Annotated in this window: 61 protein-coding genes and 1 pseudogene (1 of these 62 only partly in view); 41 read left to right on the top strand and 21 right to left on the bottom strand. The window is 53.8% G+C overall.

Annotated elements, in window-relative coordinates; translation table 11 throughout:
• On the top strand, positions 1-1060 hold the 3' portion of the coding sequence (obgE, locus tag H8S11_RS03435; RefSeq protein ID WP_186852200.1) for a GTPase ObgE. 221 nt of this gene lie to the left of the window's left edge; only the last 1060 of its 1281 coding nucleotides appear in the window; its start codon lies off the left edge, out of view; the stop codon is at positions 1058-1060.
• Positions 1061-1349: 289 nt separating this feature from the next.
• On the opposite strand, the gene H8S11_RS03430 is transcribed toward obgE, so the two are convergent.
• The 5 genes and pseudogenes from H8S11_RS03430 to H8S11_RS03410 all read right to left on the bottom strand — a co-directional run bounded on the left by H8S11_RS03430 (position 1350) and on the right by H8S11_RS03410 (position 3433).
• Positions 1350-1634 carry a topoisomerase C-terminal repeat-containing protein gene (locus H8S11_RS03430; protein WP_002326770.1) on the bottom strand — a complete coding sequence of 95 codons (285 nt, stop codon included), beginning with the start codon at positions 1632-1634 and terminating at the stop codon, positions 1350-1352.
• A 145-nt stretch (positions 1635-1779) separates the two neighbouring features.
• Complete coding sequence (gene erm(B) / locus H8S11_RS03425; RefSeq protein WP_001038792.1) at positions 1780-2517, bottom strand: 23S rRNA (adenine(2058)-N(6))-methyltransferase Erm(B); 738 nt, start codon at positions 2515-2517, stop codon at positions 1780-1782.
• A 124-nt stretch (positions 2518-2641) separates the two neighbouring features.
• On the bottom strand, positions 2642-2725 hold the full coding sequence (locus H8S11_RS03420) for a 23S rRNA methyltransferase attenuation leader peptide (protein WP_001814874.1): 84 nt from the start codon (positions 2723-2725) through the stop codon (positions 2642-2644).
• A gap of 48 nt (positions 2726-2773) precedes the next feature.
• Positions 2774-2943: pseudogene (locus H8S11_RS14050) on the bottom strand (MLS leader peptide).
• 205 nt (positions 2944-3148) lie between these two features.
• A complete protein-coding gene (locus tag H8S11_RS03410) occupies positions 3149-3433 on the bottom strand; it encodes a topoisomerase C-terminal repeat-containing protein (protein WP_008787627.1) in 285 nt (94 codons plus the stop codon).
• Between H8S11_RS03410 and H8S11_RS03405 the strand changes: the two genes are divergently transcribed.
• The 17 genes from H8S11_RS03405 to H8S11_RS03325 all read left to right on the top strand — a co-directional run bounded on the left by H8S11_RS03405 (position 3408) and on the right by H8S11_RS03325 (position 19814).
• Positions 3408-3833, top strand: a complete 426-nt coding sequence (locus tag H8S11_RS03405; RefSeq protein WP_008787628.1) for a hypothetical protein — start codon at positions 3408-3410, stop codon at positions 3831-3833. The genes H8S11_RS03410 and H8S11_RS03405 overlap by 26 nt on opposite strands.
• Positions 3834-3864: 31 nt before the next feature.
• Positions 3865-4089, top strand: coding sequence for a hypothetical protein (locus tag H8S11_RS03400; RefSeq protein ID WP_008787629.1), 225 nt, complete (start codon positions 3865-3867; stop codon positions 4087-4089).
• Between the two features lie 279 nt (positions 4090-4368).
• On the top strand, positions 4369-4797 hold the full coding sequence (locus H8S11_RS03395; RefSeq protein ID WP_008787630.1) for an RNA polymerase sigma factor: 429 nt from the start codon (positions 4369-4371) through the stop codon (positions 4795-4797).
• A complete protein-coding gene (locus H8S11_RS03390) occupies positions 4787-5029 on the top strand; it encodes a helix-turn-helix domain-containing protein (RefSeq protein WP_008787631.1) in 243 nt (80 codons plus the stop codon). The genes H8S11_RS03395 and H8S11_RS03390 overlap by 11 nt, the downstream gene beginning before the upstream one ends.
• Before the next feature lie 374 nt (positions 5030-5403).
• Positions 5404-5607 (top strand): excisionase, encoded by a 204-nt coding sequence (locus H8S11_RS03385; RefSeq protein WP_004613735.1) that lies wholly within the window; start codon positions 5404-5406, stop codon positions 5605-5607.
• A 77-nt stretch (positions 5608-5684) separates the two neighbouring features.
• Complete coding sequence (locus H8S11_RS03380; RefSeq protein ID WP_009271880.1) at positions 5685-6875, top strand: site-specific integrase; 1191 nt, start codon at positions 5685-5687, stop codon at positions 6873-6875.
• 1231 nt (positions 6876-8106) lie between these two features.
• Positions 8107-9378, top strand: coding sequence for a four-carbon acid sugar kinase family protein (locus H8S11_RS03375; protein ID WP_186852199.1), 1272 nt, complete (start codon positions 8107-8109; stop codon positions 9376-9378).
• A complete protein-coding gene (locus H8S11_RS03370; protein WP_186852198.1) occupies positions 9372-10532 on the top strand; it encodes an iron-containing alcohol dehydrogenase in 1161 nt (386 codons plus the stop codon). Before H8S11_RS03375 ends, H8S11_RS03370 begins: the two co-directional genes overlap by 7 nt.
• Positions 10533-10555: 23 nt before the next feature.
• Positions 10556-11464, top strand: a complete 909-nt coding sequence (gene dapA / locus H8S11_RS03365) for a 4-hydroxy-tetrahydrodipicolinate synthase (RefSeq protein WP_186852197.1) — start codon at positions 10556-10558, stop codon at positions 11462-11464.
• Between the two features lie 11 nt (positions 11465-11475).
• Positions 11476-12558 (top strand): PdxA family dehydrogenase, encoded by a 1083-nt coding sequence (locus tag H8S11_RS03360; RefSeq protein ID WP_186852196.1) that lies wholly within the window; start codon positions 11476-11478, stop codon positions 12556-12558.
• 12 nt (positions 12559-12570) lie between these two features.
• Positions 12571-13560 (top strand): hydroxyacid dehydrogenase, encoded by a 990-nt coding sequence (locus H8S11_RS03355; protein ID WP_186852195.1) that lies wholly within the window; start codon positions 12571-12573, stop codon positions 13558-13560.
• Between the two features lie 47 nt (positions 13561-13607).
• A complete protein-coding gene (locus tag H8S11_RS03350) occupies positions 13608-14306 on the top strand; it encodes a hypothetical protein (protein ID WP_186852194.1) in 699 nt (232 codons plus the stop codon).
• Between the two features lie 24 nt (positions 14307-14330).
• On the top strand, positions 14331-15623 hold the full coding sequence (locus H8S11_RS03345) for a nickel pincer cofactor-dependent isomerase, group 22 (protein WP_186852193.1): 1293 nt from the start codon (positions 14331-14333) through the stop codon (positions 15621-15623).
• 38 nt (positions 15624-15661) lie between these two features.
• Positions 15662-16186: a tripartite tricarboxylate transporter TctB family protein gene (locus H8S11_RS03340; protein ID WP_186852192.1), complete on the top strand. Its 525-nt coding sequence runs from the start codon at positions 15662-15664 to the stop codon at positions 16184-16186.
• A gap of 15 nt (positions 16187-16201) precedes the next feature.
• A complete protein-coding gene (locus H8S11_RS03335) occupies positions 16202-17722 on the top strand; it encodes a tripartite tricarboxylate transporter permease (protein WP_186852191.1) in 1521 nt (506 codons plus the stop codon).
• A 29-nt stretch (positions 17723-17751) separates the two neighbouring features.
• Complete coding sequence (locus tag H8S11_RS03330) at positions 17752-18783, top strand: Bug family tripartite tricarboxylate transporter substrate binding protein (RefSeq protein ID WP_207721900.1); 1032 nt, start codon at positions 17752-17754, stop codon at positions 18781-18783.
• A gap of 233 nt (positions 18784-19016) precedes the next feature.
• Positions 19017-19814: an HpcH/HpaI aldolase family protein gene (locus H8S11_RS03325; protein WP_243200919.1), complete on the top strand. Its 798-nt coding sequence runs from the start codon at positions 19017-19019 to the stop codon at positions 19812-19814.
• Positions 19815-19885: 71 nt separating this feature from the next.
• Here the strand turns inward: H8S11_RS03325 and H8S11_RS03320 are convergent, their stop codons facing one another.
• Together H8S11_RS03320 and H8S11_RS03315 are read right to left on the bottom strand one after the other, a co-directional pair.
• Positions 19886-21412 (bottom strand): UxaA family hydrolase, encoded by a 1527-nt coding sequence (locus H8S11_RS03320; RefSeq protein WP_186852190.1) that lies wholly within the window; start codon positions 21410-21412, stop codon positions 19886-19888.
• 17 nt (positions 21413-21429) lie between these two features.
• Positions 21430-22329 (bottom strand): dihydrodipicolinate synthase family protein, encoded by a 900-nt coding sequence (locus tag H8S11_RS03315; protein WP_186852189.1) that lies wholly within the window; start codon positions 22327-22329, stop codon positions 21430-21432.
• 267 nt (positions 22330-22596) lie between these two features.
• Between H8S11_RS03315 and H8S11_RS03310 the strand changes: the two genes are divergently transcribed.
• The 6 genes from H8S11_RS03310 to H8S11_RS03285 all read left to right on the top strand — a co-directional run bounded on the left by H8S11_RS03310 (position 22597) and on the right by H8S11_RS03285 (position 27475).
• Positions 22597-22986: a hypothetical protein gene (locus H8S11_RS03310; protein WP_186852188.1), complete on the top strand. Its 390-nt coding sequence runs from the start codon at positions 22597-22599 to the stop codon at positions 22984-22986.
• A 128-nt stretch (positions 22987-23114) separates the two neighbouring features.
• Entirely contained in the window at positions 23115-24023 is a 909-nt protein-coding gene (locus tag H8S11_RS03305) for a helix-turn-helix domain-containing protein (RefSeq protein WP_186852187.1), read from the top strand.
• Complete coding sequence (locus H8S11_RS03300) at positions 24007-25791, top strand: sigma-54-dependent transcriptional regulator (protein ID WP_186852186.1); 1785 nt, start codon at positions 24007-24009, stop codon at positions 25789-25791. The genes H8S11_RS03305 and H8S11_RS03300 overlap by 17 nt, the downstream gene beginning before the upstream one ends.
• A 408-nt stretch (positions 25792-26199) precedes the next feature.
• The gene (locus tag H8S11_RS03295) at positions 26200-26379 is read left to right on the top strand and encodes a hypothetical protein (protein WP_147571018.1); all 180 of its coding nucleotides are present in this window, start codon (positions 26200-26202) and stop codon (positions 26377-26379) included.
• Positions 26380-26581: 202 nt separating this feature from the next.
• Positions 26582-26758, top strand: a complete 177-nt coding sequence (locus tag H8S11_RS14165; RefSeq protein WP_147571017.1) for a ribbon-helix-helix domain-containing protein — start codon at positions 26582-26584, stop codon at positions 26756-26758.
• Between the two features lie 477 nt (positions 26759-27235).
• Entirely contained in the window at positions 27236-27475 is a 240-nt protein-coding gene (locus H8S11_RS03285; protein WP_147571016.1) for a hypothetical protein, read from the top strand.
• A gap of 68 nt (positions 27476-27543) precedes the next feature.
• On the opposite strand, the gene H8S11_RS03280 is transcribed toward H8S11_RS03285, so the two are convergent.
• On the bottom strand, positions 27544-28848 hold the full coding sequence (locus tag H8S11_RS03280) for an MATE family efflux transporter (protein WP_186852185.1): 1305 nt from the start codon (positions 28846-28848) through the stop codon (positions 27544-27546).
• Positions 28849-29245: 397 nt separating this feature from the next.
• Here H8S11_RS03280 and H8S11_RS03275 point away from each other — a divergent pair, with 397 nt between their 5' ends.
• Positions 29246-31258, top strand: a complete 2013-nt coding sequence (locus H8S11_RS03275; RefSeq protein WP_186852184.1) for a YgiQ family radical SAM protein — start codon at positions 29246-29248, stop codon at positions 31256-31258.
• 94 nt (positions 31259-31352) lie between these two features.
• On the opposite strand, the gene H8S11_RS03270 is transcribed toward H8S11_RS03275, so the two are convergent.
• Complete coding sequence (locus H8S11_RS03270) at positions 31353-31769, bottom strand: hypothetical protein (RefSeq protein ID WP_147571013.1); 417 nt, start codon at positions 31767-31769, stop codon at positions 31353-31355.
• Positions 31770-32073: 304 nt separating this feature from the next.
• Here H8S11_RS03270 and rimP point away from each other — a divergent pair, with 304 nt between their 5' ends.
• From rimP to infB, 5 genes are all read left to right on the top strand, one after another.
• Positions 32074-32529, top strand: coding sequence for a ribosome maturation factor RimP (rimP, locus tag H8S11_RS03265; protein ID WP_147571012.1), 456 nt, complete (start codon positions 32074-32076; stop codon positions 32527-32529).
• Positions 32530-32615: 86 nt separating this feature from the next.
• Positions 32616-33794, top strand: coding sequence for a transcription termination factor NusA (gene nusA, locus H8S11_RS03260; RefSeq protein ID WP_147571011.1), 1179 nt, complete (start codon positions 32616-32618; stop codon positions 33792-33794).
• Between the two features lie 79 nt (positions 33795-33873).
• Complete coding sequence (gene rnpM, locus H8S11_RS03255) at positions 33874-34149, top strand: RNase P modulator RnpM (protein ID WP_186852429.1); 276 nt, start codon at positions 33874-33876, stop codon at positions 34147-34149.
• Positions 34142-34756: a ribosomal L7Ae/L30e/S12e/Gadd45 family protein gene (locus H8S11_RS03250; protein ID WP_186852183.1), complete on the top strand. Its 615-nt coding sequence runs from the start codon at positions 34142-34144 to the stop codon at positions 34754-34756. The genes rnpM and H8S11_RS03250 overlap by 8 nt, the downstream gene beginning before the upstream one ends.
• Before the next feature lie 21 nt (positions 34757-34777).
• The gene (infB, locus tag H8S11_RS03245) at positions 34778-37168 is read left to right on the top strand and encodes a translation initiation factor IF-2 (protein WP_186852182.1); all 2391 of its coding nucleotides are present in this window, start codon (positions 34778-34780) and stop codon (positions 37166-37168) included.
• A 345-nt stretch (positions 37169-37513) separates the two neighbouring features.
• Here infB and H8S11_RS03240 read toward each other — a convergent pair whose 3' ends face one another.
• Positions 37514-37696: a hypothetical protein gene (locus H8S11_RS03240; RefSeq protein ID WP_186852181.1), complete on the bottom strand. Its 183-nt coding sequence runs from the start codon at positions 37694-37696 to the stop codon at positions 37514-37516.
• A gap of 89 nt (positions 37697-37785) precedes the next feature.
• Here H8S11_RS03240 and H8S11_RS03235 point away from each other — a divergent pair, with 89 nt between their 5' ends.
• The 6 genes from H8S11_RS03235 to H8S11_RS03210 all read left to right on the top strand — a co-directional run bounded on the left by H8S11_RS03235 (position 37786) and on the right by H8S11_RS03210 (position 42591).
• Positions 37786-38007: a helix-turn-helix domain-containing protein gene (locus H8S11_RS03235; RefSeq protein WP_186852180.1), complete on the top strand. Its 222-nt coding sequence runs from the start codon at positions 37786-37788 to the stop codon at positions 38005-38007.
• 39 nt (positions 38008-38046) lie between these two features.
• Positions 38047-38433: a 30S ribosome-binding factor RbfA gene (gene rbfA / locus H8S11_RS03230; RefSeq protein WP_186852179.1), complete on the top strand. Its 387-nt coding sequence runs from the start codon at positions 38047-38049 to the stop codon at positions 38431-38433.
• Positions 38430-39377: a DHH family phosphoesterase gene (locus H8S11_RS03225; RefSeq protein ID WP_186852178.1), complete on the top strand. Its 948-nt coding sequence runs from the start codon at positions 38430-38432 to the stop codon at positions 39375-39377. Before rbfA ends, H8S11_RS03225 begins: the two co-directional genes overlap by 4 nt.
• Positions 39370-40239 carry a tRNA pseudouridine(55) synthase TruB gene (truB, locus tag H8S11_RS03220; protein ID WP_186852177.1) on the top strand — a complete coding sequence of 290 codons (870 nt, stop codon included), beginning with the start codon at positions 39370-39372 and terminating at the stop codon, positions 40237-40239. The genes H8S11_RS03225 and truB overlap by 8 nt, the downstream gene beginning before the upstream one ends.
• 62 nt (positions 40240-40301) lie before the next feature.
• Positions 40302-41210, top strand: a complete 909-nt coding sequence (gene ribF, locus H8S11_RS03215; RefSeq protein ID WP_147571003.1) for a riboflavin biosynthesis protein RibF — start codon at positions 40302-40304, stop codon at positions 41208-41210.
• A 31-nt stretch (positions 41211-41241) separates the two neighbouring features.
• Positions 41242-42591, top strand: a complete 1350-nt coding sequence (locus H8S11_RS03210; RefSeq protein ID WP_240286860.1) for a DUF1576 domain-containing protein — start codon at positions 41242-41244, stop codon at positions 42589-42591.
• A gap of 38 nt (positions 42592-42629) precedes the next feature.
• On the opposite strand, the gene H8S11_RS03205 is transcribed toward H8S11_RS03210, so the two are convergent.
• Together H8S11_RS03205 and H8S11_RS03200 are read right to left on the bottom strand one after the other, a co-directional pair.
• Entirely contained in the window at positions 42630-43136 is a 507-nt protein-coding gene (locus H8S11_RS03205; RefSeq protein ID WP_147571160.1) for a spore maturation protein, read from the bottom strand.
• A gap of 100 nt (positions 43137-43236) precedes the next feature.
• A complete protein-coding gene (locus H8S11_RS03200; RefSeq protein ID WP_186852176.1) occupies positions 43237-43815 on the bottom strand; it encodes a nucleoside recognition domain-containing protein in 579 nt (192 codons plus the stop codon).
• Between the two features lie 237 nt (positions 43816-44052).
• On the opposite strand from H8S11_RS03200, the gene H8S11_RS03195 reads away from it, so the two are divergent.
• Entirely contained in the window at positions 44053-44313 is a 261-nt protein-coding gene (locus H8S11_RS03195) for an AbrB/MazE/SpoVT family DNA-binding domain-containing protein (protein WP_186852175.1), read from the top strand.
• Between the two features lie 47 nt (positions 44314-44360).
• Here H8S11_RS03195 and rsmI read toward each other — a convergent pair whose 3' ends face one another.
• Positions 44361-45191, bottom strand: a complete 831-nt coding sequence (rsmI, locus tag H8S11_RS03190; protein ID WP_186852174.1) for a 16S rRNA (cytidine(1402)-2'-O)-methyltransferase — start codon at positions 45189-45191, stop codon at positions 44361-44363.
• A gap of 110 nt (positions 45192-45301) precedes the next feature.
• On the opposite strand from rsmI, the gene H8S11_RS03185 reads away from it, so the two are divergent.
• Positions 45302-45919, top strand: coding sequence for a tRNA1(Val) (adenine(37)-N6)-methyltransferase (locus tag H8S11_RS03185; protein ID WP_186852173.1), 618 nt, complete (start codon positions 45302-45304; stop codon positions 45917-45919).
• A 60-nt stretch (positions 45920-45979) separates the two neighbouring features.
• On the opposite strand, the gene H8S11_RS03180 is transcribed toward H8S11_RS03185, so the two are convergent.
• Positions 45980-46195, bottom strand: a complete 216-nt coding sequence (locus H8S11_RS03180; protein WP_147570951.1) for a helix-turn-helix domain-containing protein — start codon at positions 46193-46195, stop codon at positions 45980-45982.
• Positions 46196-46288: 93 nt separating this feature from the next.
• On the opposite strand from H8S11_RS03180, the gene H8S11_RS03175 reads away from it, so the two are divergent.
• Entirely contained in the window at positions 46289-46552 is a 264-nt protein-coding gene (locus H8S11_RS03175) for a hypothetical protein (RefSeq protein WP_147570950.1), read from the top strand.
• 8 nt (positions 46553-46560) lie between these two features.
• Here the strand turns inward: H8S11_RS03175 and H8S11_RS03170 are convergent, their stop codons facing one another.
• From H8S11_RS03170 to H8S11_RS03140, 7 genes are all read right to left on the bottom strand, one after another.
• The gene (locus H8S11_RS03170; RefSeq protein ID WP_147570949.1) at positions 46561-47715 is read right to left on the bottom strand and encodes a bifunctional histidine phosphatase family protein/GNAT family N-acetyltransferase; all 1155 of its coding nucleotides are present in this window, start codon (positions 47713-47715) and stop codon (positions 46561-46563) included.
• A gap of 37 nt (positions 47716-47752) precedes the next feature.
• Positions 47753-48070 (bottom strand): DUF1622 domain-containing protein, encoded by a 318-nt coding sequence (locus H8S11_RS03165; RefSeq protein WP_186852172.1) that lies wholly within the window; start codon positions 48068-48070, stop codon positions 47753-47755.
• Positions 48071-48140: 70 nt separating this feature from the next.
• Positions 48141-49061: a dihydroorotate dehydrogenase gene (locus H8S11_RS03160; protein ID WP_186852171.1), complete on the bottom strand. Its 921-nt coding sequence runs from the start codon at positions 49059-49061 to the stop codon at positions 48141-48143.
• Positions 49054-49830, bottom strand: a complete 777-nt coding sequence (locus H8S11_RS03155) for a dihydroorotate dehydrogenase electron transfer subunit (RefSeq protein WP_147570946.1) — start codon at positions 49828-49830, stop codon at positions 49054-49056. The genes H8S11_RS03160 and H8S11_RS03155 overlap by 8 nt, the downstream gene beginning before the upstream one ends.
• A gap of 46 nt (positions 49831-49876) precedes the next feature.
• The gene (locus tag H8S11_RS03150) at positions 49877-50443 is read right to left on the bottom strand and encodes a hypothetical protein (protein WP_186852170.1); all 567 of its coding nucleotides are present in this window, start codon (positions 50441-50443) and stop codon (positions 49877-49879) included.
• A 50-nt stretch (positions 50444-50493) separates the two neighbouring features.
• Positions 50494-51417 carry an orotidine-5'-phosphate decarboxylase gene (gene pyrF / locus H8S11_RS03145; protein WP_186852169.1) on the bottom strand — a complete coding sequence of 308 codons (924 nt, stop codon included), beginning with the start codon at positions 51415-51417 and terminating at the stop codon, positions 50494-50496.
• Positions 51418-51448: 31 nt separating this feature from the next.
• Positions 51449-52726, bottom strand: coding sequence for a dihydroorotase (locus tag H8S11_RS03140; protein ID WP_147570943.1), 1278 nt, complete (start codon positions 52724-52726; stop codon positions 51449-51451).
• Positions 52727-53060: 334 nt separating this feature from the next.
• On the opposite strand from H8S11_RS03140, the gene H8S11_RS03135 reads away from it, so the two are divergent.
• Both H8S11_RS03135 and H8S11_RS13855 read left to right on the top strand, forming a co-directional pair.
• The gene (locus H8S11_RS03135; protein WP_186852168.1) at positions 53061-53906 is read left to right on the top strand and encodes a tyrosine-type recombinase/integrase; all 846 of its coding nucleotides are present in this window, start codon (positions 53061-53063) and stop codon (positions 53904-53906) included.
• A gap of 343 nt (positions 53907-54249) precedes the next feature.
• The coding region (locus H8S11_RS13855; protein ID WP_243200918.1) for an InlB B-repeat-containing protein at positions 54250-56808 on the top strand (2559 nt) is incomplete at its 3' end.

Below are 56808 nucleotides of genomic sequence, written 5' to 3'. Positions count from 1 at the left end.
CGGCAGCGGCAAGCGATGTACCGGCAGAGACGGGGAGGACCTGGTCCTCAAGGTCCCCAGGGGCACTATCATCCGGGACGCCGAGACCAGGGAGATCATCAGGGACATGTCCGACGACAGGCCCTTCATCCTGTGTAAAGGGGGGCGGGGCGGCTGGGGCAACAAGCACTTTGCCACCCCAACCCGGCAGGTGCCCCGGTTCGCAAAGGCGGGCCTGCCCGGAGAGAGCCGGGATGTGGTGCTGGAGCTGAAGCTGCTGGCCGACGTGGGGCTGGTGGGTTTCCCCAACGTGGGCAAGTCCACCCTGCTGTCGGTGGTCAGCCGGGCCCAGCCCAAAATCGCAAACTACCATTTTACCACCCTGTTTCCCAACCTGGGGGTGGTCTATGTGGAGGATGGGATGTCCTTCGTCATGGCCGACATCCCCGGCATCATCGAAGGGGCGGCGGAGGGCGCCGGCCTGGGCCACGATTTCCTGCGGCATATCGACCGCTGCCGGCTGCTGGTCCATGTGGTGGACGTGTCGGGCAGCGAGGGCCGGGACCCAGTGGCCGACTTTGAGGCCATCAATGAGGAGCTGGCCCAATACTCCCCCGAACTGGCTGGGCGGAAGATGCTGGTGGTGGCCAACAAGGTGGATATCATGGAGGACCCCGTCCTGCTGGACAAGTTGCGGGCCCATGTGGAGGGAAAGGGACTGGAGCTCTTTGAGATGTCCGCCGCCGCCCACCAGGGCACCCAGGAGCTGATAAAGCGATGCGCCCAGGAGCTGGCCCAGCTGCCTCCCGTGGTGGTGTACGAGCCCACCTATGTGGAGCGGCCCCCGGAGGTGGATACCGAGGGAGAGGTCAATATCCAGGAGTTTGACGGCACCTGGGTGGTGGATGCCCCCTGGCTCCAGCGGCTTATCGCCAACGTCAATTTCTCCGACTATGAGAGCCGCAACTGGTTCGACCAGAAGCTGCGCCAGTCCGGTCTGTTCGACAAGCTGGAGGAGATGGGCATTAAGGACGGGGATATCGTGTCCATGTACGACCTGGAGTTTGAATACCAAAGGTAATTTTATCTATAAAAACACCGTTCCATAATTGCGGAACGGTGTTTTTCGTATATGGAGGAAATTTTTTCGTACTGTATTTACATAAAGCTTTTTAGATAAAAATACGTCTTAATTCTTCAAGTATTTTTAGTTTTTCCTTCTCCATAACTACGCCCCATTCTTTTTTTGTATAGTAATATTGTATCATTAAGAATCACAAATCACAAGTGATTTGTGATTAATCACTTGTGATTTGTGATAAGTGATTTGTGATTAATATATAAAAGCCCTCTTTAAAGGGCTTTTATGTTTATTTTGAAAAAGAGATAAAATCAATATATCCCTTTTCCCCAATTTTTACAACGGCATTGTAGGGCTTTTTCTCTTTGTTTTTGATTCCTTTTACCAGGGTTTCTTTTCCCTCCAGTAATTCTTTTACATTCGTTTTGGTTAGTTTTTTCTTTCTAAAATGTTCAGCTAAAGTAAACTTACATTCAGGATAATTTGAACAACCATAAAACGATTTTTTTAATACAATATTGTTGCCACACTTAGGACATTTTCCTACAAGGGGTCCCGAGCGCTTAGTGGGAATTTGTACCCCTTATCGATACAAATTCCCCGTAGGCGCTAGGGACCTCTTTAGCTTCTTGGAAGCTGTCAGTAGTATATCTAATAATTTATCTCCATTCCCTTTAGTAACGTGTAACTTTCCAAATTTAAAAAAGCGACTCATAGAATTATTTCCTCCCGTTAAATAATAGATAACTATTAAAAATAGACAATACTTGCTCATAAGTAACGGTACTTAAATTGTTTACTTTGGCGTGTTTCATTGCTTGATGAAACTGATTTTTAGTAAACAGTTGACGATATTCTCGATTGACCCATTTTGAAACAAAGTACGTATATAGCTTCCAATATTTATCTGGAACATCTGTGGTATGGCGGGTAAGTTTTATTAAGACACTGTTTACTTTTGGTTTAGGATGAAAGCATTCCGCTGGCAGCTTAAGCAATTGCTGAATCGAGACTTGAGTGTGCAAGAGCAACCCTAGTGTTCGGTGAATATCCAAGGTACGCTTGTAGAATCCTTCTTCAACAATCAGATAGATGTCAGACGCATGGCTTTCAAAAACCACTTTTTTAATAATTTGTGTGCTTAAATGGTAAGGAATACTCCCAACAATTTTATACCTCTGTTTGTTAGGGAATTGAAACTGTAGAATATCTTGGTGAATTAAAGTGACACGAATGTTCAGTTTTAATTTTTCTGACGATAAGTTGAATAGATGACTGTCTAATTCAATAGACGTTACCTGTTTACTTATTTTAGCCAGTTTCGTCGTTAAATGCCCTTTACCTGTTCCAATTTCGTAAACGGTATCGGTTTCTTTTAAATTCAATTGTTTTATTATTTGGTTGAGTACTTTTTCACTCGTTAAAAAGTTTTGAGAATATTTTATATTTTTGTTCATGTAATCACTCCTGAAGTGATTACATCTGTAAATAAATACAGAAGTTAAACGATTTGTTTGTAATTTTAGTTATCTGTTTAAAAAGTCATAAGATTAGTCACTGGTAGGAATTAATCTAACGTATTTATTTATCTGCGTAATCACTGTTTTTAGTCTGTTTCAAAACAGTAGATGTTTTATCTACATTACGCATTTGGAATACCAACATGACGAATCCCTCCTTCTTAATTACAAATTTTTAGCATCTAATTTAACTTCAATTCCTATTATACACAAAATTTTAAGATACTGCAATATCAACACACTCTTAAGTTTGCTTCTAAGTCTTATTTCCATAACTTCTTTTACGTTTCCGCCATTCTTTGCTGTTTCGATTTTTATGATATGGTGCAAGTCAGCACGAACACGAACCGTCTTATCTCCCATTATATCTTTTTTTGCACTGATTGGTGTATCATTTCGTTTTTCTTTTTGTGCGCCTAAATTTCCCACAATCACTCACTTCTTTCTATTTCTTCTTATTCTTATTTTATCATCAACAATCACAAATCACTTGTGATTTGTGATAAGTGATTTGTGATAAGTGATTTGTGATTAATATATAAAAGCCCTCTTTAAAGGGCTTTTATGTTTATTTTGAGAAAGATATAAAATCAATATATCCCTTTTCCCCAATTTTTACAACGGCATTGTAGGGCTTTTTCTCTTTGTTTTTGATTCCTTTTACCAGGGTTTCTTTTCCCTCCAGTAATTCTTTTACATTCGTTTTGGTTAGTTTTTTCTTTCTAAAATGTTCAGCTAAAGTAAACTTACATTCAGGATAATTTGAACAACCATAAAACGATTTTTTTAATACAGAAAATGTAGTCTTTTGAAAGGTGGAATTAACAATGAAGAAAAAATTATCATTTATCATTGAGATTATTATAGGTATAATCTTTATATGTTTTGGATATTTCGTTATTGATACTGATTATTACGCTACACTTTTTTACGCAATGGGGTTCGGTTTAGCTTTTGCTTCTGGTGTTCAATTATTGAAAATTTGTTATTATGAAATGCCAAAAAATAAAGAAAAATTACAAAATATAAATAGAGAAAATCACATCAATAATGTTGATGAAAGAAAAATATTTTTAAGAATGAAAGCTGGTTCTTTAGTATATCAGTTAATGACTTTCGTGTACTTGTTTGTTGCTTTTGTACTTGCGTTACTTCATATTGAAGCATGGATTATAGGCATTATATTTGGTTTATTCCTACTGCAAACATTTTTAGGGATTATTCTATATAAGCATTTTGAAAAACATTTCTAAAACATTCAGTAAATTGTGACGAGGTAATACTATGATAGGACTTAAAAAACGAGATATTAAAAAAGCATTGAAAGCTGGTGCAAAAGCTGGCGGTGTGTCATTAGCTGATGTTCGAGCTGATATTGAAGCGACGATTGATGAAGCTATGAACAGCACCGACCCAGAAGTGCAGGAGAATTTCAGAAAGTATTTTGGAAATAAACGCCCTACTCCAGAAGAATATATTTACAAGATTACAAAAAAGACAAAAGTTTAATAGAAATCAAGTGCTGTAAGGGGGCTTGTGTCATGGAAAGTTTTAAGCATAATCTTATACGGTCATACACTACCTAACAGCATTTTATTAACAACTGAATATCTCACAGCTTTAATAGCTCGTACAGACTATATGTTTTGTGCGGGCTTTTTTTGTACCCGAAAAAATTTTTTCATTTTTTTTCAAAATCATGCAACAAATCACACCTTGCTGTACAGATATGGTGCGGAAAGAGGGATAAACACTTTTCACGTCATAACGGAAAGGGGGTGTGATGATATGAAACCGTCGGACTTCCAAAAGACAATACAATGTCAATTTGACTGCAAGCTCAAACGTGTAGTGAAAGGCATTGTCCGTAATTATCGCAAAGAATTAAAGCGACGAAGAAATAAGGAAATTTCCTATTGTGAACTTCCAGAAATCGTCGTAGAAAAGCTGGCAGTCTGGGACGAATACGAAAGCGATTATACCGCCTTTGATGTATGTGGTATTGAGGTTCGTGTCCTTGATGATGATTTAGCAGAAGCGATTAAGTATCTGTCTGAAAAAGACAGAGAAATCTTGTTGATGTATTTCTTCTTAGGCATGAGCGATACAGAAATCGGCGACAGATTAAAGATTAACCGTTCAACGTCGTTCCGCAGTAGGAAGAACTCACTTGAAGAAATCAAGAAAAAATTAAAGGAGAACATGAATGATGAATAACACACGCCCGTCATTTTACCTTATTTCGTCGGCTGTGGACGGCAACGTAAATGCGATTGAAAAGATACTGGCGTTGTATGACCCGTACATATCAAAATGTTGTTTGCGTCCGTTCTACGACAAATATGGTAATGTCTGCATAGTCGTAGACATGGAATTAAAAGGACGTATCAGAGAAGCACTTATCAAAATGATTTTGGACTTTGATATTCCTTTAGAAACCGAAGAATAACAAGCAGTAACCGCAGAGCATGATTTGTTCAATCCCCTCTTTCCTGCTCTGCCCCTGCTTTTACATGAAAGCAACACGCTTTCGCCACAGCTCTTTGACAACTGAATAAAGCAGACAGATACGTTTGTGAGATAGCGAGCCACGGGGACTGTACGCCACGACCTTTTCAAAAGAAAGCGAGCGACCCACGCAGTGATCCGAGAGCGACTGTTGGAAAAGTCGTTTTGCCACGACCTATCCTCACAGAATAATGATACGTCCGCATGGTGCGGTTCTGCCCACAAGAATGGGAATAGTTGAGATACTAACGGAGCTTTCCAAAGCCGTCTGCCTGCTTGTAAAAAATGACACACAGTAAAGGGGGTGCATAGATTATGAACAATACTGATGTGCCTATCTGGGAAAAATATACGCTGACGATTGAAGAAGCGTCCAAATACTTCCGCATTGGCGAAAAGAAATTGCGTAAATTAGCCGAAGAAAATATTGACGCTGGCTGGGTTATCGTGAACGGTAACCGTATTCAGATTAAGCGAAAACAATTTGAAAAAATCATAGATACATTGGACGAAATCTAATGTCATTGAGCCGTAGATATGGTATAATAAATATAGCGTATCACGGCTCATTCCATGACGGAAAGGAGCTTTACACTATGTCTAATGTAAAACGAAAAGACGGTAAAAATCGCAATTTGCGTAATGGAGAGAGCCAGCGAAAAGACGGAAGATACGTTTATAAATATACCGATATATACGGAAAGCCACAATTTGTCTATTCTTGGAAACTTGTACCGACAGACAAGACACCTGCTGGAAAGCGTGATGATATATCGTTGAGGGAAAAAGAAGCACAGATAAAAAAAGACCTTAACGACGGTATCGACACAGTCGGCGGTAAAATGACAGTCTGCCAGCTCTACGACAAGAAGAACAGCCAAAGAAAGAACATCAAAAGGGCTACTGAAAAAGGACGACAGTATCTTATGAACGCTCTGAAAAACGACCCGTTGGGTATGAGGGCGATTGATACTGTGAAGCAATCGGACGCTAAAGAATGGGCTATCAGAATGAGTGAAAAAGGATATGCCTATAAAACGATTGATAACTATAAGCGTTCCTTGAAAGCGTCATTTTACATGGCGATACAAGACGACTGTATCAGAAAGAACCCGTTTGAATTTAAGCTAAGTGATGTTCTGGAAGATGATACGGAGCAGAAAGTTATCCTTACACCAGAGCAGGAAGAACGCCTGCTTGCCTTTATGGAAAAGGACAAGATTTACAGCAAGTATTATGATGAGGTTGTGCTTCTGCTGGAAACGGGACTTCGTATTTCTGAATTTTGCGGACTGACGACGCATATTGATATGCAGAACAGAATACTCAATATAGACCACCAGCTATTGAAAGATAGCGAAATAGGCTACTATATTGAAACACCAAAGACCAAAAACGGAAAACGGGAACTTCCATTGACAGAACGGGCTTATCAAGCAATCCAAAGAATACTAAAGAGCAGAGGAAAAGCACAACCGCTGATTGTAGGTGGTTACAGCAATTTCCTATTCTTAAACCGTGAGGGCTTGCCTAAAGTTGCAGGAAACTATGAGGGTATGGTGCGAGGATTGATTAAGAAATATAACAAGTATCACACGGATAAGTTACCGAACATCACACCACATTCATTCAGGCATACTTATTGTACGAATATGGCAAATAGAGGAATGAACCCAAACACCCTGCAATATCTCATGGGACACGCTAACATAACCATGACACTTGGCTATTACGCACACGGTACATTTCAATCTGCAAAAGCGGAACTGGAAAGACTGGCTTGTTAATATCGGAGCTTATATTTACTACTCATTTACTACTTTTGGTTGCATTTTCATGCTGGTAAATGCCAGCTTATGCAAGGTATCTTCCAAAAAGAAAATACCGATAAAGCCCTAAAATACGGGATATATCGGCATTTACCAACTTATGAAAAGATAATCAGAAATTTAGTAAGTTTTTGTAATAGAATCTTATATAAAATTTTGTTGCCCGTTACTATATTTCCTAAAAAATAGTAGAAGATCCGTTATTCCTGAAATTCCGACTAGTTGTTTTTTGAAGGGCTTTTGGTATATTACGGTATAACTTTATGCACACAGTAAAGTAGTGTAAACCAAGACGTAGTAAGTCTATTGGTAAAATCCAGCTTTGCCGTCAACTAACAGAATAAAAAAATATACAGGCAACAATATAGACGATTACGAGGCCGCCAGCAAGAAAACCGATATTTGTATTCGTACGGTTAAGCAAATGTTTAGCAATACATTTGGCTACCCAAAGAGGGCAAAAATAGAGTGAACAGTCCATACAGGAATAGTTGGGTAATGAATTTAGGAGGGCTATCAAAAGACTAGGACGGACCTGCATCTATTTCTATAAGTTTGTTGATAGAGGAAGTATCTGTACTTAAAAATGGGGGGTAGGTCTATTTATATAAGACATACACTATTTTACTGCTATTACTGCCGAATATGTGTCAGAAGGAAATTTGGTCCCTTGCGTATGTTAGATATGGTATGAAACGATTTATATTGCTGTCTTCCCATTATCCAAAGGTCATGACAAAGTTACGCGCCTTCTTTCTTCTACCTTTTTCCTTCTACCTTACATCCAGGAATAAAAACGGCTACACCATAGGAGAGGGAACAGTGAAATGGTAAAATGTATACCAGTGAAGCCGAGTTAGCGTAGATTGACAACAGAAAATGCCCCCAAGATCCCTCCACGGTATCCGCGGGGGGATTTTTATGCCCATAAGCAATTAGATATGGTCATACTGCCCAATGATGATAGAGGGCTTTCCTATATGAGAGGGCGGCGAGATATATTTTTGCATAAAACGCTAGAGAAATCGTTTCAAATATAAACAATTTTTACAAGTCAAATGGATTGATATGAAAAGAAACAAAAGTTAGGATTTGATTAAGTAAATGATATATAGGGATGTCTTTTCTCAAACTCATTTTCAAAGATTAAGGATGTTCCAAAATAAAGCAGTTTGAATGAGGGAATGTCATGATTAAGCTACTGGTTATTGCAGATGATTTTACTGGGGCTTTGGACACAGGAATACAATTTAAGGCTAAAGGGACCTTGGTTCGAGTATATACCCCCCAAAACCAGAATATTTTTGCTGGGCTGGAACAGGGAGTCCAAGTGCTTATTATTGTTGCTGAGACTCGGCATATGCCTCCAGCAGAGGCTGGAGAGATCGTGGCAAAGATCGTGAGTCAGGCCCAGCAGGCCTCTGTCTCCTGTATCTATAAAAAGATAGATTCCGCATTGAGGGGCAATATAGGCAGTGAACTTTCTGCTATGCGGGCTGCGGCCCATGGTAAACAGCTCCATTTTATTCCGGCCTTTCCTAAAATGAATCGAGTAACAGTAAATGGCATCCACTATATTGGGCAGGTCCCAGTGGCAGACAGCGTGTTCGGTTCTGACCCTTTTGAGCCAGTCAGGCACTCAAATATCCAGAACATAATTGGGGAGCAAAGTAATATACCAACATATTTAGTCGCTGCGGGAGAAGACATACCCGATAAAGAAGGTATTTTGATTTATGATGCAGTCACCGACGAGGACCTTCTTCAAATCGCTCAAAGATTGAATGACTGCCATCAGCTGAAACTGCTGGCGGGTTGTGCCGGATTAGCCGCGGTATTGCCAAAATTGCTAAATCTGACACAGTATGACTGTAGAAGACCCGCTATGAATCCACGCCTCATCACCGTGTGTGGTAGCATCAATCCCATCACTATAGAGCAGTTGGACACTGCGGAAAAGAATGGCATGCATCGTATCCGATTGACACCACAACAGAAATTGGATCCCACCTGGTTGGAGAGTGAGGATGGAGAGTGTGTTCTTGCTCAATGGCTGAACAAGCTCCAACATAGTACAGCCGCTATAATCGATTGTGGAGGACCGGAGGAAGCTGAGGAGACCCGCAGCTATGCGCTGACTAGGGATATGAATATAGAAGCGACAAGAAGCGCTATTGCCCAGTCTATGGGAAGACTATTAGAGCGGATGCTCGAAGGCGGTTTGGAAGCGACACTGATGCTGACTGGTGGTGACACACTGTTGGCATTTATGAGGGAAATTAATCAAGACAGTTTGATTCCAGTGTGTGAACTGGTGCCTGGGGTGGTTCTTTCCCGAACAGAGTACAATGGGAAACGAATCGATCTAATTTCAAAATCCGGAGGATTTGGTTCAGCGGAATTGCTGACTGATCTAGCCAAAATAATTGCCCACAGTGGCGAGGAGGAATTAGTATGCTGAAAGAATACAATTTGAAAATGCCCCACGCAGTATATGGTGGAGAGAATGCCATCGGGAACATCACTGCTATTATTCAAAACTGTAGAGCAAAACGGGTAGCTATGTTTACAGATAAAGGCATCGAAGGCTGCGGCTTGTTCGCCTTACCTGAGGAAGCTGTGAAGGCATCTGGTGCCGACTACTATGTGCTGGATGATCTTCCCGCAGAACCTTCCTATAAAGCAGTTCAAAAGTTAGTTGACCAATTCAAGGCATCCGGTGCAGACCTAATTGTCGCTTGCGGTGGCGGATCGGTAATGGACGCAGCAAAACTCGCTAGCGTACTAGTAACAGACCAGTATGGTGTAAAGGAGCTGCTGGACAAGCCTGGTCAGGCACAGAAGTGTGTCCCTATCATTCTTATCCCTACGACTGCTGGAACGGGGGCAGAGGTTACCCCAAATGCTATCGTGGCCGTACCAGAAAAGAACTTGAAGGTGGGCATAGTTAACGAAAATATGATCGCAGACTATGTGATCTTGGATGCCAGAATGATCAAAAATTTGCCCAGGAAAATTGCGGCGGCTACTGGGGTAGATGCCTTAGCCCATTGTATCGAGTGCTTTACTAGCAACAAAGCGAACCCTTTCAGTGATTTGTATGCCCTAGAAGGTCTGGATCTAATCTTGAATAATATCATGGATGCTTGTAACGACTCGGAGGCCATGGAGGCCAAAAACCGGATGCAGATCGCCGCTTATTATGGGGGATTAGCCATCACGGCCTCTGGTACTACAGCGGTTCATGCACTGAGCTATCCATTGGGCGGCAAGTACCATATTGCCCATGGCGTTTCTAACGCAATCCTGCTGGCCCCTGTCATGCGATTCAATGAGCCTGAGTGTCGAGAAAGATTTGCTGTCGCTTATGACCGCTGTGTCCATGGAGAGAAGACCTGTGTGACTGTGGAAGAAAAGAGCGCGTACATGCTGGCCTGGATGGAGAAGATCGTCAAGGATTTGGACATTCCAACCAGTCTAAAAGAGTTTGGCGTTCCGGCGGAAGACCTAGACGGCTTAGTAGAGGCTGGGATGCAGGTCCAGAGACTACTGGTCAACAATATGCGACAGGTTACTCCTGAGGATGCCAGGGCATTGTATCTTGAAATACTTTAATTTAGAGGAAGAAGGAAGCAAAAATGATGCAGATTGAGTTAAAAGGCATTATCCCGCCAATCCTCACTCCTATGAATTCGGATGAGTCCGTTAACTTGGATGTGCTGCGGGAGCAAATTGAACGAATGATTGAGGGCGGCGTTCACGGCCTGTTTCCCTTTGGAACAAATGGTGAGGGCTATATACTAAGTGAAAAGGAAAAGATTGAGGTGCTGGAGGTTACTATTGACCAAGTAAATGGCAGGGTACCCGTCTATGCCGGCACAGGCTGTATTTCCACTGCTGACACGATTCGAATGAGCAAAAAGGCTCAGGAATTGGGCGCGGATGTACTGTCCATTATTACCCCGAGCTTTGCCCTGGCCTCTCAGAAGGAGTTGTATAACCACTATGCTGAGGTGGCCAAGCATGTGGATATTCCCATCGTTCTGTACAATATCCCGGCACGTACTGGCAACAAGTTGCTGCCGGAAACCGTTGCCAAGCTGGCGAAGGATGTGGATGTGATTATGGGGGCCAAGGATTCCAGCGGCGACTGGGACAACTTGCAGGCATATATCAACCTGACCAGGGATTTGGACAAGGGCTTTAAAGTCCTGTCTGGAAACGACTCTTTAATCCTTCCATGCTTGAAAGCGGGAGGGACCGGTGGTATTGCGGGCTGTGCTAATGTGTATCCCCATGTATTGGCCTCCATTTATGATTTGTTTAAAGCCGGTAAACTGGAGGAAGCTGAAGTGGCCCAGGAATCCATCGCTTCATTCCGGGCGATATTTAAATATGGAAATCCCAACACCGTAGTCAAAAAGGCTGTTTCTATGCTGGGCTATCCGGTGGGCGACTGTCGACGCCCCTTCAACTACCTATGTGACGAGGGGGTAGAGGAGTTGAGAAAGGTGCTGAAAGAAAACGCGGATAAGGGCATGTGCTGAGGAGGAAGAAAATGGACAGACCGATTTTGGGTATTTCAATGGGGGATCCCTTCGGCAATGGCCCGGAGATTACGGTCCGGGCCTTGGCGAACAAGGGCATTTATGACCGCTGCAGGCCCCTGGTTGTAGGGGATATGAGCAGCATGGACTATGCCCTTCGGGTGGCCAAGAAAGTAAGAGGCGCCACGCTGACCCTTAACCCAGTCAAGTGTGTGGAAGAAGCCAAGTTTACATATGGAACTATCGACGTGCTAGACCTGGGATTAGTAGCTGTAGATCAAATTCCAGATACTGCTGACCAGGATGTGCCGCAACCTTTCGGCATAGGCGCTTGCCGGTTAGGTGGTGAGGCATCCTTTCGGTATGTGGAGAAAGTGATTCAAATGGCCATGGCGGGCGAGATAGATGCTACTGTTACTAATGCTTTAGCCAAAGAAGCGATCAATATGGCCGGTCATCACTACTCCGGTCATACTGAGATTTATGCTGACTATACCAAAACTGACAAGTATACTATGATGCTGGCCCATAACGACCTGCGGGTGGTTCATGTATCGACCCATGTTTCCCTGAGAGAGGCCTGCGATCTTGTGAAAAAGGAGCGGGTACTGGAATGTATCCGCATTGCTAATGAGGGATGTAAAGCTTTAGGGATTGAGAAGCCTAAGATCGGCGTGGCAGGCTTAAATCCTCACTGCGGGGAGAACGGGATGTTCGGTCGAGAAGAGATTGAGGAGATACAGCCCGCTGTTGACGCGGCCATGGCTGAAGGAATCTGGATTCCTGAGAAAAAACCTACACCGCCTGATACCGTGTTTTCGAAGGCGCTGGGCGGCTGGTATGATATTGTTGTAGTCATGTATCATGACCAAGGCCATATCCCCCTGAAAGTGAAGGGATTTGTCTATAACAAAGCTGAGAGGCACTGGGATGCTGTAGCGGGAATCAATGTTACTCTGGGACTTCCTATTATCCGGGCCAGTGTGGACCATGGTACTGGCTTTGGCCATGCAGGTAACGGACACGCAAATGAGTTGAGCTTGGTCAACGCCATGGATTATGCAATCACTCTGGCGAACCATAAGAAAAGGTAAGGAGGGGACCCTATGAAATTCGTTATGACCCAGGCTGTTTGTCCAGAGGGGATGGAGCTGCTGAAGGATACAGCTGACATCTATGTGGCAGATGACCAGGACCCTAATAACTATTTGGACCAAATGCGGGATGCGGATGCACTTATTGTCAGAATCGCCAAATGTGATGGACATGCTATTGAGCATAGCCCCAACCTGAAGGTTATCGGCAGGACCGGAGTGGGCTATGACACAGTAGATATAGCAGCTGCGACCGCAAAGGGCATCCCGGTTGTAATTACTCCGGGGGCAAACAACCGAAGTGTAGCCGAACATACTGTAGCCATGATATTTGCCCTGTCTAAAAATTTAATAGAGGGGCAAAACGAAATGTGCACGGGTAACTGGGAGATTCGTGGGGCCAAGAAGGCTTTTGAGTTGGAAGGAAAAACAGTTGGCGTAATTGGGTTAGGCGCCATTGGCCGGGAAACTGCCAAGATATGCCGGGGCTGCGGCATGAAACTGGCCGGTTATGACCCCTTCCTGGAACAAGAAAAGATTGAGGCTTTGGGAGCTGACTACTATGAAAATTACAAAGATCTGCTGAAAATCAGCGACGTAGTTACTATCCATGTCCCTCTTACAGAGGAGACCCGAGGCATGATTTCTAAGAGACAACTGTCTATGATGAAGCCGACAGCTCTACTTATTAATTGTAGCCGGGGAGGGATCGTCAATGAGTCTGATTTAGTGGAAGCTTTAAAAGAAGGTGTTATCGCTGGGGCAGGTACCGATGTGTTCTGTAGTGAACCACCCAGGGCAGATGATCCACTGCTTACCTGTCCAAACTTGGTCCTCAGCCCCCACTCAGCCGCCCAGACCCGGGAGGCAGTCATTAAGATGGCGCAGATGTGCGTTAAGGGGTGTCTGGCAGTATGCCGAGGGGAGAAATGGCCGTATGTAGCAGACAAAGCAGCATATGACCATCCCAGATGGGCAGGCAAAGATTGGGCCCAGGTATGAGTCCCATAGAAACAGCTATAAAGAATTTGAGCCGAAAACGGCTGATCATGATGGCGGCAAATCTGCTGTACTTTCTGGCTCTTCTCATTGCGGGAGTTGCGCTTTTCTTGGTAGGGATCGGGCCGATGGGCTATATGGTGGCAGGTATTCTGCTGGCTGTCTACCTGCTGCTGGTCAGGCCGCTGAACCGCCGATATATTGGGTGTGTCCGTGGGGCCATCTTGACCTATGCTGTCTGCGCCTGCTTGGACCAATTTGAGTACAGCCCTAAAGACGGCGTGGACCAGGCCGCGGTTCTGTCGGGCGGTTTGGGCTGCTCTGGTAGCGGACGAGCTTTTTTGAGCCGAGAGCTAGTCCGGGGCCAAATGGGAGACATCCAGGTGGAGTTGGCAGATGTGACGTTTCCTGTTGTGGAAAATGGCTTGAACGCTATGCTCAGTGGGTGCTATATCAGGATAACCTATCCGGGGATTCAATTTGTCCCCCTTTGGATAGAGGGAGAGGAAATGCCGGAACTGCCCAAACAGGAAAAGAAGCTGATTAAACAGATTGGATCTATGGCGGCCAATGGCCTATTTCTTTGCATAAAAGGGGACAGACTGGAACTGATTCTGCGGGGGCGATTCCTCGGATATCGGATCAATCCTTTGATGCCTATCACGGAGCGCAGCATAACGTATAACCCTCTTCCAGAGCTGGGGTGGGCGCTTCAGTTGGTTCGCTTGCACAAGAGGGAAGAGATGTGACTTGCCGTTGGAAAGGAAAATACGATGGAAATTAAAGAACAATCTGGTCTTCGTGCGGTGCTAGCAGATGTAGAATTGCCGCGAATGGCCATGATTAGACAAAAATTCCCCAGAGATGGAATAGAGGATGTTGCTGCCTATCTGATGGAAAAGCTGGATCGAGAGGACTTGCGGTCCCGTATTAAGCCTGGAATGCGGGTGGTTCTCACCGGCAGCAGTAGAAAGATTGCCAATATGCCGCTGATCCTGAGGGAATTGGCTGACTATGTGAGGGCGCAAGGCGCTCATCCCTATATCATACCAGCGATGGGTAGTCACGGAGGTGCTACGGCGGAAGGACAACGGGAGATTCTAGAGAGTTATGGAATTACAGAGGAGGCCTGTCGATGCCCCATCTTCTCCAGTATGGAAACTGTGCAGGTGGGTTCTCTCTCCAACGGCGATGAAGTGCGAGTGGATCGCTTTGCGTATGAGGCGGACGCAGTCATCGTTGTGGGGCGGATCAAAGCCCATACAGCATTCCGGGGAGCTTATGAGTCAGGCCTGGTCAAGATGATGGCCATTGGTATGGGAAAACGTGAGGGAGCAGACTCCCTGCACCGGGCGGGATTTCAATGGATGGGGGAACGGCTTCCACAATATGCCAAGGTGATTTTTGATCACACCAATATAATTTTTGGCGTAGGTACTATCGAAAATGAATTTGATCAGACCTGCCGGATCGAGGTCCTTCCCGCGGAGGAAATCTTTGACAAAGAGCCCGAACTGCTGCTTTTTGCTAAAAGCCGCCTTCCCCGGCTTCTAATGCCGGAAACGGACGTGCTGCTGGTGAGAGAGATTGGGAAAAATTTTTCAGGCAGCGGCATGGATCCTAATGTGACAGGGACTTTTGGGACGCCTTATGCTACTGGCGGTATTAAAAAAGAGAGGGTAGTAGTATTGGACATCTCCCCCGAAAGTCACGGCAGCTATATTGGACTTGGAAATGCGGACACGACGACAAAGCGCGTGTTTGAAAAGCTAGATACCAATGCCACCTATTTCAACATGATCACCTCGACTGTGCTGGGTGTGGGAAAGATTCCGATGGTGTTGGAGGACGACAAAATGGCACTTCAAGTCGCGGTACGTACGCTGACAAAAGCGGACAAGAATCATGTTCGGATGGTTTATATCAAAAACACGCTGTCCCTGGAAACGATCATGATTTCTGAAACGCTTCTGGAGCAGATGAGAGGCAGAGAAGATATTGAGATATTAGAAGAAGCGAGACCCCTGCGTTTTGACCAGAAGGGCAACTTGCTGGATTTGATATAAACAGGATAGATTGATCAGAAAGGAAGAGAAAAGGGTATATGAAAAACAGCAAGTATAGGCTGGATATTATCCCCGGTACGGTAATTTTTATTTTCTCGATATGGTATTTGCTCAATATCCCTGGGATCCCCACTTTCACCGGCCTGGGAGCCACTCCCTTGACTAACCACTTTGTGCCTTATCTATGGGGTGGGGCCATGCTGGTGTTGAGTCTGTGGCTGATTGTAAGAGGGATGAAGAAGCGCAAAGCCTATAAGGCCGAAGGCGGTGTGACGCAAAAAAATTCTATGATAGCAGCATTGGTCGAGAAGCGAGAGGTTGTGGTCAGTTTCGTGGCCCTGGGCCTGTATGTGGGATTAATGGGGCCCATTGGTTTTGTACCTACTACAATCCTGTATGTATTTGTACAGATCCTGGTGCTTACTCCGGGCGAACATCGGAAAAAGAATGTGCTGCCCGCAGCGATTACAGCTATTATTACAGGCTGTCTCCTGTTCTATATCTTCAGATACATGCTGAATGTCCTACTTCCCATTGGACTCCTGAGTATATTCGGACTGTAAAGGAGGGCTAAAAGAATGATTGTTCAAGGCTTAATGGAAGTCCTTCAGCCCATGACTATTGCTCTAATAGCCATAGGTACAGTGGTGGGTATCATCTTTGGTTCCATCCCAGGCTTGACCGCCACCATGGCTATTGTTATGTTCCTGCCGGTCACTTACTCAATGACAGCCTCGGAAGGTATTTCGATGCTGATGGCACTTTACATTGGCGGTATTTCCGGCGGCTTGATTTCCGCTATTCTGTTGAATATTCCCGGTACACCTTCCTCTGTAGCCACCTGTTTTGATGGAAAACCAATGGCAGACAAGGGCGAGGCAGGCAAAGCGCTAGGCACCGGTGTGGTGTTCTCATTTATTGGAACCGTCATTGGCATTGGCCTGCTTGTGGTACTGGCTCCTGTGCTGTGTGACTTTGCGCTTAAGTTCCAGGCATATGAGTATTGTGCCCTGGCTGTTTTCTCCCTGTCCATGGTTGTCGCCCTTACAGGACATGATATGCCGAAGGGCCTGATTTCCGCTGTGCTGGGGGCTTTGCTGGCTACAGTTGGCCTTTCGCCCATTGACTCCAAGCCTAGGTTTACCTTCGGTATGTATCAGTTGAACAACGGTTTTGCCCTTGTAGTTCTGTTAATCGGTCTGTTTGCCATTTCCGAGGTCATGGCCTATGCCGAAACAGTGCGCCAAAAACAGGATTACACCATTCGACAGGATGTAAAGATCAGGGGCGTTGGCTTCTCTATGAAGGAGTTTGTGAGTAATATTCCAAACGCCATTGTATCCGCGCTGATTGGTGTCGGCATTGGAATTCTGCCAGGCATCGGTGGCGGTGTGTCTTGTATGATCTCCTATACTGTATCCAAGAACACCTCCAAACGCCGCGAACTGTACGGGACAGGTATCATGGATGGCGTGGTAGCCTCTGAGACCGCCAATAATGGAACGATAGGCGGCGCTATGATCCCTCTCCTTTCCCTGGGTATTCCCGGCGATGCTGTTACCGCAATGTTACTAGGTGGACTCCAGGTGCATAATGTGGCGCCAGGGCCCCTGATCTATGAGAAGAACGGCGTGGTGGTCTATGCGATCTTCTTTGCTATGGTATTAGCCGCGATTTTTATGCTGGTGTTCATGATGCTGGGTATGCGATTTTTCATATCTGTATTAAAAGTACCCAAGAATTATTTGCTTCCGGTGGTTGTAGTGCTATGCGCCATTGGCGCTATCGGAAACGCCAATATGCTCTTTGATACCTATGCCATGGTTTTATTTGGCCTGATGTCCTATTTGCTCGTAAAGGCCAAGATCCCAACGGTCCCTATGATCCTTGGATTTATTTTAGGCCCGACCTTTGAGCAGAACCTGCGCCGCGTATCTCAGCTGGCCTCTAGCGATCCCTTCTGGAATCATCCGATTTTCTGTGTATTGATCATTGCGACGGTCTTGGTGGTCATCTTCTCTGCCCGTGCGAACCTGAAAGACGCGAAACGTGCAGAAGAAGCTGAGGCTATCAAGATGGCTGCCAGCGGTGATGAATAAATAAAAGCCAAAAAGAAAGGAAGAACAAGATGAAAAGAATGATCTCTCTGATGCTGAGTGCAGCTATGGTGCTGGTTATGGCTACCGGCTGCGCCAATCCTGGAACACCCTCTTCGGGGGATGACAAGAGCACTACCAGCGCCTCTACTTCAAATGCTCCCAGCGATCCCAATGCTGCGGAGGGTTGGCCCGACAAGACGATCAACATCTATATGACCCACGGAGCCGGTGGTGATACTGACTATATGGGGCGTCAGTTGGCCACTGCGCTGGAAAGTGAGTTGGGCGTGTCTGTGGTCGTCACCAACGTGACCGGCGCCAACGGCGCTACCTGTATGCAGCAATATAAGGATGGAGAGACCGACGGTTACACCTTTATTGCCACTAATACTGCGGCGCTAAACGGCAACGAAGCGACCGGCATGGTGGACTTCGGCTATGATGCTTTTGAGCCAGTAGCGGTGTATGGAATGCAGTCCGGTGAGAATATCGTTGTTCCCGCGGATTCCCCCTATAATACCTTGGAGGAACTGATCGAAGCCACCAAGGCCAATCCTGGTCAGATCAAGTTGGGCATCTCTACCGGCGGTGGCGTATACATTCTGTCCTGTGTTCTGGCCAACCTGGGTGGCGCTCAATTCAATATTATTGACGCAGGCGATGGCGCCACTCGTCTGACTGCTCTGTTGGGCGGCGAGATCGACGCTACCTCCCTGCCCTATTCCACTGCGGCTGACTATATTGAGAACGGTCAGCTGAAGAGCCTATGCACCGTACTTTCCAAGGCCCCTGACCTGATCCCAGATCAGCCTGCGGCCAGCGAGTTGATTCCTGAGCTGAAGCTAGATACGGAGTATGTTCTTCTGGCGCCTAAGGGGACTCCTGCTGAAATTGTTGAGGCTATGAATGCCGCCATCCTAGACGTTACCGCTACGGACGATTGGAAACAAATGGTGAATGATTACTGCTTCCAGAATCCCTTTGTACTTAACGTGGAGGAAACCCTTGCGAATTTGAAGGAGCAGCGTGACCTGTTCCAAAGCTTTGTGCCCTTCCTGTGATTCGAGGCCGTCGAATAAACAACAGGGGCCCCCGCCAAAGCGGGGGCCCCTCCTGTATAAAAGTGATTGAACACCTGGTCGGTTAGATATCATCCCAGTGCTGTCAGCTATGGTAAAAATGCCATTGGGGATATGAATGAGCGAGACACAGCTGCATGGTTTTACCGCTGGCAGGCCCGCTGTAATAGTAGTATGCTTACATGTCTTGCGTTCTATGGGAAAGAGGAAAAGAAATGATGAGAGAAAACAAACTGCGCAGGATCTTACAGGAAGGAAAGACATCGGTGAGTACTCGTATGTGGTCCACTTGGCCGATCTTCACCGAAACTTTAGGTGCCTGCGGAAACTTTGACTACATGGAATTTGTAGCGGAATACGCTCCATTCACACAGATGGATCTGGAGAACATGGCCCGGGCAGCTGAACTGTATGAAATGGGCACTATGATAAAGGTGGATTTTCAAAATCGATTTTATGTGTCACAAAAGGCGGTAGCCTCTGGATTCCAAGGGGTCAATTTTGCTGATTGCCGGACTCCGGAGGATGTGTATGCTTCTGTCAGAGCCATCCGTCCGTTGGTAGAAGGCACAGATGGCGTATATGGATGTCCAAACCGGCGATTCATCAGCAGCCCGAATGGAGTATCCCAGTTGGAGCATATTCAACGGCTTAACGATATTGTACTATGCTTCATGATCGAAAAGCGGGAGTCTGTGGAACGGATTGAGGAGATCTGCGATATCCCAGGCGTAGATATGGTGCAATTTGGCCCGGCGGACTACTGCATGAGCCGTGGCTGGAATCGAGCGGATCATACACAGGAGTTTAAGCAGGCTGAACGACAGGTCATCTCAGCGGCCTTGCGGCATGGTGTTCAGCCGAGATGTGAGATCAATTCGCCCGCAGAGGCCCAGTATTACATCGACTTGGGCGTCCGGCATTTCAGCCTTGGAGATCAGATGGCAAAGCTGCGGGAGTTCTGGAATGGCCAGGGGAAAGAGATGAGGGACATTTCCAGAAGTCTGGATTGATAAAATGGGGGAAACCGACTTGGCCGATTTCCCCTTCCAGCAGGTTTGGCATTCTATATGCTGGGACTGAGTTAAGCGGTGATGCCAAGCCACCAAACGATAAACTCATCGCCACCCATTCCGAACAGCTCGCTTTTAGTTCGCCTCCCAGAGGCCACTTCGATGAGAGCATCGAAAATTTCCTGCCCCATCTGCTCCAAAGTTTTTTCCCCATCGATAACAGCGCCGGCATTGAGGTCAATATCATCCTTTTGGCGGAGATAGAGGGGGGTATTGGAAGAAATCTTTAGAGTGGGGAAGTGCTGGCTGCCATAGCAGGAGCCCCGGCCAGTGGTAAAAGCGCAAAGATTGCAGCCGCCGGAAAACATGGCTGCAGCGGATACCGGATCATAAGAAGGAGAGTTCATGATGTTAAGGCCGGGAGTGGTAACAGGTTCCGCATAGCCAACTACATCGTTGAGTGGGGTGCTCCCGCCTTTTTTTGCGCTTCCAAGAGCTTTTTCCAGGACATTGGTGATGCCGCCAGCATTATTGCCGGGGGTAACTTTGCCATAGATTTGAGAGTCCTTTCCACGGCAGTAGTCCAGCCACCACCGCATGATGTCGATGAGCTTTTGCGCTACCTGGGGAGATCTGGCGCGTCGGACCAGTGCTCCTTCCACACCGAGTAGCTCGGTGGGTTCTGTGAGGACTGCGGTACCGCCGTTCTGGATCAGAAGATCGATTGCCTTGCCCAGCGCTGGATTGGCTGAGGAACCAGAGAAAGAGTCGGAGCCGCCACATTCCAGTCCGACCTTCAGATGAGAAACAGGTACCTCCTGGCGAACAGAATGATTGGCGAGGGAAAGCATGGCCTCTACCATAGAGATGCCCTTTTCCACTGATTTTCGGGAGCCGCCCTCCTCTTGGATTACCAAGCGACCCAGTGTGGGACTGGGGACTAGACCTGCTTCCTGAAAAAAGTTGTCGATATTGTTAGACTCACAGCCCAGGGCACATACAAGGGCGCCTGCTATATTGGGATTCTTGATAAGGCCGCCCAGTACCCGGCGCAAATAGATCATGGGGTCACCGGACTTCTCCAGACCGCAACCGGAAGATGTGATGAGGGGAACCACGGCGTCTACATTGGGATAAGCGGACAATATCTCTGGGGTAAAGTGGTTGGCAATTTTTCTGGCCACGGTTGCGGCACAATTGCTACATACGGTGACAGCAATACAGTTCCGTGTGCCGACTAGCCCGTTAGGCCGCACATAGCCCAGAAAAGTACGCTGTTCCTGGGCCGGTAGAATGGGGACTGGGGTGTAATCAGCACAGTAATGGTAGACTTCTTTGATGGTATCAAAACGGATGTTGTGGTTATGGACATGATCTCCAGGAGAGATATTCTGGGAAGCATAGCCGATGACTGTATTGTATTTTAAGATTGGCTCACCTTGGGCGATGGGGCGTATGGCCACCTTATGCCCGATAGGGATGTCCTGCCGGATGGTCAGACCATCTGGGGTAAGTACAGTGCCAGCCTCCGCTGCGGCACGGAGCACTGCTATATTGTCGGCTGGATCCAGATGAATCAGGATGAAGTTGTCGGCCATGTCACTCACCCCCGTTTCTACATATATTGCCTCAGCGTGGCAATGTGGGCATCGATGCGCTTTCGCTCCTCAACAGTGATAGGTTCAGTGGGGCGGCATACCCGTTCGCTGGCAAAGCCGAGGGTGCTGATGGCGTACTTGGTGGAAGCAGTCTGACTCTTCGCCATAGGGTAAAGCTTACAGATCTCATCTACAATGGCACCCCATTTCATGGCTTCCGAAATATTACCGGCCTTGCCATATTCATACAGTTTGATGTGAGCCTTTGGAAACAGGGGGGCCAGAGAAGGGATATACCCGTCGGCTCCCATAAGCATACTGGGGACTGCCAGATTTGTAGAGCCCTGGTGTACTAGAAAATCTGTACCTTTAAAGTGATTAAGCAGCCTGATAAAAAGAGGATAATTACCAGATGTGTCTTTTACACCGATGACCTTGTCTATTTTAGATAACTGGATGATGGTATCTGCTGTAAGCAACTGACCGGTAAAAGGCGGGATGTTGTATATCATCAGATTTGCGCTGGTGTTGCGGCTGATTTGCTCAAAATGCTGGACGGTTTCATCTTGTGTTGCGTGACGGGCATAGAACACAGGAGTAATCACAGCAGTCTGGCCACCCATATCTTCAAAACGCTTTACATTTTCTATGGCGCGCTGGGTACTGGAGTCCATACAACCGGCAATAACAGGTACTCGGCCAGCACAATGGTCCAAGGTGATTTGAATGGCTCGATCCCGCTGTTCCTGTGTCAAAGCCATACATTCGCCGTTTGATCCACATACAAAAATACCATGGATACCGTTGTTGATACAGTGGTCAATTAGGGCCCGCAGAGCCTTTTCATCTACCTTTTCCTGATCGTCAATAGGAGTAATGATCGGCGGAATGACGCCGATAATCTCTTTCTTGCTCATAAGGAATACCTCCTGATATTTGATGTATCCAGTATAAGGATAGACAAGAGAAAAGTATTGATATAAAGCACTCTTTCATTTATACTTTTCGCTCTATCTATTATCAGAACGGTAGGATTAGTACCAGTGAAAATGGAAAAGTTGAAAAGGATACGGGTACAGGCGAAAAAGATAAATACAATAAAAGCGTGCATTGACTATAATGATTTCCTGTAATGTCACCGCCACAAGAAAAAAGCCTATGAAAAAGATCAGGAGGTAATACAGATGGATTTTAAGCATAGAGATGAGATTTTCCAAACTAGTCTGCCAGGACGGGTAGTACAAAATGCCGTAGGCAAAGACAGCGCCATAGCCAGCGCGAAAATGACTGTAAGTTACTGCCGTTACTGCGCAGACAGCGGCCCTATGGCCCCTCATAACCACGCGGAGGAGTCTGTAGTAGTGCTGGACTGCGCGAGGGCATATGTGAAATGGGGGAGTGGGCCAGACAGCTTAGAACATCAACAGTGGCTCTGCCCGGGAGATATAATGCATTTTCCAGAGCTGGAGTGGCATGTGTTTGGATATGATGAAGGAGGATTCCTGGATGCTCTGTGTATCTATGGCCAGGTAACCAATATCCGGCCTGAGGAGATCTCTGGGATCCAAGAGTGAATAAGAAGAAATATTACAGCGGTCAGGAATGGCTTGAATATTTCTGTTGCAGACTTGCGGATCCTTGGGGAGACAAGCAAATGTTTTAAGAGTGTATGATCAGTAGAAAGACCTATGGGAGTAATTTTATGCGCAACGATGTGTCAGTTCACCGAGTAGTAAAAAACAAAAAGATGGCAGGGCAGTATATCGAGCCCCATAGGCACAACTTTTTTCATTATATATATTGTCTGAGCGGACACACTTGTGTGCGGGTTGGGCAGGAACGATTTGAAACCGGACCACGAAGCCTGGTTCTGGTTCCACCAGAGATATGCCACTCTATCACGAGCCTGGACACTTCCTGCTGCCTGGATTTGAAATTTACCTGCTCTAGGGAGTTGGAAGAGCGGGTGAAAAAGTTACCACTATTCTTCGCGTCCACAGTGGAGCCTGTAGGGAGCATGGTGCGAGATATTTTTGAGGAAGCGATCAACCAGAATCAGGATTATGACGAAGTAATTAGTCTGCGCTTGTATGAACTGCTTATTTCCTTGATGAGATGGGAACACAAGGAGATGGAGAACTGGCAGCTGTATGATCTAGCTGCCCAGCGAGAAGATTCGGAAATGCGGAAGATCCTCCAGATGATTGAAGAGAATATTGACAGTCCGCTATGGGTGAAGGATTTGGCAGCCAGATGTGGATATAGTGCAAACTATTTCCGGCTAATTTTCCGGGAACGAGTGGGAGTGCCGCCAAACCGATATATCAACCACCGGAAGATCGAGAGGGCCAAGGAACTGATGCTTTACTCAGAATTAAATGTGAGCCAGATCGCTGAAAAACTGAGTTATCAGAGTATCCATTATTTTAGTCGCCTGTTTAAACAAATGACTGGGATTCCTCCTTCGGAGTATATTGATCGGGTGAAGTCGGACCGCCCTGTAAATGTGATTTATAACCAAAATACGCCGGAGGGAGAATTTGAGATCCCCTTACGTAATGGTATTGGATCGGAACCATCAGAAAGGATCGTCGATGGAACAGAAAATTAGACTGCTGGGCATAGCCCCTTATTCGGAGATGCGCCCCTTAATGTTGGAGGTTTCCAAGGAGTATCAGGACATCGACTTGACAGTTTATGTAGGAGATCTGCAGAAGGGGGTAGAGATGGCCCGCCGGAATTTCTATAACGATTATGATGTCATTATCTCCCGGGGCGGGACCGCTACCATGCTTCGAGAACGGCTGGACCTTCCGGTTATTGAGATTCCGATCCTGCCCTTCGACCTGCTCCGGGCAATGCAGTTGGCGGAGCAGGTATCAGACCACTATGCGATTGTAGGTTTTCCCAATGTGACCACAAGCGCAAGGCTGCTGTGTGAGGTGATGCAATACCAAATCGACATCTATACTATTCGCAACGCTGCGGAGGTTGAGCCTGTCTTACAGTCTATCCGAGAAAAGGGGACCCAGGCCATCCTATGTGATATGGTAGCGCACACCACGGCAATGCAGCTGGGACTGGATGTAGTGCTTATCACCTCTGGAGCAGAGGGAGTGCGTATGGCGTTTACCCAGACGATTCAACTGTACGGGAATTACCGAAATCTCAGGGCAGAGAACCGTTTTTTGCGGAGCTTGATTTGGAATCAGATCAATCAAACCGTAGTGTTTAATGACCAGGGGGAACTGTTTTTCTCCACCATCGAGGACAGCGGCACTGCTATTATAGACTACCTGCGTCAAGAAAGCCTTCGAGGCGAAACAAACAGTCAGAAGCACATCCTGAAGCAGATAGACAATATTCAATATTCTATCCGCTCACACCGAGAAACTGTGGGCAATGAGCATTATACCGCCTACTATTTCTCCGAAAGTCAGGTGCCGCTGTCGGATATCCGCCGTGGCATCCGCTATTCGGGCCAATCTGAGGTGGAAGAGCAGTATTCGGGCAGCCTGTACTCAGTGGTAGGACTGCTGAGAGATCTGTATCATACGATCCAAAACATCAACCGTACCAGCCAGCCTGTTATGGTATTTGGCGAGGAGGGGACATGCAAAGAGCAGGCCGTCAATTATCTGTACCTGCAGAGCGACTGGTGGGATTCGCCGCTGGTGGTGGTAGACTGCTTCCTGCTAAATACAAAGGGGTGGAGCTATCTGATGAACCACCATAATTCGCCATTGACCAGGAGCGAATGTACCATTTTTATCAAAAATATAGACGTGCTCACCTCGGACCAGCGGGGGCAGCTATTGGCTAACATTATTGCCATGAACGTGCATAAGATGAACCGGCTCATATTCTCCTGTGTGTGCAAAAAGGACGAGGCAATGCCTGACGCCGGGGTAGAGTTTGTTGAGGTGCTGAGTTGTCTTACCCTCTATCTGCCCCCGCTGCGTCAGCGAGTCGAGAAGTTTCCGGCCATTGTCAATATGTATCTCAGCCATCTGAATACCACTATGACCAAGCAGGTATCGGGTATAGAGGCAGAGGCGATGCGAAAGCTGCAAAAATTCGACTGGCCGCGAAATTATTCTCAGTTCCAGCGTATTGTAAAAGAACTGGCCATGATGACTGAACAGCCTTATATCACCGCCGAAGCTGTTGAGGAGGTGCTGAAACGGGAAGGCTCTGTAGTGCCGGTAGGGGACAGGGGGGAGGATACTGAGGCGCCCTTGGATTTAAACCGGACATTGCAGGAGATCAATCGGGACATTGTGTTGCGGACTTTAGAGCGGGAGAACGGAAACCAGAGCCGAACAGCGGAAAGGCTGGGAATCAGCCGAACCACGCTGTGGAGAATGCTTAAGAACTAAGGAGAACTGGTGATCAAGCTGTTAGGGATATCGTGTCCATGTACGACCTGGAGTTTGAATACAAAAGGTAATTTTATCTATAAAAGCACCGTTCCGTAATTGCGGAACGGTGCTTTTTGTGTGGGAAAGGGAAAACGGATCAAAACGGCCTCATGATGATAAGCTCCTTTTAGGGGAAATGTCACGATTTGCGGGTAGAGCGCGGCGACCTCGGCGCGCCGCTCTCTCTGGACCGTGCTTTGGGCGTGCCCGGCGGTCATGCCCTACCTGCCGTGGGCCTCCTGCTGACAGCACCTATTATGAAAAGGGGCAAAAAGAAGATAGAAGAAAAGATCACAGCAAAAAAAACTCTTGATAAGTAGCTAACTACAAGTATATAATGTAGTTAGCTACAAAGGGGGTGAATATGTGGCTGATAAAAGCAGGGCAGAGTACTTCAGAGAGCGGCGGAAGAACATGAAGCAGCTTGTATTCATGGTCGACCGGGAAAAGGCGGAACAGCTGGACCAGAAGCTGGCAAAAAAGGGGATCGGAAGAACAGAATGGTTCCGTGAAAAGCTGGATGAGGAACTTTACCAAGAAAAATAGAAACAGCCCGCCACCCTCAAAAAGTCACGGACTGTTCCTAAAACACCATTCCCGAAGGTCTGGTAAATCTATGATACCACACCTCCAGGGAAAATACAAGGAGGACACGATGGCAGGCAGATAGGAGAACAAAAAAATAATACTTGACTTTCTGCTCATACAATAATATAATTATTGCAGGAGCGAAAAGTGAGGTGAGAAGATGTCTCCACGGACTGGCCGTCCGCCCAAAGAGATTACCAAAAGTGTGAACCTCGGTGTGAGATTGACACCGGAAACCGCTGATAAATTGAAAATGTGTGCGGAAAAGCTTCAAATATCTCGGACCGAGGTCATCGAAAAGGGAATTGATTTGGTGGAAAAGAGCCTTAAAAAATGAGAGTAGCCGCTCACCCGACAAGTGTCAACGACTACTCCCTCACCATCCCCGAAGGTCTGATAAATCTATGATATCATACCTCCAGGGAAAATACAAGGAGGACACGATGGCAGGCAGATAGGAGAACAGAAAAATAATACTTGACTTTTGTGTCACCATATATTAAAATTATTTTGGTGATACAAAAAGGAGGCGAAAAATTTGTCACCAAGGGGAAGGCCGACATCGGAGCCAAAGAATCACGAAACAAGAATCCGCATGTCAGACGAGGATATCCGGTTGCTGGAGATCTGTTGCCAGAAAACCGGCATGACAAAGGCGGATGTGATTCGTCAAGGGATTCGTGAGGTCTATGAGAAAATAAAATAGGGTGTTGGCCCACCTGACAAGCACACCAACACCCCACAAACACCATCCCCGAAGGTCTGGCAAATCTATGATACCACACCTCCGGGGGAAACACAAGGAGGTTTTCAGATGGAACTGCATAAGGTCCTCTTTGAGATGGAGGACCCGATGAACCGCCTGCGGGACGGCATTTGCGCCCTCTGGGTCATGTCGTTGGCGGTGGACCGGGAGGACAGCGATCTGTCCAGCGGATTTCATGCCCTCTGGGACTACCTGGACCAGATGTACGACAGGCTCCACACCCAATTTTATGCCTGCATAGAGCTGTGTCAGGCGGAGCACAAGGGGAGCGCCCCCGCCCAGGACTAAGGGGAACGGGCAAAGGGCATCAGGCGGCTGTCCATCGGGCGGCCGCCTCCCTTGTGCCGGGGAGAGGGTCAGCCCACCTCCGCCCTCCCCAGGCCGCCGGTGTACCGGCGGATCAGAAGGACGACCGCCAGGGCCACTACCCCCTCGGTCACCGGCATAGCCAGCCATACCGCCTCCGGCCCCAGAAGGGCGGGGAGGGCGAGGATCAGCCCGCCGCTGATGACCAGCCCCCGGGCCACCGACACAAAGAAGGCGGCGGCGGGGCGCAGGAGGGACTGGAAGTAGTAGGTGGAAAAGATGTTCAGCGGGAGGAGCAGGAAGGACAGGCCGTAGGTCCGGAGGATGGCCGGGGCAATGGCGTAGATATCCGGCCCGGCGTCCATGAAGATACGGACAAACCCATTGGGGGCCGCCCAGATCAGGGCGGCCCACAGGGCATATCGGAGCGTCTGGCGGAGGCGGTCCCATTGGTGGGCGCCGAAGTTGATGGACAGGATCGGCTGGGCGGACTGGCCCACGCTGTAAGCGCAGCACTGAACAATGGTGCTTACGTTGACGATGATGCCGTATACCGCCAGGGCGTCTGTCCCCAGGCAGGACATGATCTGCCGGTTGAACAGGGTGGTGAGGATGCCCATGGCGATGTCGATGAAAAAGGTGGAGAAGCCGGTGACCAGGATGGCGCGGAGCTTTTGGGGCAGGCGGCTGGGCCACAGGAAGCGCAGCGTGTTTTTTGGGGACAGGAAGTGAGTCAGGGCTACCAGCAGGGAAATCACCGAGCCAATAGCGGTGGCCAGCCCGGCCCCAAAGATACCCATATCCAGCACAAAGACAAAAAAGTAGTCCCCAAAGATGTTGAAGATACCCCCGGACAGGACGGCCGCCGCCGCCCGGCCGGGGTCTCCGTCATTGCGGAGAAAGGCGGCCAGCATCTGGTTAAACAGAAAGACAGGCACTACCCACTTGACCGGAAGGAGATAGGCCTGGGCCAGGGGAAGCAGCGTCTGGTCCGCACCGAACAGGGTGAGGAGGGGGGCGTCCAGCAGGAAGATGACCAGCCAGCTTATAATAGCCAGCCCGGACACGCCCAGCAGGGCGGCGGAAAAATATTCCCGCTCCCGCCGGCTCTGGCCCTGGCCGCGGGCTGTGCTGAACAGCACGGAGCCGCCGATGCCAGCCAGCAGGCCCAGGCTGTATATGATATTCCACACCGGGGCCACCACCGCCATTGCCGCCGCCCCCTGAGGGCCGTGGTACTGGCCTACCATGGCGGTGTCCACCAACCCATAGATGGAGGAGATGATGGCGCTGCCAAAGGCGGCGCCGAGATACCGGAAATAGAGCTTTTTTACATTTCCTGTCAGCAGGTCCACAGAAGATCACTCCCAGTTGTGAGATCGGTCCGAAGGACAACAAAAAAGCCGGATAAGCCAACGGGCATTTCAGCCCGTCACCTTATCCAGCGTACCATTTCTTCTGTCGAATGGCGTACCCTCCGAGTGACCGAAAGGATTATACCGAGAGAAAAGCGGTTTGTCAAGGGGGGGGTCAAGGGGCCAGTCTGGACGGGAGAAAACAGTGGTAATTCCGCCCCTGGTGTGATATGCTCTTTCTTGAGAGAGTGATCTCTATGCTGTTGGCCCGCCGGCTGAAGATCATGATGGGGCCGGGAGCTCGATCCTGCTGCCTCCCCATGGGCGGTGGCGGAGGGCCTGGGGCGAGGACTGCGCGCTGTTTTACCCTGATTTTCATGAAATCGAGGAAATGACCATGAGTTTTGACCGAGAGCGGTTCCTGCCGGTGAGCATCCAGGATATGGAGCGCCGGGGCTGGGACTTTTATGACTTTCTGCTGATCACCGGGGACGCCTATGTGGACCACCCCTCCTTCGGTCCGGCTATCATCGGCCGGGTGCTGGAGGCCGAGGGCTATCGGGTGGCCATGCTGGCCCAGCCCGACTGGAGGGACCCGGAAGCCTTTGCCGCCCTGGGGCGGCCCCGGCTGGGGGTGCTCCTCTCCGCGGGCAATATCGACTCCATGGTGGCCCACTACACTGCCGCCAAAAAGCGCCGCCATGACGACGCCTACTCCCCCGGACGGCGGGCGGGCCTGCGCCCCGACCACGCCACCATTGTCTACTCCAACCGGGTGCGGGAGGTCTTTGGGGACATCCCCCTGGTCATCGGCGGACTGGAGGCCAGCCTGCGCCGCTTCGCCCACTACGACTACTGGGAGGACAAGGTCCGCCGCTCCATTCTCTTCGACGCCCAAGCGGACCTGCTGACCTACGGCATGGGGGAGAGGGCCACCATCGAGATCGCCGCCCGGCTGGCCAGCGGCACTCCGGTGGGGGAGATCACCGATGTGCGGGGTACCTGTGCGGCGGTGAAGTACCCGGATGTGTGCACATACCCCAGGGTGGAGGTGCCCTCCTTCGAGGAGGTGTCCGCCTCTAAGGAGGCCTACGCCCGGGCCAATATGGTGGAGTATCAGGAGCATGACGCTGTGGTGGGCAGGGCCATCCTGCAAAAACACGGCCGACAGTTCCTGCTAGTCAATCCTCCGGCCTTCCCCCTGACCACAGAGGAAATGGACCGGGTGGCCGAGCTGCCCTATGTCCGGGAGCCCCACCCCATGTACGACGAGATGGGAGGTGTGCCCGCCATTGAGGAGGTGCGCTTCTCCGTCACCCACAACAGGGGATGCTTTGGGGCGTGCAACTTCTGCTCCCTGGCCTTTCACCAGGGACGTACCATCTCCTGCCGAAGCCACCAGTCGGTCATCCGTGAGGTGAAGGCCCTGACGGAGCACCCCGGCTTCAAGGGCTATATCCACGATGTGGGCGGCCCCTCGGCCACCTTCCGCCGGCCCTCCTGCCAGAAGCAGCTCAAGCACGGGATGTGCAAAAACCGGGCCTGCCTGGCCCCGGAGCCCTGTCCTAACCTGGATGCGGACCACACCGACTATATGCTGCTGCTGCGCAAGCTGCGGGAGATCCCAAAGGTGAAAAAGGTGTTCATCCGATCCGGCATCCGGTTTGACTATCTGATGAAGGACCCCAGCGGGGAGTTTTTTACCGACCTGGTCCAGCACCACATCTCTGGCCAGCTCAAGGTGGCGCCGGAGCACTGTGTGGCCCATACTCTGGACTACATGGGAAAGCCCCACATTGAGGTATATGAAAAATTCCGAGAAAAGTATTTTAAGCTCAACCGGCGGTATGGCAAGGACCAGTATCTGGTGCCCTACCTCATCTCCTCCCATCCGGGCTGCACTCTGGAGGACGCGGTAAAGCTGGCCGAGTGGCTGAACAGGCAGGGCCATATGCCTGAACAGGTGCAGGACTTCTATCCCACACCGGGCACCCTGGCCACCTGCATGTGGTACACCGGACTGGACCCCCGGACTATGGAGCCGGTGTTCGTCCCCAAGACGCCCCACGACAAGGCCCTCCAGCGGGCGCTGATGCAGTGGCGCAAGCCCCAAAACCGTAAGCTGGTGCTGGAGGCCCTCCACCGGACGGGCCGGGAGGACCTGATCGGCTACGGCAAGCACTGTCTGGTCCGGCCGGACAGAGGAGCGCGGTCCTCGGACGGACCGGGGGAGCGGGCTCCGGCCGCCAAGGGAAAGGGCGGCGGCCAATCAGCCGGCAAGAAAGGCGTCGGCCCCACCCGGCGGGAGAGCGTGCACAGCCGGCAGAGGGTGGAGAAGAAGGAGGCCCGTCCGGCCCGCAAGGCGGGCTGGGCAAAGGCCAAGCCCAAAAAGGGAGGCCGCAAGAAATGAGGCCCCGGACCGGCCTGAAAAAAGACGTGAATAGAATGAAAAGGGGCCCGGCAAACTGGTTTTGCCGGACCCCTTTTTGGAGATTGCCTATTTTTTAATAATTCATCGTGCTCCGGTTACCGGGATTAGGCTCCCAGCTGGGGGTGCCGGCGGTCCCGCCGGTGATGTCTCGGGCGGCATCGCCGATGCCCCGGCCCACGTCGCCGATGGCGTCACCGGCTCCGCGGATCAGGTCCCGTGCTCCCTGGGTCAGGTCTCGGCCCATGTTGTCGTTCCGGCTGCCGTATACTCGCCCATTGGCGTCAGCAGAATAGCGGCCGTCCTCCAGATAGTCATAGGCGTTGCTGCGGTCATAGGTGGTACGCCGGTTTCTGGTCTGGGCGGAACCGGACACAGAGCCGTTGGCGGGGCCATTGGTACCGCTGTTGGTATTCCCGTCCGTGTTGCCGCAGGAGGCCAGGGTGGCCACCATGGTCACAGCCAGGCCAAGAGCCATTAGATATCGTTTCATTCTCAACTTCCTCCCGTCCTGTTTGTCCAACGGAAGTTCCATCCGGGTGGTAGTATGTGTCTTTTGTCTGCCGAAAAATCCGGTAATGACTGTTCTCATTGACAATTTTTTCTATGTTTTGCGCTGGAAAAAGCCCTTGATCTGGAAAAAACTTTTCTCCAGCTCTTGCAATCCGCCTTGGTTTGTGGTATAGTCATGATGTTATTAAGGTAGTATTGGTGAGAGTGGGGTCAAGGCTCCGCTCTTTTTGATTGACCAAATGGGCCGAACCTCCGGGAGTGAGGGGCAAAATAGGAGGAACTTTATGGCAAAAGTTACCGATACCGTGGCCGCTTTGGCCCTCCCCGTGGTGGAGGGGGCTGGATGCACCCTCTGGGATGTGGAATATGTGAAGGAGGCGGGGGAGTGGTTCCTCCGCGTCTACATCGATAAGGAGGGCGGCGTGTCCATCGATGACTGTGAGGCGGTTTCCCGGCCCCTGTCCGACCTGCTGGACGAGGCCGATCCCATTGAGGGCAGCTACACTTTTGAGGTGTCCTCTGCCGGGGCGGACCGAGTGTTGAAAAAGCCGAATCATTTCGCCCAATTCTTGGGGGCCGAGGTGGAGGTAAAGCTCTACCGCCCCAGAGATGGCCGTAAAGACCATGTGGGTCTGCTCCGTGCCTTTGAGGACGGAAATGTGACCCTGGAGGTGGGCGGCAGCCCGGTGAACTTTGAGAAGAAGGAGATCGCCCTGGTCCGGCTGTATCCCCGGTTTTGACGGACACGACCGCCATTGGGGCGGCCCGCTGCGCAAAAGCTATACAATGAACGGCGGCGCTTCCGCTGTTTTAGGAGGAAACTATCGTGGCTAAGAGAGCAACCAAAAAAGTCAACAGCAATGAGCTGGACGGCAAGGAGTTCTTTGCCGCCATCGCCCAGATTGAGCAGGAGAAGGGCATCAAGCCCGGCTATATGATGGAGAAGATTACCCAGGCCCTTCTGTCCGCCTATAAGAAGGACCACGAGGGGATGGGGGAAAATCTGGTCATCGAGGCCAATGAGGAGACCGCCACTGTCCGCCTGTTTTTGAAGAAGGAAGTGGTGGAGGTGGTGGACGACCCCGCCACGGAGATCAGCCTGGACGAGGCACGAAACGCCCTGCCCCAGGCCCAACTGGGCGATGTGGTCCGCATGGAGATCAAGCCCCGGAACTTCGGCCGGGTAGCCGCACAGACCGCCCGCCAAGTCATTATCCAGGGCATCCGTGAGGCGGAGCAGGGGATGATCTATGACGAGTTCTGCTCCAAGGAGCAGGAGCTGGTTACCGGTGTGGTTACCCGTATCGATCCCCGGAACGGTGCCGTGTCCCTGCGCATCCACTCCGGCTCTGAGTTCACCGACGCCTATCTGGGCGCCAATGAGCAGGTGAAGGGCGAGCGGTATGTAGAGGGCCAGCGGCTGAAGGTCTATGTCGTGGAGGTCCGTCCCAACAGCAAGGGTCCCCAGGTCCTCATCTCACGGACCCACCCTGGACTGGTCAAGCGGCTGTTCGAGCTGGAGGTGCCTGAGATCTATGACGGCACCGTGGAGGTCAAGTCTGTGGCACGGGAGGCCGGCTCCCGCACCAAGCTGGCCGTCTGGTCTGCCGACCCCAACGTGGACCCCATCGGCGCCTGCGTCGGCCCCCGGGGCCAGCGGGTCAACACCATTGTGGATGAGCTGAAGGGCGAGAAGATGGACATTATCAAGTGGTCTGAGGACCCGGCGGAGTATATCGCCGCCGCCCTGTCCCCCGCCGACGTTCTCTCGGTGGAGGAGCTGCCCGACGGCAAGAGCTGCCGGGTGGTGGTGCCCGACGACCAGCTCTCCCTGGCCATCGGCAAGGAGGGGCAGAACGCCCGCCTGGCCGCCAAGCTGACTGGATATAAGATCGACATCAAGCCCGCCTCCGCCCCCCTGGAGCCCATTGAGGCTCTTGAGGAGGACCTGCCTGCGGGGGAGATCACTGAGAACGATAACGCTGAGGCTCCGGAAGAAGCCTGATTTGAATCGAGTGGAGAGTGAAGATATCTCCTATCTTAGCTCGCTGCTCTCAACTCTGACCAAAAGGGTGGTGCGGACCGTGCCCAAGAAGATTCCCATGCGCCAATGTCTTGGCTGCCGGGAAATGAAACCAAAAATGGAGCTGATCCGGGTGGTCCGTTCCCCTGAGGGAAAGGTGTCCCTGGACTTTAAGGGCAAGCTGCCCGGTAGGGGAGCCTATCTGTGCCCCAATCCAGACTGTCTGAAAAAGGCCAGAAAGGCCAGAGCACTGGAGCGGGCTTTCTCCGCCCAGATGCCCGATGAGGTCTGGTCTGGGCTGGAGGAGCAGATGAAGGAGGTGCCGGCGGATGGCTAATGATCCCATCCTCCACCTGCTGGGCTTGGCCAAAAAGGCCGGCAGGCTGGAGGTCGGTGAGGAGCCGGTTGGGGCCCTGTGCCGGGCCCGGCAGGCCAAGCTGGTGCTGCTGGCCGCTGACGCCGCCCCTAACACCTGCCGAAGGGCCGCCCATTTCGGCCAGGCGGGCAACGTGCTCTGGCTGGCCCTCCCCTTTTCCAAAGCGGAACTGGGGCTGGCGCTGGGCCGCTCGTCCTGTGCCATGGTCGCCCTGGCAGATTCGGGCTTTGCCGCCTCCATCCTGGAGAAGCTGGCCGCCCGCGATCCGGAAAAATACGGCCCAGCCTCCCAGCAGATCCGGGAGAAGGCCGACCGGGCCCTCCAGCGTCAGCGGGAGAAGCGGCAGCACGAGAAAAACCTGCGGGAGGGCAAACGAAAGCCCTGGGCCCCGCCTCCCAAGAGGGAGGAGGCCCCCCCTGCCCCCGCCAGGAAAAAAGCTGGACCCAAGGCTCCCCAAGAGGGGAGCGGGCCCCGTTTGGCCAAGACCGGCGGCCGCCGGACTGACCGTACCCGCAAGACAGGCCCCGGCGGCCGGCGCCTGTCTGGTAAGCTCCGGCATGATAGCTAAGAAACGAGGTGGCTTCTATCTATGATGATAAAATATCCGCTCCATAAAGTAGCAAAGGATTTTAAAAAGGGAGGCAAGGACCTGCCCTCCAAGGCGGTCATGGACATCTTGACCCAGTATGGACACCCGCCTAAGAACCATATGCAGCCCTTGACCGACGAGGAGCTGTCCATCGTCTTTGAGTATCTGACTCAAAATAACCAGATTGACTCCATTGAATCGGTCTATGCTGATATCTACCATGACCCCGATGCCAAAAAGCCCGCTCCCTCCGCCCCTAAGGCAGAGGTCAGGGAGCAGCCCAAAGCCGAGCAGAAGGGCCAGCAGGCCGCCCAGCCTCAGCAGGGCCGTCAGCCCCAGCCCCAGTCCCAGACTCAGCAGCATCAGGCCAAGCAGCAGCAGTCGGCGCCCCGCCCCACCACCAGGGAGAAGAAGGTGGTGGATACCAGGGGCAGTGGCACCGTCAACCTGGATAAGTACGACGAGCGCCTGGAGTCCTTTACGGATCAGAAGCAGCAGGACCGGGGTGGAAAGCAGAAGTTCCAGGGCCGCAACGCCCAGCGCCAGCGGGGCGGTAAGCAGGCGGGCTCCTTCGGCAACAAGCGCAAGCAGGAGGAGCAGGACCGGATGCGCCGCCTCCAGCTTGAGATCGCCAAGAAGGCTCCGGTCAAGGTCCTGATCCCCGACGAGATCGCCGTGGGCGAGCTGGCTTCCCGGATGAAGAAAACGGGCGCCGAGGTGGTCAAGTGCCTGATGAAAAACGGTGTGATGGCCTCTCTCAGCGAGATCATCGACTTCGACACCGCCGCCATCATCGCCGAGGAGATGGGCTGCAAGGTGGAGAAGGAGGTCATCGTCACCATCGAGGAGAAGCTCATCGACACCGCCGAGGACAAGGCCGAGGATCTGGAGCCCCGTGCCCCCGTGGTGGTGGTCATGGGCCACGTGGACCACGGCAAGACCTCCCTGCTGGACTACATCCGCAACGCCAACGTGGTGTCCGGCGAGGCGGGCGGCATCACCCAGCACATCGGCGCCTACCAGGTGGAGGTAAAGGGCAGCCCGGTCACCTTCCTGGATACCCCCGGCCACGAGGCATTTACGGCCATGCGGGCCCGTGGCGCCATGATTACTGACGTGGCCATCCTGGTGGTAGCCGCTGATGACGGCATTATGCCCCAGACCGTGGAGTCCATCAACCACGCCAAGGCCGCCGAGATCCCTATTATTGTGGCCATTAACAAGATGGATAAGCCAACCGCCAACCCCGACCGCATCATGCAGCAGCTCACCGAGTATGAGTTGGTGCCCGAAGAGTGGGGCGGCGAAACGATTGTCTGTCCCATCTCCGCCAAGACAGGCATGGGCATTGACAACCTGCTGGACATGGTGGTCCTCACCGCCGAGATGCGGGAGCTGAAGGCCAACCCCAACCGTTCCGCTCACGGCGCGGTCATTGAGGCCCGGCTGGACAAGGGCCGCGGCCCCATCGCCACCCTGCTAGTCCAGAACGGGACCCTGAAGCAGGGCGACGTGATCATCGCCGGAACCGCCGTAGGCCGTGTCCGCGCCATGACCGACGCTAAGGGTCGGAAGCTGACCGAGGCCGGTCCCTCCGTCCCTGTGGAGATCATCGGCATGGGCGAGGTGCCCGGCGCTGGCGACGACTTCCACGCCGTGGCCGACGAGCGCATGGCCCGTGAACTGGTGGAGCAGCGCAAGCACGAACAGAAGAACGCGGCCTCCTCCCCTGTAGGCAAGGTATCTCTGGAAGATCTGTTCAGCCAGATTCAGGCCGGAGAGATGAAGAATCTAAACGTCATTGTCAAGGCCGACGTCCAGGGCTCTGCCGAGGCGGTGAAGGCCAGCTTGGAGAAGCTGTCCAACGAGGAGGTCCGGGTCCGGGTCATCCACTGCGCCGTAGGCGCTATCAGCGAGAGCGACGTGATGCTGGCCACCACCTCCGGGGCCATCATCGTAGGCTTTAATGTCCGCCCGGACGCCAACGCCAAGGAGAACGCCGCCCGCAATCATGTGGATATGCGGATGTACCGGGTCATCTACGACGCCATCAACGAGATCGAGGCGGCCATGAAGGGGATGCTGGCGCCCAAGTTCAAGGAAGTGGAGCTGGGCCGGGCCGAAGTCCGCAACGTGTTCCGTATCACCGGCGTGGGCATGGTGGCCGGCTGCTATGTGTTGGACGGAAAGATGCAGCGCAACGCTCAGATGCGCCTGCTCCGGGACAACATCGTGATCTACGATGGCGCTATTGCCTCCCTCCAGCGATTCAAGGACAGCGTCAAGGAGGTGGCCGCCGGCTACGAATGCGGCATTACCTTCGAGAAGTTCCAGGACATCAAGGAAGGCGACGTCATTGAGGCCTTCCTGATGGAGGAAGTGGAGCGCTGATGGCGCATGAGTACCCCGCGTAGCGGGGCGCGCCCTTTGGCGCGTAAAATCGAAGCCAAAGGCTGAGATTTGCGGAGGGCGGATTTATTCCGCCCGAGCATTTCAAATCAAAGGGGTCCCCGCGGGATGGGACATCCCGTGGGGAAATGCGGCATCACCTTTGAGAAGTTCCAGGACATCAAGGAGGGCGACATTATCGAGGCCTTCGTTATGGAACAGATTGAGGTTTAAGGGAAAAGGCCGCCGAAGGCGCCCCCGGCCTGAAAATTTCTCTTTTAATATTCAAAAAATCATTGTATAATAAATACGGCACAGGGCGGGCACAAAGTGCCCGCCCTGTGCCGCTTATTCCAGCGTCTGCATATGCGGATCGTGAAGGGAGAGGCAGGTCAGCTGGGCCCCCAGCTTAAAGCCCTCCTCAAAGGCGTACTGCCCATAGGCGTGGACCGGATCTTTGCGTAGGTATTCCGGGAAACGCTCCGGGTCGTACGGGACACACCAGTAATGGTACAAGAGTTCAAAGAGCATAGTCATCCTATTCACCTCACGTAAATTTAGCTATAAGCTTAATCATCTTTAGTATATCAGCTTTTAGCTAAAAGTCAAGGGGGAATTTTGTGTTCAATAAAAATCAATTCGGGGAACGTCTGCGGATACTTCGAAAGCGGGCCAATGAAAACCAAGGAGATTTGGCTGCTATATTAGATGTGACTATTACACAGATTAGTGATATGGAAACCGGGAAGAGAAGTACGACCCTTGAAAAATTTGCTCTGATCTGCGAGCACTACCAGGTGTCCGCCGACTATCTGCTGGGCTTTCAGGACGAGGAGCGGTGAACCTCTGCCCGAAGACATCCCCAAAAGGAGGAAACATTTATGGCAAGCAATCGAATCGGCCGGATCAATGAGGAGATCCAGCGGGAGCTGGCTTCTCTGATCCCCAATGTAAAAGATCCACGGGTTACCGGCATGATCTCAGTAACGGCGGTGGAGACCACACCGGATCTGCGGTACGCCAAGGTCTATATCTCCGTACTGGACAAGGGGGACTGCGCCCAGGTGCTCAAGGGGCTGAGGTCCGCCTCCGGCTATCTGCGCCGGGAGCTGGGCCGGGCGCTCCAGCTGCGCTACACCCCAGAGCTGTCCTTTGTCCAGGACGACTCCATTGTCAAGGGAGCCCACATCCTGGAGCTGCTCCGGGACCCTGAGGTGGTCAAGCCGGTCAACCCGGACAACCCCTATCAGGAGGATGAGGACCGATGACAGCCAAACAGGCGGCCGAATTTTTAATGGCCCGCGATAACTTTTTGATCCTGACCCACCTGCGTCCCGACGGGGATACCATCGGCTGTGCCGCCGGCCTGTGCCGGGCTCTGCGCCGGGTTGGGAAGGAGGCCTATGTGCTGGAAAATCCAGAGGCTACCTCCCTTTTTACCCCCTATCTGGAGGGACTGCTGGCCCGGTCGGGCTATGAGCCCAAAACGGTGATTTCGGTGGATATCGCCGCCCGCTCCCTGTTTCCAGATAATGCTGTGAAATATGTAGACCGGGTGGACTTGGCCATCGACCACCACCCGTCCCAAGAGTTTTTCGCCCATGATACCTGTCTGGATGAAAAAAAAGCCGCCTGCGGCGAGTTGATGTATGAGATCGTACAACATTTCTGCCAGATTTCTCCAGAGATAGGGGAGGCCCTGTATGTGGCCGTTTCCACAGACTGCGGCTGCTTTGTTTACAGCAATACCACCGCCGCCACCCACCGTGTCGCCGCCGACCTGATGGACAGCGGCTTTGACCCCTATCCTGTCAATCGGCGGCATTTCCGGACAAAGTCCTTCAAGCGGCTGAAACTGGAGGGACTGCTGGCCGCCGGGATGGAACTGCGGGATAGAGGAGAAACGGCGCTGGTCTTTCTGACTCTGGATATGCTCTCCCAGGTAGGGGCCCAGGAGCGGGATATCGAAGATATCTCCGCCTTTGTGGGCCAAGTGGAGGGCGTCAAGACCGGGGTGACCCTGCGGGAGCTGGAGCCGGGGGTATGCAAGCTGTCTCTTCGTACCGACCCAGGGGACCTGAACGCCAGCGCCGTCTGCGCCCGGATGGGCGGCGGCGGCCACGCCGCCGCCGCCGGAGCCACCATTCAGGGTACTATGGCCCAGGCCCGTCAGGCAGTCATCGACGCGATTGAGCAGGTGCGGAATGGCTAATGGGATCGTTATCATCGATAAGCCACAGGGCTGGACGAGTATGGACGTGTGTGCCAAGCTCCGAGGTATCCTTCATGAGAAGCGGGTGGGCCATGCCGGCACACTGGACCCCATGGCGACCGGAGTGCTCCCGGTGTTCGTCGGCCGGGCCACACGGGCGGTGGAGTTTGCTGATAAGTCCGATAAAGAATATATTGCTGGATTAAAACTTGGAGTTATCACCAATACCCAGGATACCAGCGGCCAGGTGGAGGAGCGGCGCCCGGTTTCCGTTACGCCGGACCGGCTGGAGGAGGTGCTGGGGCAGTTTCGGGGAGATATCCTCCAGGTGCCTCCCATGTATTCCGCCATTAAGATTAATGGAAAAAAGCTCTACGAGTTGGCCCGGAAAGGGAGGGAAGTAGAGCGGCCGCCCCGGCCGGTGACCATCCGCTCCCTTATGGTGGAAGGGCAGAGCGCCCCCGACGAGTTTACCATCCGGGTGCGGTGCTCCAAGGGCACCTATGTCCGGACCCTGTGCCACGATATCGGGATGGCCCTGGGCTGCGGCGGATGTATGTCCTCCCTGCGGCGGACAATGGCTGCCGGCTTCGGCCTGGAGGATGCCCTGACCTTAGACCAGGCAGGGGAGGCGGCCGACCCAGCGGCCCTGCTGCGCCCTGTGGACGCCTTTTTTGCTGACCGGGAGAAGCTGGTCCTAGACCCCGCGGCAGAGCGGAAAGTCCGCAACGGCATGACAGTGGTTATGCCCAGGTTAGCGACCGGAGAATATCGGGTGTATGGCCAGAATGGTGAATTTCTGGCCCTGTGTCGGGCTGGGAGCGGCAAGCTGACGACAATCAAAAGTTTTTTCCAGGTTTGACTGGCCCCCTATGGAAACAGCGCCCGGACGCACGCCGTCGGGCGGCAGAGGAGAAAAGAGATATGGCAGATAAACCAAAACGTGTGATTGCCCTGGGTTTTTTCGACGGGGTTCATCTGGGCCACGGAGAGCTGCTCCGGGCGGTGAGGACTGCCGCCGACAAGCTGGAGGCCGCTCCCTGCGCATTTACGTTCGACCGAAGCCCTACCGCCGTCATCACTGGACAGATGGTCCCGCTGTTGAGCAGTGTGGAAGATCGGATCTGGCTCATGCGCCGGTACTACGGCATCCAGGAGGTGATAGTGGCCTCCTTTGACGCCATGCAGCGGATGGACTGGCAGGATTTTATCACCGACTATCTGGTTCGGGAGCTGAATGTGGTCCATGTGGTGGCTGGGCATGACTTCCACTTCGGCTATATGGGGAAAGGAAATCCCCAGCGGCTGCGGGAGAAATGCGCCCAGCTCGGCCTGGGGTGTGACATCATCGGCAGGGTGGAGCAGGACGGCATCACCATCTCCTCCACCTATATCCGTACCCTGGTGGCCCAGGGGGAGATGGAGCGGGCTGGGGAGTTTCTGGGCCACCCCCATACGCTCACCGACCGGGTGGCCCATGGGAAGAAGATCGGCGGCTCCGCCCTGGGGTTTCCCACGGTCAATCTGCGGGTGCCGGCAGGGGTTATCGTCCCGGCCTTTGGGGTGTACGCCACTCGCGTCTGGTTCGACGGCCAGTGCCGGAACGGCGTGACAAATGTAGGCGTCCGGCCCACGGTAGAGGACAACGACGGCCGAGTGACAGTGGAGAGCTATATCCTGGACTTTGATGGGGACCTGTACGGCCATGAGATCCGGGTGGAGTTCTTCAAGCGCCTGCGGGGAGAGCGCCGGTTTCCCTCCCTGGAGGCCCTGGCGGACGAGATTGGACGCAACGCCGATCAGACCCGAGCCTATTTCCGCTCCCTGAACTGACCCGCCCCCGGAAAGAAAGGAGGCCTGTCCATTGGAACATCACCACTGGCGCTATGAAAAGATGTACCCCTGCCTATGGATCTACACCGCTATCCTGTTTTTTACTGGTCTGGTGTGGGCCGGTCCCAGGGATGTGCTGTCCGGCCTGGCCCGTATCGTCCTCACGGAGGACGCCCTGATCACCGACTATATCCTAGTGTCCGGGCCGGGGCCGGCCCTGGTCAACTCCGCCTTGGTGACCGCCATTTCCATTCTGGTCCTCCGGGCCTCACGGGAGCCCCTGAACGGAATGAGCCTGGTGGTCATCGGCCTGATGTCCGGCTTTTCCTTGTTCGGCAAAAACCCGGTGAACATCTGGCCTATCCTGCTGGGCAGCTGGCTGTATGCCAAGAGCCGGAAGGAGCCCTTCGGCAAATACGCCGCCACTGGCTTGATGGCTACCGCCCTAGCCCCAGTGGTCAGCTACATCGCCCTGGACAACGGCTGGGGGACCCCCGCCTCCGGGGTACTGGTAGGAGTGCTCATTGGCTTCATTATGCCGCCGCTTTCGGCCTATACCTACAAGGTGCAAAATGGTATGAACCTGTACAACATCGGCTTTGCCTGTGGGCTGGTGGCCTTTATCCTGGTTCCCCTCATGAGCTCCATGGGGGCCGATCCCACCACCTACTATCGGTGGGCGACTGGCTATGACCATATTTTCGCCCCCATGCTGGCCGCCCTGTGCCTGCTGCTGATTCTGGCCGGGCTGTTTTTCTGCAAAAGGCCGGTGTGGGCGGCGTGGGCGGGATACCGTCGTCTGCTCCAGACCAGCGGCCGTGCCCCCAGCGATTATCTTCGTATGTTCGGCGCCGCCCCAGTGCTTATCAACACGGGAGTCAACGGCCTGATTGGGATGACCTTTATTCTGGCCGGAGGGGGCGAACTCAACGGTCCGACCATCGGCGGCATCCTGACCATCATGGGTTTCTCCGCCTTTGGTAAACATGCCTTCAATATCATCCCAGTGATGGGAGGCGTCTTTTTGGGCAGCCTTGTGATGCACTGGTCTCTCAATGACCCGGCGGTCCAACTGGCCTGCCTGTTCTGCACCACCTTGGCCCCGGTGTCCGGGTACTTCGGCTGGCCCTATGGAGTGCTGGCCGGCTTCATCCACTCCTCGGTGGTGCTGTATACCGGCTCCCCAGTGGCGGGGATGAACTTGTACAACAACGGCTTCTCCGGCGGATTGGTGGCCATTGTGCTCTATGCCACTATCGTCGCCATCGCCCGGCACCGCAAGCCTGTCATCCAGGATCAGGATTACTTTGACCCCCTGGAGCACGATGAGCCCCTGGTGCCTCCGGACCCACAGCAGCTGACCGAAGAGGACGATACATAGCAAAAAGAGGATGCGGGACGGCTCCCGCATCCTCTTTCTTATCCTCCAAACAGCAGGCCCACAGCCCAAGAGGCGGCCAGAAAGCCGGTGAGATCGGCGCAAAGGGCCGCCGGGACAGCGTACCGGGTACGGGTGATGCCAACGGCCCCGAAATAGACGGCGATGGTGTAGAAGGTGGTTTCTGTAGAGCCCAGCATTACCGCCGCCGTCCGGCCCAGCTGGGAGTCGGGACCGTAGGTGGAAATGAGCTCCGCGCCTACACCCAGGGCGGCGGAGCCGCTGATGGGCCGGACCAGCATCAGGGGCAGCAGCTCCGGGTCCAGTCCCACCCGCTCCAGCAGAGGGGCCAGAGCCAGGGCGGCCAGCTCCAGGGCGCCGGAGGCTCGGAGCATATAGACCGCCGTCATCAGCCCCACCAGAGAGGGGACGATGCGGACCAGAGTAGACAGGCCCTCCCCCGCCCCCTGGACCAGGGAGGAGTACACATCCACCCGATGAAAGGCCCCATAGAGGGCCACCCCACAGATGGTAAAGGGGACAATCATGTTGAAAAAGAGCTGCACAGTCCGGAAGACCTCCCTGACGGAAACAGATTTGAATGGGGTTCAAGGGGAAAAAACAGGCGGCGGCTGGAATAAGCCAAACTCACTCTGGCCAGAGCTTTGCCAAGATTTTGCACATCAGAATCCCCACACTCACAGACAGGGCGGAAGCCAGCCACACCGCTGGAAGAATGTCAAAGGGAGAGACGCACCCCTCCGCCGCCCGCACGGTGGCCACTGTGGTGGGGATGAGCTGGATGGAGGCGGTATTGCACACCACCAGCATACACAAACTGTCCGAGGCCACGCCGGGGCTCTTTTTGGCCATGCCCCGTGCGGCCTCCAGTCCCAGGGGAGTGGCGGCATTTCCCAGTCCCAGAAGGTTGGCCGAAACATTGGCGGAGATGCTGTCCATCACCGCCCGATCCCGGGCCATCTGGGGAAAGAGCCGTCGGAGCACCGGACCCAGCAGGCGGGACAGCCGATTGGCCAGACCGGACCGGCGCATGACCTCCATCACTCCGGTCCACAGGCACATCATCCCGGCGATGGAGAGGCACAGCTCCACCGCTGCCGAGGTGCCCTCCACCGCGGCGGCGGCCACCTCCGGCCCTCGGCCGGTGGCCAGACCGCACAGCACAGAGATGACCACCATCCCTGTCCAGATTACCGTCATCGTCATACTGCCCACCCCCTCTTGTCCCCATTTATACGGGCGGGCCCCGGCCGGTATGCCTGCCTTTTGAGAATTGGATAAATATGGGACAAAAATTAGGAAAATATCAGGTAAATTTTTCCTTTTCGCCCTTTTTCGACAGGAAAACATTGACAAAGTAAACTTTAACCAATACAATGATTTCAAACAATCCGCCGGCCCCCTCCCCGTGGGCCGGAGAAATATATAGAAAGGAAGAGAGCGATGAAATCCACCGGTATCGTGAGGAAAGTGGACGAACTGGGCCGGGTCGTACTGCCCATCGAGCTGCGCCGTACTTTGGGGATCGAGGAGAAAGATCCGCTGGAGATCTATATGGACGGGCCCAGCATCGTTTTGAGAAAGTATCAGGTTTCCTGCGTCTTTTGTGACAGTGAGAAGGACATTTTTTCATTCCGGGGGAAAAATGTCTGCCGCAAATGTGCCGCGGGCCTTCAGCTGTTGAGCCAGTCCGACCTGGAGTGAAGACAAAAACAGGCAGTCATCCAAACGGATGACTGCCTGTTTGTTTTTCATCGGTCCACGGCCCGGTCATAGAGCTGCTTCCGGGGCAGGCCCAGCTCTTTAGCCGCCTGGCGCACAGCGTCCCGGAGGGATAGTCCCTCTCCCCGCAGGCGGTCCACCAGCAGCAGCCCGTCCTCCAGGGTGACCTCGCCCTCCTCCGTCGGCTCTGAGCCCCGGACCACCAGCACGAACTCCCCCTTGGGGGTGTTGTCCCGATAGTAGTCGGCCGCTTCCCCCAGGGTGGCGCGGCGGATCTCCTCATGGAGCTTGGTGAGCTCCCGGCATAGGGAGATGGGGCGGTCCGCTCCAAAGGTGTCCGCCAGGTCCCGGAGGGTGGCAGCCAGCTTGTGGGGGGCCTCATAGAACACCATGGTCCGTTCCTCCCCCCGAAGGGAGTCCAGGTGGGAGCGGCGGTTTTTCTTGTTCATGGGCAAAAAGCCCTCAAAGGTGAAGCGGCCTGTGGGCTGGCCGGAGGCCGCCAGAGCGACTACCAGGGCACAGGGACCAGGGATGGGACACACTGGGATCCCCAGGGCGGCGCACTGGGCCACCAGCTCCTCGCCGGGGTCGGAGATGGCGGGCATCCCTGCGTCGGTCACCAGGGCGCAATTCTCTCCAGCCAGCAGCCGGTCCAGCACCGCCCGGCCGCCGCTGTCGGTATTGTGGCGGTGATAGGACACCATGGGCTTTTTCAGCCCCAGGTGATTGAGCAGTTTGATGGATACCCGTGTGTCTTCGGCGGCGATGAAGTCCGCTTGAGCCAGGGTGTCCGCCATCCGCTGGGAGATATCCCCTAGATTGCCAATGGGGGTGGGGACCAGATATAAGGTTCCGGCCATATGCCCTTCGCCTCCTCTGTCAGTGTCAAAAGATTCCTCCGTATTATACCATAGTTCTCTCTTTTGTGGTATTCTTTTCTTATCTGTTTGAGAGAGGAGGGAGAAGGCCCATGAAGACGGAACAGCTTGGCCCTTACACCCTTTCCTGGCCGGAAGGGGTATTTCCACTGGGGGGCGACGCCCTTGCCCTGGGGGAGTTCGCTACTGTGCGGCCCCGGTGGCGGGTGTGTGACCTGGGAACGGGGAGCGGCGTCCTGCTTTTGCTGCTGGCCCGGAGGGCGGAGGGCCTGTCCCTTACCGGGGTGGAGCTGGACCCCCTGTCCGCCCGAACCGCCCGGAGCAATCTGGAGCGCAACGGTCTGGCGGGGGAGATCCTGCCCGCTGACCTGCGGTCCGTGCCTCTGCCTGCCGGGGCCTTTGACCTGGTGGTGTCCAACCCACCCTATTTTTCCCTGGGCAGTGGAGGGAGCGGCGGTCCCACTCGGAGCGAGGAACACTGTGCCCTGGAGGAGCTGTGCGCCGCCGCCGCCCGACTGGTGCGGAATGGGGGGCGGTTTGCCCTGTGCCACCGGCCTGAACGGCTAACGGATGTGGTGTGCACCCTCCGGGCCAGCGGGCTGGAGCCTAAGCGGCTCAAGCTGGTGTCCCACGGGCCGGGCCATCCGCCCGCCCTCCTGCTGGTGGAGGGGGTGCGGCAGGGGAGGCCGGGGCTGACCATCGAAGAATAAAACAGCGCCGGGACCATCCACAGACGGTCCCGGCGTTATTTTATGGTGCGGGGGAGGGGGTCACCGGCGCTCCCGGACATCCGAGCGGCCCACCAGATAGTCCAGACTGACATCGAAGAAGTCAGCGATGGCGATCAGGCCGTGGAAGTCAGGAAAGCGCTGATTCAGTTCATAGCATTGATAGGCCCGATACCCAATATGCAGAGCAGCGGCCACCTCTTTCTGGGTCATTTTCTTTTCTTTTCTGAGCAGTCGGATTCGTTCAAAAAATTCCATAACTGTTCTCTAATCCTCTTGACATACGCTTATTGCGCATATATAATGAATATGCGCTGAAAGCGAATATATTATATGTGGGGTGAATTAGAAATGCAACAACTTTTAGCCCAGCTCTTTTGGCTCAACGGGGAAGTGCCCGAGGCGGTGGAGCGCTTTCTGGACACGGTGCCCTCCTATCAGGCCGCCAAACGGGAGTATGAGCAGGCGGCCCGGCAGATCGAGGCGGCGGTGGGGCTCCCGGCGTACGAGGACTATTTCGCCAAGCTGGCCGACTTTGGCAGCTACCTCCAGGGGGGCTACTACGCCTTCGGACTGGGCCTCCGGCAGGAGCTGATCCGCCAGATGCTGGGGTGAGGGGGGCCCTACCGCTGGTAGCCGATGTACTTCTCCATGATGTCCAGGGGGACCCGGCTCCCCGTTTCCTCCCCAATCTTGACAAAGCCGTGCTTGCGGTAAAAATGTTGAGCCCGGTCGTTGTAGGGGGCGCACCGAAGCCGGAGCCTGTCCCGTCCCAGGGGGCGGAAGTAGGAAACGGCCTGCCCCACCAACTGGACGCCTAAGTTTTGCTCCCTCCGCTGAGGGTTCATGTAGCAGAAGGGGATGTACCCGGCGTTGTCGGTACTGTACCGCTCCTGGTCCAACTGGAGCAGGCCGACCGGCTCCTCCCCGGCCATGGCCACCGTCACCCCCCAGGGGGACTGGTCCAGGTGCTTTTGGGCGTCCCGGAGGAAGCCCGCGCCATCAAAGGGGATCTCCAGACCGTGGGTGGACTCCCAGGCATCCCGCCGAGCGCCCAGATACAGCTCCCGCTCGGTATCCCACCGGATGGGGCGGAACCACAGGTTCACGTCCTCCGCCTTCTGCTTGTCCTTCCGCCACCAGGCTTGCTTACCCAGGGTGGCCAGCTCCGGCGGCAGATGGGAGGCGTCGCTGTCAAAGACTACCTGGAACCGCTCTCCGTCAAAGGTAAGGCAGTTGACGGCGGTGTTCTCGCTGTGGCTGAGGGTGTGCCAGTCCTCTGGGGAGATGCCTTTCACATTGGCGAGAAATTGGCGGATAGCCGTGCCATGGCTGAATACGGCGACGGTCTGGCCGGGGTGCTGCCGTGCCAGGGAGGTCAAGGCCCGCTCCAGCCGATCCCCCGCCTCGGCCAGACTCTCGCCGCCAGGGGCCCGCCAGGCAGGGTCGCTACGGTTGAAGGCCGCCATCCCCGCCGGATCAAAGTGCCGCACCTGCCCCCAAGTCTGGTCCTCCCAGTCCCCCAGATTGATTTCCCGGAGCTGGGGGTCAGTGTGGAGGGGCAGACCCTTGGGCACATAGATGGCCCGGGCGGTGGTACATGTGCGGTACAGGTCGCTGGACCAGACCGCGTCGATGTGGATATCCCGAAAGCGATCCTCCAGAGCCTTGATCTGGGCAAAGCCATTTTCTGTAATCAAGGCGTCATACCAGCCGTGGATGCGCCGGTGGAGGTTGCCCTCGGCCTCGGCGTGGCGGATGAGATAGATGGTGGTCATAGGCTACATTCCTTTATGTACGGCGGGGGGGGTGCATTCACCCCCCGCCTCTCATTTCAAAATGGATGAGCAGGGACAGCAGGGCCCGGAGCAGGATGACCGCCCCCAGCACCAGAAGCTCGTTCAGGTCCCGGACCAGCACGGTTTTGAGGATCTCGGCGGCCATCTTGAACTCCAAGCTGGTAGCCAACCCATTGGCCAGGTCGGCCTTGATGTTGACCGCCCGGTGGGTGATCAGTCCCCGGCAGTACTGGAAAAAGCCCCCCAGGGCGGACACGGCCACCACGAAAATGCCCATCAACTCACACAGGGAGATGACTGTGGGCAGGGTGCGCTCAATGACCAGATGGAGCACAGGCTCATCCTCCCATCTTCACAGAGATGGGATAGTATATGCAGGTTTCCAGGAGATCAACCCGGCCGACTTACCAGGGGAGGACCTTTCCCGTCAGCTCCCGGACCGCCGCAAGGCCCTGCCCGGCGGCGAGGACGGCCAGCCCGTCCCGGACCTTTAAGGGGGTATAGGGATCGGCAAACAGGGCGGTGCCCACCGCCACAGCACTGGCCCCCGCCAGCATCAGCTGGGCCGCGTCCTCCCCCCTGGACACGCCGCCCATGCCCAAGATGGGCACCTTGACAGCCTGGGCCACCTCCCACACCATCCGCACCGCCACGGGCAGCACAGCGGGGCCGGACAGGCCGCCGGTATTCATCTTTAAAATGGGGCGGCGGGTGTTCACGTCGATCCGCATCCCCCGGATGGTGTTGATGAGGGAAATGGCGTCCGCCCCGGCGCCCTCCACTGCCCTGGCGATCTCGGTGATGTCGGTGACATTGGGGGACAGCTTGACCATCACAGGGACCTGCCCCGCGTGGGCCTTGGCCACATGGGTGACCTCAGCGGCCAGCTCCGGCCGGGTGCCGTAGGCCAGCCCTCCAGCCTTCACGTTGGGGCAGGAGATGTTCACCTCTATCATGTCCACTCCGGCCCCAGCCAGCTTTTCGCACATAATGCCGTATTCCTCCGGGGTGTTGCCCGAGATGTTGGCGATCACCTTTGTGTCGTACTGCCGCAGGAAGGGCAGCTCCTCAGTGATAAAGGCGTCAACGCCGGGATTTTGCAGGCCCACGGAGTTGAGGATACCCATAGGGGTTTCCGCGATGCGAGGAGCGGGATTGCCCTCCCGTGGGAGCAGAGTCAGGCCCTTGGCACAGATGCCTCCCAGCTCCGACAGGTCAAAAAACTGGCTGTACTCCCGGCCGAATCCAAAGGTACCAGAGGCCACCACCACCGGATTTTTCATGGTCATCCCCGCCAGCGTGACGGACAAATTCACATCAGGCATCCCAGTCTACCTCCCTGGAATCAAATACCGGGCCGTCCTTGCATACATGCTTCCGGCTGCCGTCGGCCATGTCGCAGGCGCACACCAGACAGGCCCCCACGCCGCAGCCCATCCGCTCCTCCATAGACACCTGGCAGGGGATGCCAAACTCCTCCGCTACCTTCGCCACGTTCCGCAGCATGGGCTTGGGGCCGCAGGCCAGCACTCCGTCATAGCCCCTGTCCTCAGACAGCTCCCGGCGGACCAGGGCATCCACAAAGCCGTGATGTCCCAGAGAGCCGTCATCAGTGGCGCACAGAACCTTGGCGCAGTCCTCCCGGAAGAAATCCTCTAAAATAATCTTGTCCCGGGAGCGGCCTCCCAGGATGGCGGTGGCCCTTCCCCCAGTGTACTGGGCGCAGCCCAGCATGGGCGGGATGCCGATGCCGCCACCCACCAGGAGGTAGCGGCCCTCCGGCTTCAGATCAAAGCCGTTGCCCGCCAGACCCAGCACATCCAGACTGTCCCCCAGCTCCCGGCCGGCCAGCCACCGGGTCCCCTCTCCACGGACCTCAAAGACGATGGACAACAGGTCGTCGGGCTCGTCCTCCATACAGGAGCACACCGAGATGGGCCGCCGCAGCAGCAGCCCCTCCCCACACCGGATATGGACGAACTGACCGGGGGCCCGGAAGGAGGCGCGGATCATGTCTCCCACCTCCAGTGTCATATAGACGGCATCACCCACCTGCTCCTTGGACACAATCTTACATTCTCGTTCTACTTTCATAGACATCTCTGCTTTCTATACTGTGTTGAACCGGGAAAAGGGATAGTCACTTCTCCCAGGGGACCTTTTTGGACCTCTTGCTGGTAGACTGCTTCTCCTCCTGGGGGAAAGTCCGGCCCAATCCAGCCTGACGCACAGCGCAGCTGGGACAGCCGATCAGGGGGCTGTGGCGGGTCCCGCAGTCGGGACAGGTGACCTGCTCCGCTTCCGGCTGGTCGGTCAGCGCGGCCCAGGCGCCAGGGGCGGCGGTGTACAGCTCCACCTTGCCGCACTGGGGGCAGGCGTACAGGTCCACCTCATAGCTGGGCAGACCCAAAGAGGAGAGCCCGCCGTACCCGTCGGAGCCGATGGAGAAATTCCGCAGTTTCCGGTGGAGGATGGCGCCGCAGGCAGGGCAGGGCTTGCCAGTGTTGATGTCGGCGCGGATGTCCTCCCCGTTTTCCAAATAGGGGGAATCCAAAATTTGGCGGAACAGCTCCGCCCGTTCCGGCCCCACGGTATTGTCCAGCCGATTGGCACAGTCCGAGCACACAGACTGCTTGGTGTTATGAAAGTCTATCTTTACCTTGTCGAACATACCCAGCTTCTGGCCGCATAGGACACAATTTGCCATGATACCGCCTCCTTGTTCCCGCACCGGGGCGGGGTCCTCCGTTTCTCCCGTTAAACGATGGTCACAAACTGCTTGATATCATCCCGCATGGCGATGGCGGCGTTTCTGGCGGCCTCCTGAAAATCATGGCCGTCCCCACCAGTCTTTTGCCAGGCACACATAATGCCACGGGAGGAGTTGACAATGGCCCCGTGGCCATATTTGTCAAAGGCGTACCGCACATCGTCAGCGGTGCCCCCCTGAGCGCCGTAACCGGGGACCAGGAAGAAGGTATGCTCCAGCCGCTTCCGCAGGGCCCGGATGTCAGAGGGGTAGGTGGCTCCGGTGACGGCCCCAGCCATCGTATAGCCGTATTTGCCCTCGGTGCCGGCGGCGATGCGCTCGTTGAGGTCGCCCATTACCTGGTAGACCAGCCGGTCCCCGGCCACGATGTCCTGAAGCTCGCCGGAGCCGGGGTTGGAGGTCTTGACCAGGACAAAAACACACTTGTCCTCCTCCTTGGCGGCCTTCAGGAAGGGATTGATGGAGTCAGAGCCCATATATCCGTTCAGGGTGACGCAGTCGGCGTCAAAGGACTTGAACTGCTGGCCCTCGATGCTGGCCCCGGACAGCCAGCCCTCGGCGTAGGCGGCGGCGGTGGAGCCGATGTCCCCCCGCTTGATGTCGGCGATGACGAACAGCCCCTTGCTCTTGGCGTAGCGGATGGTCCGCTCCAGCATCTCCATGCCCTGCCAGCCCAGATTCTCGTAGTAGGCAGACTGGGGCTTCACCGCCGGGACGACGTCGCACAGGGCGTCGATCAGGCCCGCGTTGAACTGGTAGATGGCCTCGGCGGCCCCCTTCAGCCCCACGCCGTGCTCCTCAAAAGCGGCCCGGCGGATGTGTTCGGGAACATACTCAATCCGGGCGTCCAGCCCGGCTACGGTGGGGTTTTTCATGGCGCGTATCTTATCCTGTAATACGTCAAAAGACATAGCGTCCTTCCTCCTCTGTTTATGTGATGTCTCAGGCCTGGCGGTAGATGACCCGGCCCTTGACAATGGTATATTTCACCCGGCCCTTGACCTTCCAGCCGCCGAAGGGGGTATTCCGGGCCTTGGAAGCGAACCGCTCCGGATCAACGGTCCACTCCTCGTTGGGGTCGAAGATGGTTAGGTCCCCGTCCACCCCAAGGGACATCCGACCTTTTGGCAGGTGGAGGATGTCAGAGGGGTTGGTACTCATGCGGCGGATGATCTCAGGCAGCTCCATTTTGCCCGTGTGGTACAACTGGGTCAGCGTGATGGCCAGACTGGTCTCCAGCCCGATCATGCCGCTGGGCGCCCGGACAAGGGGGCGGGCCTTCTCCTCGGCGGAGTGGGGGGCGTGGTCAGTGGCGATGGCGTCTATGGTGCCATCCTTCAGGCCGGCGATGATGCCCTTGACATCCTGGGCGGTGCGCAGGGGCGGGTTGACCCGTGCCAGGGAACCCTGGACCAGCACCTCGTCCTCGGTGAGGGTGAAGTATTGGGGGCAGGTCTCACAGGTGATGTGGATGCCCTTCTTTTTCATCTTTCGGATGATCTCCACGCTGCGGGCGGTGGACACATGGCAGATATGGACGTGGGCCCCGGTCTCCTCGGCCAGCATGGCGTCCCGCATGACCACCAGTTCCTCGGCGATGGCGGGCCGTCCCTCCAGCCAAAGCTGTCGGGATACGCTGCCCTCATTCACCGCCCGCCCCTCCACCATGGAGGTGTCCTCGCAGTGGCACAGGACCGGAATGTCCAACTGACCGGCTTGGATCAATACATCCCGCATGAGATTTGCGTTGTCCACATTGTTCCCGTCATCCGACAGAGCTATGGCTCCCGCCTTTTTCAGCGCGTCGGCATCGGTGGGCTCCTCCCCGCGGAGCCCTTTGGACAGGGCGGCGATGGGGAAGATCTGGACCCCGGAGCCCTGGTTGGCCCGGTCCAGCACATACTGGACCTGCTCGGGGCAGTCCACTGTGGGGCTGGTGTTGGCCATGCAGGCCATGGCGGTGATGCCGCCACGGGCGGCCGCGTTGGAGCCGGTGATGATATCCTCCTTATAGGTGAGGCCGGGGTCCCGGAGGTGGACATGCATATCCACCAGGCCAGGGGAGACGGCCAGACCGGAGGCGTCGATGACCTGGTCAGCCTCTGCCTCCAGGCCGCGCTCAATCAGGACGATCTTTCCGTCCTCAATCAGGATATCCTGAAGTATGACGGCGGAGGTCACAGGGTGGACCACCCGCCCGTTTTTGATTAAAAGTTTCATGAGGTCCCTCCGGAAATGAAAAGCTATTTTTCAGCCGTGTTGTTTCGGCGCGCCGAAACGCATATCTATCTAACTGTAAATTATAGCGGAAGGCGCAAAATTTCGCAACGGATTTTACAATTAAATTTGGAGCGGGGAGGTCGCCAGGCACGCAGAGCTTTGTAGAAACGCCCCGCCTTGGCAAAAAGCCAAGGCGGGGCGTTTTTGAGAGCGGGCGAGGGTCGGCAGCCTGCTGTCTGATCACTTTTTAGCCTTCACAAAAGGGAACATAAGAGCGTATAACAGCGCCTCATCAAGTTAAAATAGGAATATTACTTTGATGGGAGGGCTTAGTATGAATGCTCACACAATCACAGCCGAACAGATTGCCAGGTATGGCGAGCATCTGAGGGAGGAGGAGCGCGCCCCCGGCACCGTCGAAAACTATCTGCGAAATGTAGACCGCTTTGTATTCTGGCTGGCCGGACGTGCCGTGACCAGAGAGAAGGCAGTCGAATGGAAGGAGCATCTGGTGTCCTGCCGCTACGCTCCGGCCACTATAAATGGAATGTTGTCCGCGCTCAACAGCTTCTTTTCCTACTTTGGTTGGCAGGAGTGCCGGGTGAAGGCGCTGCGTGTCCAGCGGCGGGCATTCCGTGACCCTTCCCGGGAGCTGACGCGGGAGGAGTATGAACACCTGATCGAAACGGCCCGCCTGCTGGGACGGGAGCGCCTTGCCCTGGTACTGGAAACCATAGGGGCCACCGGGGTCCGGGTGTCTGAGGTCCGCTATCTCACCGTGGAGGCCGCCCGGAGTGGCCGGGCCGAGATATCCCTAAAGGGGAAGATCCGCACCATTCTGCTTCCGGGCAAGCTGTGCCGCAAGCTTCTAAAATATGCCCGAAAAGAAAAAATCGCCTCCGGCGAGGTGTTTCGCACCGGCGGCGGCAAAAGCCTGTCCAGAAAACAGATATGGTCAGAGATGAAGAACCTGTGCCATCATGCCGGGGTGGAGCCGTCCAAGGTCTTTCCCCACAACCTGCGGCACCTATTTGCCACCGTCTTTTACCGGGCCTGTGGGGATATCGTCAAGCTGGCTGATGTGCTGGGCCACTCCAGCATCGAAACGACGCGCATCTATCTGCTGACCTCCGGGGCGGAACACATCCGAACCCTGGACCGGCTCCGTCTGGTCTGCTAGACAAAATGATTATTTTGCGGTGACTCTTGCTGTTGACATATGCCTATTGTGTAACAAAATGATTATTTTGTCAATAGGAAAGCCGCCGGAAAGCGATTTAGGTCAGACATTTTTCTCCCGTACTTAAAGAGGAAAAGGAAAATCAAGGAAAAAATTGGAAAAATGTGTATGAAAGTTAAGCCGTCGGAGAAAAAATTCTCATACGGTCCGGTTTTTATACTGTTAAACTTGCATTCTCTTTTGGAGTGCGTTACAATAATGCCATGGATGGTCGGCTCTGTTAGCGGATGTGTGACCAAATAATCATTTAGTCCAATTTGGACAGAAGAGGAGGAGAAAAAACATGAAGAAAAAGCTGTTGTCCACATTGATGGCGATGATTATGGTGCTGTCAATGTTCCCAGCGGCGGCACTGGAGGAAAGCGTTGACCTGCAGTCCAGCGGGACCACGGCCACAGAGGCGTCCGGCCAGGAGCTGGACACCACGGAAGATGGATGGACTGAGGTCAGCGGCGCGGAGGCACTGGGCGCCGCTCTGACCAACGGCGGCAATATCAAACTGACCGGAAGCATTGAAGTGAGTGAGAAACAGAGCTGGACTGTCGCCAGCGGTACGACCGTCGTGCTGGACCTGAACGGCTATAGTATCACCAGCACCTATAATGCCTCTAATTATTTCCTCATCACGATCAACGGCGGATCTCTGACGCTGGAAGATAGCTCTGAGGCTGGCACCGGCAAAATTGAGATCAAGGACGCTTCCAGCAGCTACCCCCTACAGCTGAAGGGGAATGGAAGCAGCTTTACCATGAATGGCGGTACGATTACTGCGATAGAGGATGCTCTGGACATTTATACTTCTGCCCAAAATACGACTGTTACCATCAACGGCGGTACGATGAAAAGTCAGAGCTATTCTACCCTTGCCATCCGCGGCAAGGGTACCGTAGTCAAGATCACCGGAGGCCTAATCGAAAACGATGGTTCTAATACTGCCTTTGTCAGCAGCAGCGGCTCCACTGACTCGGAGAGCATCGTGTTTAATATGACCGGCGGCAAGATGACTTCGACTGGGACTGGTATCCTCACCGACTATGCGCTGACTGTGAACATTGGCGGCGAGGCCGAGATCGAGACCAAAGGCACTGGTATCGCTGTAAAAGGTACCACCATACTGAATGTGGGAGGAGGCAGCATCAAATCTGGAGCCTATGGCATAAGCGCCGACTATAATAATACTGTCAACATCACTGGCGGCACCATCGAAACTACCAGCTATAGTTCGGCGGCTGTTAAGGTGGGAGCACAGAGTCAAGCTGCTATTTCCGGTGGTACCATCGTAGGTAAGAAGAACCTGGACGGCTCCGCAGACAATATTACCGTCACCGGCGGCACTTTCCAGAATGCCGACGGCGGTAAGGTAGATGTGAGCGGCTATCTTCCTGAGGGCACCACTCAGGACGAAAGCGGCAACGTGGTTGTTGATGAGAGCACGGCCGTAGCTTCCATCGGCAACGTGGGTTACACCACTTTAGCGGCCGCCGTGGAGGCCGCCAAGAACGGTGATATCATCACTCTGCTGAAACCAGTGGAGATTACTGAGTCTCTTAAGATCAATAAGGCGGTCGTCATCGACGGGAAAGGCAACACCCTGACGGCGAAGGACTGCGCGGCGCTGCAGATCACAGCGGATCTGGATTCCCTCACCATCCAAAATCTGATTGTGGCTGGCGAAACTGCCAACGAAAACTATGTGGCCAGTGAGATCATGGCTGCGCCCTATATGGGGTTGGGCACCTATAACATGGCCTACGGTGTTGGCGACTTGAAGCTGAACAACGTGACCATCCAGGGATTTGACTATGGCCTGTATTTCAGCAGCAGTACAACCAATGAAAAGCCTCTCTCCATCACCGCGAATGACCTGACCATCCAGGACTGCTACATTAAGGGCGTCTACCTTGAAAAGCTGACCGATTCTTCGTTTACTGATTGTAAGTTCTTGAACAATGGCGATAACGCGGAGCAGGTAAGTGAAAACTTCTCCACCTGGATGTGCGGCGTAGACCTGAACCTGAAGTACGGCACATATGAGGACATCGCCTTTACAGGCTGTACCTTTACCGGAAACGGTGCCAATCGCGGCACCGCGCTCCACATCAAAGCCCGTGACGACGGTAGTTATGCCACGAATGACGCCTCTCTGGACGGCGTGACAATAGAGGGCTGTGTCTTTAGCGAAAATAACGCTGTTGACAGCGGGGCTGCAGAAGAAACTCCATACGGGCCCGTTGTTTTGGGCGAGCCTGGTAAGGATAACAAGACCCCGGTCAATGTGTCCATACAGCCTGATGTAACTTACACGGATAATCTGAAAACGGATGCGGTGTTTACGGTTACCTTTGACAGCAACGGCGGCAACGCTGTGCCTACCCAGATGGTGGAGGCGAATCAAACCATCACCCTGCCCACCCCAACACGCAGTGGGAGCTATACATTCCAGGGCTGGTATGAGGATGGCACAAAAATCGAGCAGAAGGAATATCAGGTGACCAAAGATGTGACCTTGGTAGCCCAGTGGACCTATACTGGCGGTGGCAGCGGCGGCGGAGGCGGCTCCAGCAGCTACTCCATCAGTGTGGACAAGAACATTGACAACGGCAGTGTGACCGTGTCCCCCAAGAGCGCCTCCAGCGGCCGGACGGTGACCATCACCGTCAAGCCCGACGGGGGCTATGAGCTGGACGAGCTGACCGTCACCGACAAGAACGGGGACGAGATCAAGCTGACCGACAAGGGCGACGGCAAGTATACCTTCAAGATGCCCCGGTCCAAGGTGACCATTGAGGCCTCCTTCGTGGAGATCGACCACCAGGATACCTGCCCCGCCGCCGGCTTCCGG

The sequence above is a fragment of the Flintibacter hominis genome, from assembly GCF_014287965.1.
GTDB classification, from domain to species: domain Bacteria; phylum Bacillota; class Clostridia; order Oscillospirales; family Oscillospiraceae; genus Lawsonibacter; species Lawsonibacter aceti.
This window is presented reverse-complemented; position numbering and strand designations above follow the sequence as displayed.

Coding starts and splice junctions, on each gene's coding strand:
- H8S11_RS03420 (WP_001814874.1), bottom strand. CDS start 2,725: ATGTTGGTATTCCAAATGCGTAATGTAGATAAAACATCTACTGTTTTG.
- H8S11_RS03405 (WP_008787628.1), top strand. CDS start 3,408: ATGAAGAAAAAATTATCATTTATCATTGAGATTATTATAGGTATAATC.
- H8S11_RS03410 (WP_008787627.1), bottom strand. CDS start 3,433: ATGATAAATGATAATTTTTTCTTCATTGTTAATTCCACCTTTCAAAAG.
- H8S11_RS03400 (WP_008787629.1), top strand. CDS start 3,865: ATGATAGGACTTAAAAAACGAGATATTAAAAAAGCATTGAAAGCTGGT.
- H8S11_RS03395 (WP_008787630.1), top strand. CDS start 4,369: ATGAAACCGTCGGACTTCCAAAAGACAATACAATGTCAATTTGACTGC.
- H8S11_RS03390 (WP_008787631.1), top strand. CDS start 4,787: ATGATGAATAACACACGCCCGTCATTTTACCTTATTTCGTCGGCTGTG.
- H8S11_RS03385 (WP_004613735.1), top strand. CDS start 5,404: ATGAACAATACTGATGTGCCTATCTGGGAAAAATATACGCTGACGATT.
- H8S11_RS03380 (WP_009271880.1), top strand. CDS start 5,685: ATGTCTAATGTAAAACGAAAAGACGGTAAAAATCGCAATTTGCGTAAT.
- H8S11_RS03375 (WP_186852199.1), top strand. CDS start 8,107: ATGATTAAGCTACTGGTTATTGCAGATGATTTTACTGGGGCTTTGGAC.
- H8S11_RS03370 (WP_186852198.1), top strand. CDS start 9,372: ATGCTGAAAGAATACAATTTGAAAATGCCCCACGCAGTATATGGTGGA.
- dapA (WP_186852197.1), top strand. CDS start 10,556: ATGATGCAGATTGAGTTAAAAGGCATTATCCCGCCAATCCTCACTCCT.
- H8S11_RS03360 (WP_186852196.1), top strand. CDS start 11,476: ATGGACAGACCGATTTTGGGTATTTCAATGGGGGATCCCTTCGGCAAT.
- H8S11_RS03355 (WP_186852195.1), top strand. CDS start 12,571: ATGAAATTCGTTATGACCCAGGCTGTTTGTCCAGAGGGGATGGAGCTG.
- H8S11_RS03350 (WP_186852194.1), top strand. CDS start 13,608: ATGATGGCGGCAAATCTGCTGTACTTTCTGGCTCTTCTCATTGCGGGA.
- H8S11_RS03345 (WP_186852193.1), top strand. CDS start 14,331: ATGGAAATTAAAGAACAATCTGGTCTTCGTGCGGTGCTAGCAGATGTA.
- H8S11_RS03340 (WP_186852192.1), top strand. CDS start 15,662: ATGAAAAACAGCAAGTATAGGCTGGATATTATCCCCGGTACGGTAATT.
- H8S11_RS03335 (WP_186852191.1), top strand. CDS start 16,202: ATGATTGTTCAAGGCTTAATGGAAGTCCTTCAGCCCATGACTATTGCT.
- H8S11_RS03330 (WP_207721900.1), top strand. CDS start 17,752: ATGAAAAGAATGATCTCTCTGATGCTGAGTGCAGCTATGGTGCTGGTT.
- H8S11_RS03325 (WP_243200919.1), top strand. CDS start 19,017: ATGATGAGAGAAAACAAACTGCGCAGGATCTTACAGGAAGGAAAGACA.
- H8S11_RS03320 (WP_186852190.1), bottom strand. CDS start 21,412: ATGGCCGACAACTTCATCCTGATTCATCTGGATCCAGCCGACAATATA.
- H8S11_RS03315 (WP_186852189.1), bottom strand. CDS start 22,329: ATGAGCAAGAAAGAGATTATCGGCGTCATTCCGCCGATCATTACTCCT.
- H8S11_RS03310 (WP_186852188.1), top strand. CDS start 22,597: ATGGATTTTAAGCATAGAGATGAGATTTTCCAAACTAGTCTGCCAGGA.
- H8S11_RS03305 (WP_186852187.1), top strand. CDS start 23,115: ATGCGCAACGATGTGTCAGTTCACCGAGTAGTAAAAAACAAAAAGATG.
- H8S11_RS03300 (WP_186852186.1), top strand. CDS start 24,007: ATGGAACAGAAAATTAGACTGCTGGGCATAGCCCCTTATTCGGAGATG.
- H8S11_RS14165 (WP_147571017.1), top strand. CDS start 26,582: ATGTCTCCACGGACTGGCCGTCCGCCCAAAGAGATTACCAAAAGTGTG.
- H8S11_RS03285 (WP_147571016.1), top strand. CDS start 27,236: ATGGAACTGCATAAGGTCCTCTTTGAGATGGAGGACCCGATGAACCGC.
- H8S11_RS03275 (WP_186852184.1), top strand. CDS start 29,246: ATGAGTTTTGACCGAGAGCGGTTCCTGCCGGTGAGCATCCAGGATATG.
- H8S11_RS03270 (WP_147571013.1), bottom strand. CDS start 31,769: ATGAAACGATATCTAATGGCTCTTGGCCTGGCTGTGACCATGGTGGCC.
- rimP (WP_147571012.1), top strand. CDS start 32,074: ATGGCAAAAGTTACCGATACCGTGGCCGCTTTGGCCCTCCCCGTGGTG.
- H8S11_RS03250 (WP_186852183.1), top strand. CDS start 34,142: ATGGCTAATGATCCCATCCTCCACCTGCTGGGCTTGGCCAAAAAGGCC.
- infB (WP_186852182.1), top strand. CDS start 34,778: ATGATGATAAAATATCCGCTCCATAAAGTAGCAAAGGATTTTAAAAAG.
- H8S11_RS03240 (WP_186852181.1), bottom strand. CDS start 37,696: ATGCTCTTTGAACTCTTGTACCATTACTGGTGTGTCCCGTACGACCCG.
- rbfA (WP_186852179.1), top strand. CDS start 38,047: ATGGCAAGCAATCGAATCGGCCGGATCAATGAGGAGATCCAGCGGGAG.
- H8S11_RS03225 (WP_186852178.1), top strand. CDS start 38,430: ATGACAGCCAAACAGGCGGCCGAATTTTTAATGGCCCGCGATAACTTT.
- truB (WP_186852177.1), top strand. CDS start 39,370: ATGGCTAATGGGATCGTTATCATCGATAAGCCACAGGGCTGGACGAGT.
- ribF (WP_147571003.1), top strand. CDS start 40,302: ATGGCAGATAAACCAAAACGTGTGATTGCCCTGGGTTTTTTCGACGGG.
- H8S11_RS03205 (WP_147571160.1), bottom strand. CDS start 43,136: ATGATTGTCCCCTTTACCATCTGTGGGGTGGCCCTCTATGGGGCCTTT.
- H8S11_RS03200 (WP_186852176.1), bottom strand. CDS start 43,815: ATGACGATGACGGTAATCTGGACAGGGATGGTGGTCATCTCTGTGCTG.
- H8S11_RS03195 (WP_186852175.1), top strand. CDS start 44,053: ATGAAATCCACCGGTATCGTGAGGAAAGTGGACGAACTGGGCCGGGTC.
- rsmI (WP_186852174.1), bottom strand. CDS start 45,191: ATGGCCGGAACCTTATATCTGGTCCCCACCCCCATTGGCAATCTAGGG.
- H8S11_RS03185 (WP_186852173.1), top strand. CDS start 45,302: ATGAAGACGGAACAGCTTGGCCCTTACACCCTTTCCTGGCCGGAAGGG.
- H8S11_RS03180 (WP_147570951.1), bottom strand. CDS start 46,195: ATGGAATTTTTTGAACGAATCCGACTGCTCAGAAAAGAAAAGAAAATG.
- H8S11_RS03175 (WP_147570950.1), top strand. CDS start 46,289: ATGCAACAACTTTTAGCCCAGCTCTTTTGGCTCAACGGGGAAGTGCCC.
- H8S11_RS03170 (WP_147570949.1), bottom strand. CDS start 47,715: ATGACCACCATCTATCTCATCCGCCACGCCGAGGCCGAGGGCAACCTC.
- H8S11_RS03160 (WP_186852171.1), bottom strand. CDS start 49,061: ATGCCTGATGTGAATTTGTCCGTCACGCTGGCGGGGATGACCATGAAA.
- H8S11_RS03155 (WP_147570946.1), bottom strand. CDS start 49,830: ATGAAAGTAGAACGAGAATGTAAGATTGTGTCCAAGGAGCAGGTGGGT.
- H8S11_RS03150 (WP_186852170.1), bottom strand. CDS start 50,443: ATGGCAAATTGTGTCCTATGCGGCCAGAAGCTGGGTATGTTCGACAAG.
- pyrF (WP_186852169.1), bottom strand. CDS start 51,417: ATGTCTTTTGACGTATTACAGGATAAGATACGCGCCATGAAAAACCCC.
- H8S11_RS03140 (WP_147570943.1), bottom strand. CDS start 52,726: ATGAAACTTTTAATCAAAAACGGGCGGGTGGTCCACCCTGTGACCTCC.
- H8S11_RS03135 (WP_186852168.1), top strand. CDS start 53,061: ATGAATGCTCACACAATCACAGCCGAACAGATTGCCAGGTATGGCGAG.